Here is a 57,671-nt window from a genome sequence, read left to right on the forward strand (position 1 = left end):
TCCTCATCCCCATCTGGCTCCGGCTGAAGATGGGGGACCGATTCGAGCCGGGCCCGTGGAACCTCGGCCGCTGGTACAAACCCCTCGGCTGGATCGCGGTGATCGAGATCGTCGTGGTCTCGGTCTACTTCGTCATGCCGGTCGTGCCCGCCGCCGTCCCGTTCAGCGACGACTTCACCTGGACCGCCGTCAACTACGCCCCGATCGTCCTCGGCGTCATGGTCGTCTCGGTGGGGCTGTGGTGGGCACTGTCGGCCCGCCGCTGGTTCACCGGCCCCCGCCGCACCGTCGACGACACCCCCGAACCCACCCCCGAAGGCGAGCCGGTCGGCTGACCGTTCACCGTGCCTGACCGGCTGAGACCGGTCTCTTACGGGTCGCGTGCCGTCTGAATGGGCCGTGCGGATCGAATCGGTCCGTACGGACTCTTCGCGATGGGCGCTGTCGTGCCCGCTTGATCATGGACTCCCTCGCCGCACGCTCGGTGCGCCCGGCCTTCCGGCGCGGTTGCCGTCACCGTCGTAGGCGACCGGCCGGTGCACGGCGTTGCTCCGGAGTCCGTTGACGACGGGAAACCAAGTTTCGTCGGTGCTCGTCACGCGCCGCAGGCTACGCGAACGACCGGCGGATTCCGATCGTCGCCACTCATCCGATCGGGTCGCGGACCTGGTCGAGGCGGCGGGCGACCTGAGCCGGATGGGTGAGCTGCGGGTAGTGCCCCGCTCCGGCGATCTCGGTCACCCGGTGGCCGACGACCGGCGGATCGGCCGAGCCCACGAGGATCTCCACCGGGACGCTGACCCGCTCCAGGAGCGACCGTGACGTCTCGCGTTCGGCGAAGGCCGTCCGCATCGCCGCGATCACACGGCGCGCCACCCCCGGACGGCGCAGGTCCGCCGCGGCGCTGGCCACCTCCGGCCCCTCGGGAACGCCGAGCACGGCGGCCAGGCGAGCGGCGGACATGCGGCGCAGTAGGGGTACGGCCAGGGCGGAGCGGGTGAGCCGCGAGCTCGGAGCCTGCAGGAACGCGGGGGCGATGAGAACAAGCGCGCCGAGGCGTCCGGGATGTTCGACCGCGAAGCGGAGCGCCGGCCCGCAGGCCAGCGAGTGCGCGACCAGCGTGGGGCGGGTTCGCACCGGGCGCATCAGGTCCGCCAGCCACGCGTCCGTCGGCTGGGCGGTGGGAGCCGAACGTCCCAGGCCGGGCAGGTCGGGGGCGAGGATCGGGCCGGGCAGGTGCGCGGCGAGGGGCGCCCACAGGTCGGCGTTCATCGGCAGCCCGTGCAGCAGGACGTGGGCGGGCCGGTGCGCGTCTCCCATCGTCCAGGTGCGGCCGCGGAAGCCGTACGGGCTCAGCCACGGCGACGCGGCGCCGAAGCGGGTGGCCACCAGGTCGTCGGCCCACGCGCGCAGGGCGCCGGGGGCCGGGGGCATCTCCAGGCCGGCCGCTTCGGCGAGCGCGCGGGCGGAGGCCGTCGGGTAGCGGTCGCTCGACAGGAACGACAGCGTCTCGGGGTCGGCGCCGGTGATCTTCCGGGGCAGGCGGCGCACGAGGCCGACGGGGATGGTACGGCGCGGCGCCCGAATACCCAGGTGGTCGGCGATCATGCCGACCAGCTCGGGCAGGCGCGGCGTCGTGTCGTCGAGCACCCAGTGGTCCCGTCCCGCAGGCGAGGTGGGGAGCTCCGCCAGGAACCGCGAGAGGTAGTCGATCGTGACGATCGGCAGGAAGACGTCGGGACCACCCGGGAGCGCGGGGAGCCGCCCGTTCCAGAGGTCCTCGACGAGAGAGGCCAGGCCGATGTACTGACCGGGACCGATCACCGTGCTGGGATTGGCGACGGTCAGCGGGACCTCCAGCTCGCGGGCCCTGGCGCGCACCGCGAGATCGGCCTCGGCCTTCGACGCCTCGTACGCGCCCAGCTTGGCGTAGTCCGGGTGAGCGTTACTCACCCGGTACCCGCTGATGTGCACGAGGCATCGCAATCCGGGCAGCGTGGCGGCCCATTCGAGCACGTTGAGCGCCCCGGTCACGTTGGTCGCCCGCGCCTCCTCCACGCCGAGGCCGAACGCGAAGCGGGCCGCGGTGTTGTAGACGTCGCGCACCTGCGGCAGTCCCGTGAGCGGTCGGGTGATGTCGGCGGTGACGACGGTCAGCCGGCCGGCGTCGACGCCCTGTGCGTCCAGCCAGGGGGTGAGGGTGTCGTTCCGTACGGCCGCCGCCACCTGTTGTCCCCTGCCGAGCAGCTCGGCGACGAGGGAGCGGCCGATGAAACCGGTCGCACCGAAGACGATCGCGTCCATGAACACCTTCTTAATAGATCGGTCTACATATTTTTTTGGCATAAAGAGAGCCCGCCTGAGTGCGGCGGGCCCGGGTCAGCGCAGCAGGGTGGCGAGTTGGCGGGTGACGCGATCCAGTGGCTCCCTGCTGCGGTGCGCCTTGGCCAGCAGGAGAGCCCCCTCGATCAAGGCCAAGATCGTGACCGCGAGGTCGTCGGCGTCCCGGCGCCCCTCGAGTTGCGCACGCAGAGCAGTCGTCCACGAGGTGTACACCTCCGAGCAGGCCTGCTGCAGCGTGTCGCTGGAGCCGGCCATCTCGAGCGCCACGGTGGCCACCGGACACCCCTTGTGCCAGCCTGATTCCTCCAGCCGATCGCCCAGGTGCAGCAGCACCCCTTCGGCGAACTCCGCCACGGACGTGCTGGACTCGGCCAGGCCCTCGAAGGCGGCGCCCGTCGCCTGGCCGGCCTGTCGTATCGACTCGGCGACAAGCTGATCCTTGCCATCCGGGAAGTGGAAGTAGAGCGAGCCGCGGGGTGCGCCGCTGACGGCGACCACCCGATTGAGCCCGGCGCCGAAGTATCCCCCGGTCTCGACCAACTCCTGCGTCGCGGTCAGTATCCGGGCCCGCGTCGCCGTTCCCTTCTGTCCCATGGCCACAAAAGTAGACCGTTCTGTATATTTTCTCAACCTGCTCCGCAGAGCGCAGGACTCCGGCCACATCCGCCCCGACGTCGACGGCGACGACGTCTTCACGCTCGTCACCGCGGTCAGCCTGGTCTCCGAACGGATGACCGCCATGGCCGACCGTCACGAGCACCTCCTCTCCGTGGTCCTGGACGGACTCGCCGCCCGCAAGACGGGACCTGATCGGATGGCCTCCTAGCGGTGCGGGGAATCGCAGAAGCACACCTGGTACATCGGCGTCATCTCCTCGAGGCGTTCCGCGTACCCGGGTCGGCCGAGATCCCGGTAGGCCCTGGCCCACAACGGCTTGAGGTCGGCGAAGTAGCAGGACGGGCTGTTCGCGAACGTATCCTTGAGCACCAGCAGCGCGGAGGCCGGGTGTCCGGCGTCGAGGATGCGCGCCGCGGTGGCCAGCACAGGTTCGAGCGGCGTCTCCTCGGTGAACCCCGGCTCCTGATCGGCGTAGGCGCCGGCCGGGGCGAGGACGCCGATGCCGTCTTCGCCGATCTCGTGCCGCCACCCCTCCGGGACGTCGAACTCGATGTCGAATCCGGTGTCCCGGACAACCGTCGTGCCGTTCCACGACGACCCGAGGTAGCGCCGATCGGGGTCCGGATGCACGTCGAGTACGGCGGCCAGCCGGTCGGCAAGCCCCCGGTCCTGGTCGCGCCACGCCGTCTCCGGGGTGTCGCGCCACCGCCGGAGGGCCCACGACAGCATGAACTCCAGGCCGATACGGGTGTCCGCGCCGATCAAGGTGACGCCGCATTCGTCACCGCCAGCCAGGGCGACCGGATGGTCCGGCCGCCCGAGTTCCGGCGCGGGCACCAGCCAACCGGCGTAGCCGCCGTCGCCCAATGAGCCGAAGGGCACGAACTCCGGCACGGCGAACATCGGTATCGCCGGTTCCCGTGCATGTTCGTCGAACTCGGGATACGCGTCGCAGCCGTCGGGCGGGCGGGGAATCGCGGCCAGGTCGAACATGAAGTCGTAGTGGGTTCCCAGCAGCGTGAAATCGTAGCTTTCGTTCTCCTGGTAGAAGGCGTAGGCATGCTGCCAGACGATGTCCACCAGTGTGCGGAGCGCGGGCGGGGTGGGAAACGGGAAGAGGTCGTCAACCCATGGCGGCGGCAGGTCGGTCACGGCACCGGAATGTAGTCTCCACCGCCGACATTTGCCTCGATACCGAAACAAAGGATTCCGTGTCTCCTGGCATTGAGAGCGGTAGGTGGCCTCTGCTCGCGACAATTGGTCTCGGGTCGAGAATCCCCGGTCGCGTGCTTCAGCCGGTCGCATACTGAGGGCGACCGGCCGGCCGGTAGACCTGTAGCGTTGCGCCCTTCGGGAACGCCCGCGATTCGACCAGGTCAAGCGCTATGTCCAGCCCGGTGTCGGGGAACAGCCGGGTGCCTTGGCCGACGACCACCGGGACGATGAGCAGATTCATCTCGTCGACGAGGTCGTTCTCAAGAAGCCATCGGGTCAGGGAGCCGCTGCCGTGCACCTGCAGCTCACCCGCCGGTCTGGTCTTCAATTCGCCGATGGTCGCCGCGAGGTCACCGGAGAAGACGGCCGCGAGGGTACTGGAGAAGACGATCGTGTCCGCCCACTGCGGTTCGGTGAGCGTGTTCGACGCGACGTACTTGGGCCGGGTGTTCAAGGCGGCCGCGATGGGGCTGCTGTCCGGGTCCATCACGCCCCAGTAACCGGCGAAGAGCTCGTAGGTCCGCCGACCGAACAGGAACGCGTCGGCGCGCTGGTAGACCTGTTCCACGAACGCCCTCGACTCGTCGTCGGAGTGTCCCAAGGCCCATCCACCGCGCTCGAATCCGACGTCGAGCGCATTCGGCCCGCTGTTCGCCTGCATCACTCCATCGACGGAGACCTGCGTGTAGGTCGTCAGTTTCATAGTCGAGGTTCCCTTCTCATCGAGGCGCCTGTCGTGGGCTCCCTCACTCTTCTGACAAACATCTCCGCCTCAATGCGGCACCGTCTTCCGGATTTCTTTCGTGAATTTTCCGGCGGGTCGCGACCGGAGATCGTGTACATACCGCCCGGTAAGCCTCGGAGCGGCCGCCGACCATCGCTTGGATCAACGTTGAACTCCAAGGTCGGATGCTTCGCAGTCGCCGGCCAAACTTGGTGGCCACACGCGTGTTGTCGGTGGCCGGTACGGAATGGTCGGACCCACGCGTGACCTCGGCACGGTGGCTACACTCTGGCCATGAGGGCTGCAGTCCGCAGGAGATACGGCGCGCCAGACGTGGTTCGCATCGCAGAGGCACCGAAGCCGTCTATCAAGAAGAACGAATTGCTGGTCAGAGTCCACGCGACCACGGTGAATCGTACGGACTGCGCGGCACGCGCGGCCGACCCCTTCTTCTGGAGATTCCTCACCGGATTTTTCCGGCCGCGGTTGACGATCCTCGGGAATGAGTTCGTGGGAGAGGTCGCGGAGACAGGCGACGACGTCACGTTGTTCCGAGTCGGAGACCGTGTGTTCGGATTGAGTGACGCCGCTTTCGGGGCCCACGCCGAGTACCTGTCGATTCCTCAGGACGGCATGCTCGCCCTCATGCCGGAGGGCCTCGACTACGATCAGGCCGCCCCCAGCACCGAGGGCGCGTACTACGCCCTCACCATGATCAAGGGGGCGGGGATCCGGGAGGGGCAGGACATCCTCGTCTACGGGGCGACCGGGGCCATCGGGTCGGCGGCGGTCCAGTTGGTGAAGAGCCTCGGCGCCGGTGTGACCGCGGTCTGCGCCACCGAGAGCCTGGAGCTGGTGCGGGGCCTGGGGGCCGACCGGGTCGTCGACTACACGACCGAGGACTTCACCGCCGACAAGCAGAGATACGACGTCGTCATGGACGCGGTCGGCAAGAGCACGTTCGGCCGATGCAAGAGGCTGCTGAAACCGAGTGGGATCTACATCGCGTCGGAACTGGGCCCTGGGTGGCAGAACCTGTTCTTGGCGCTTGTCACGCCGCTGCTTGGCGGCAGGAAGGTCAGGTTCCCGATTCCGAGGCCGGATCCGGGGATACCGCAGTACCTCAAGACACTGATTGAATCCGGTGAGTTCACCCCGGTCATCGACCGGCGGTATCCGTTGGACGACATCGTCGAGGCCTATCGATACGTCGAAACGGGCAAGAAGATCGGCAATGTCGTCATTCTCGTCGATCCTGCAGATCGGCCCGCCCAGAGCTAGACGGTCGCCAGACGGTGCCCGGCCTCCAGTAGGATCCCGGGCTTGCCACCAGGGGTTTCACCGCGCTTGCGGGCCCTTGCGGACAACCTGCCCATGATAAGCGCTGCGGAAGAATAGGTTGGATCGGGCGCGTTGTCATCGTTATCTGGCCCATATCATAGACTTCGGCAACCCTGTTCTCGCTGTCCCTATGAAGGATTTCCTGAAAATGGTCCCTCCTTGGCTGGAATCACGTATCGTGACGGGCTTGGCCGTTCTTATCCTCGCAATCGCAGTAACCATAGTCATAGGTCCCTGGGTTTTCTGGTCCGTAACCACGTTCACTCATAACCTTTCAGTCGAGAACCGGGCTGAGGATGAGCTGGGTAGGTACATCTCCAGAGTCGAGGTGCTTTCGCCGAAAGGGCCGGATGACGTTGACAGGATTCGAGATGCTTCCACCGGGCTCAATCTTGAAATCGTGGAAATCTCATGGCGCAGCGATGTTGTTCATATTCTTGTAGACGTCTCGGATAATGGATTTCTGTTCGACACGGGCACCGAACACGTTTGCTTTCAGGCTCGTGCTACTCCGAGGCCACAGCGGCTTATGCTTTTCGAAACTCACAGAGTGGATTGCCGTTGAGCCACCTGGGGCTCGTGGAACTCTGAGAGGCGCGGTGGGCTCGGTGAGCCGCTCGGAGTCACCGCATTCGGCGGCATAGCCGTGGCCTGTACCGCGATCGACATCCGTGACTTCACCCCGGCCTCGCTGACCTGGCTGGGGTTTGACTGTCCCCACGAGGTATCGGTCACGCCTTCCCCGCACTCACCGTAGTTCGGGGAGAGCTAAGTGGTGCCGGGTCGGCGGATGTGTTCTATGTCTGCGGCGGCGCGGAGGACGGCGGAGTGGTAGTGGGCGGCGGCGGACGTACCCAGCCAGGGGAGGTGGCCGAGGATCTCCAGAATGACCAGCCCGTGGATCCGGCCCCATAGTTCGAGGCCCAGTCCGAACGCGGCAGGCGGCAGGCCGGGGGAGACCAGTTCCGCTGCGGTGGCCAGCGCGCGAGTCGCCTGAGCGTCTTCGCGGGGCGTGCGGATCCCGGCGATCTCGGACGCGGTCCAGTCGCTGAATATCACGTCGGTGAATACCGCTCCGAGGCGGCGGGCGGCGCCGGTGGTCGGCCCTCCCTCGGGTGCCTCGTATCCGGGGACGGGTGTCCCGTAGATCAGCAGGAAGCGGGCCCGGTGCTCGACCGCCCACCGGCGGTAGGCCAGGGCGATCCGCACTATCCGTTCCGGTGCCGGCAGGGCCCGGGATTCCTGTCCGGCGGCCTGGATCGTGTCCGCCAGCGCGTTGTGCGCGTCCGCGACCAGAGCGGTGATCAGGTTGTCCCGGCTCGGGAAGTAGTGGTAGAGCGACTGGACGGTCATGCCCACCTCGCGGGCGATCCCGCGCAGTGTCATCTGGCCGGAGTCGGCGGCGAGCTGGCCGAGGGCCACGGACTTGATCTCTTCGATCGTCGCCGCCCGTTTCCTTTCGCGCAGCGAACCTTGCCGGAGCGGGACTTCGTGCACCGCTGGCCACCTTCCGTCCGGGACGTCGTCGACATCGTGAGCGGCCACGGCGGCCGTCCGCGCCGCCGTACAGCATCGAATTCTAACAGCATCTGGATTGACTAACATTGTTAGGGAGGTCTATCTTCGTTCGAGAAGTCGAACCATGTAAGGAGATAGCTTCATGAATGCCTCAGCCGGCACTCCCCACGCTCTCGCCTCCACTGCTGAGGACCCGCCAGGACAACGACAGGACCGCTCCCGGCGCCGGGTTCTCGCGGCCGGCCTGCTCCTGGCGGTGGAGGGCTTACTGATCGGCGTCCCGTTGGTCGTTCTCGGCCAGGCCGTCAACTGGCCGCAAGGACTCGGCGATCCGGCCGGCGTCACCCTGCCGCTGGTGGCCGAGAACGAGGGCGCGGTCCGGGTGGGATACCTGGCCTATCTGGCCTACTCGTTGCTGTTCCTCCCGGTGATCGCCGCGCTGGTGACCGTCTGCACCACCACCGGGGGACGGCTGAGCCCGATCGCCAGGGTCGCTGTGATCCTGGCCGCCGTCTCCGCACTCGCCCGCGCGATCGGGATCCTGCGCTGGCTCACCGCGATGCCGACGCTGGCCGCCGAATGGGCCGAGGCCGACCCCGCGATGCGGCAGATCCTGGCCGTTCAGTTCCAGACGTTGAACGACTACGGGGGCGGGATCGGCGAGCTGCTCGGGGTCGCCGCGTTCGGTGCCGCGGCCGTGGTCTGCACGACGATCGCCATCCGCGAGTTCGCCCCGGTCTGGCTGACGTGGCTCGGCGTGATCGCCGCCGCCGCAACCACACTCCCACTGGCCGAACTTGCCGGGGTGGATGCCGGGGCACTGACCAGCGTCGGGGTCACCGCCGTCCAGCTGTGGTTCCTCGCCGCAGCCGCTTTCCTGATCATGCGCGTCGGAAAGCGCTGATCTTCCCACGCAGCCGCGATGGCGCAAACCGGCTCGCGGACCGGTGGGCGAGTGGCGTGATCGATGAGACGCCATGCGTTTCAAGTGCAAGAATGGGTGGTATAGGTGGTTTCCCGGTGGTGGCCTTAGGATCCGCCACCACCTCCGAACGGTGGCTACACTCTGGTCATGAAGGCCGCTGTGCGCAGAAGATACGGCTCGCCGGACGTGGTCAGCGTCGAAGAGGCGGAGAAACCACCGGTCAAGGAGAACGAATTACTCATCAAGGTCCACGCGACCACGGTGAACCGCACGGACTGCGGCCTGCGCGTAGCCCACCCCTTCTTCTTGAGACTCATCACCGGGCTTTTCCGGCCGAAGGTGACCATTATCGGGACCGAGTTCGCCGGAGAAGTCACGGCGACAGGCGGTGGCGTTACCTCCTTCAAGGTCGGCGACCGGGTGTTCGGCTTCAACGAAGCCACTTTTGGAACCCACGCCCAATACCTATCGGTTCCGCAAGGCGGCATGCTCGCCCTCATTCCGGCGGGCGTGGGCTACGAGCAGGCCGCCCCCAGCACCGAGGGCGCGTACTACGCCCTCACGATGATCAAAACCACCGGTATCCGGAAGGGGCAAAACGTCCTCGTCAACGGCGCGACCGGGGCCATCGGCTCAGCTGCGGTCCAGCTCGTGAAGGCCCTCGGCGCCGGTGTGACCGCGGTCTGCGCCACCGAGAACCTGGAGCTGGTCAGGGGCCTGGGGGCCGACCGGGTCATCGACTACACGGCCGAGGACTTCACCAAGGACAAGCAGGAGTACGACGTCGTCATCGACGCGGTCGGCAAAAGTACGTTCGGCCGGTGCAGGCGGCTGCTGAAACCACACGGAATCTACACCTCGTCGGAGCTGGGCACCTGGGGGCAGAACCTGTTCCTGACCCTTGTCACTCCACTGTTCCGTGGTAGGAAGGTGAGATTTCCCATCTCGGAGCGGGATCCGGGGATTGCCCGACACGTCAAGGAATTGATCGAGTCCGGAGCATTCACCCCCGTCATCGACCGGCGATACCCCCTGGACGATATCGTCGAGGCGTACCGGTACGTCGAAACCGGCCGGAAAATCGGCAACGTCGTCATCGTCGTCGACCACTCAAACGAGGTCGACGAATAGCCGCACCCGACCTGCGACTTCCTCGTCGATGACCAGAAAACCCAATTATGGCCGCCCGTCCGATACCCTCGACCTGATCGGCCTCGGGAGGACGGGCTGATATCAGAATGCGTTCGGATTTAAACTCGTGCTGTGAGTATCAGGGATGCCGACGCAGTCACTTTCTCCGACCTGTCGAGGAATCCCCGAGCCGTCGCCGAGCGTGCGGCCCGGCTCGGGCGAGTCAGGGCGACCCATCGCGATGCCCCGGACTTCTATCTGACCGCCGCCGACCGCGAAGAGGAGCGCGACCGGACGCTGGTCACGGCGTCCAGGCTGTTCCTCGCGTTGATCAAACACGACCCCGCCGCGCATGCCCTGCCCCTGGCCATGCCCGAGGTCTTCCCGTGGGTGCGCCACCTCTCCAGGGCCGAACTGCGTGCCTTCACCGTGGAGCTGGTATAGGCACTCTCCGACGCGGCGGAACTGGACGTCGATCTGACCACCCGGGAGGATATCGCCGGGTGGCGGGCAACCGCCCGGATCAAGGCCGATCCCGCACATTATGCAGAGGCCCGCAAGCCTACGAGCGGTGACTTCGGGTCGGTAGAGGTTTCGCTGTGAGCCCGAAGCGAGGGGACAGGGTCACGGTGCCACCGCACCCGAAGGACACCGAGTAGCCGACCGATCAAACGCCGGACGGGGCTTCCGCGGTATCAACGCCGGATTCGCGGGGGCTATGCGGCGCCGTGTCGGCGGATGCGCTGCCTGTCCGTAGCGGCGGATTACGGCGGAGTGGTGGTGGGCGGCACCACGATCCCCGTCCGCGAGTTCGCTCAGCCCGGGCTGACCTGTTTGGGGGTGATCGTCGCCGCAACCCGTTCCCGCTGGCTGAACTCACCGGGGTGGATGTCGGGCCACTGATCAGCGTCGGGGTCGACGCCGTTCAGCTGTGGCTCCTCACCGCAGCCACTGTCTGCTCACCTGTGCAGGACAGCGCTGATCTTCTCCCCCCCAGCAGTCGGCGGCACCGGTCAGTTCGGCTCGCAGCGCTCCGCACCTCTCACTGTGGAACCTGTCTTCTCACTGTCCGCTGCCTTCGACCGCTTCTCTTTAGAGGCACTGATGTATCGGCGGGGTTCGTTTCCGGCACAGCAGCTACTGGGCATATGGCTCGTCAGCCCAAGCACTGTTTTTGCGATGGGCTATGTCCGCTTTCGGTAATCATCTGGTCGAATGGCCCTCAAACCAACTGTAGAGTCGTTGGGCCCGGTCACGCTGCGGTTAGGTGATGTTCAGGGTCGGCAGTGTCCAGTATCTGATTTGTGGCGGACTCATTGGGTTACATGGGGATTGTCGACCCGAACAGTGAAGCCATGGTTACGGAATGCTCCCGAGGTTGGCGTGGAATACCCCAATCGGCCCCGAGTAGGCTCTAGCAGGCTCGTAGCTCGGCATGGCGACGATTCCACGTATCCAGATCGCTATCGCCAACAAGGCGCTTTCGCCGGGCGGAGCGCTGTATCCAAGGCCCTGCACGTCTCGGCAGAGTTTTCGGTCGGCAATCTATTGGTATGGCCAATTTCCTCATTACCGACATCGAACAAGCGCTACCCCGATGCTTCGTCAGCCAGCTCGTCATGATGAAGCCCCTTGGACACCTTGATCGTTTGCCAAGTAGTCCGCTGAGATCGGGGCAATAGGTGGACAAGGTGCAGCCGATCATGCATCCTGAGCATGGGTGACAAATTGGGGAGTGTTCAGTAAATATCTGTGTCGAACCGCAACCACAGCTTGATCTTAGTTGGATGCAACCCAGATCCCCGATGAGCCACTTTCACGGCTCCCGAGCAGGGTTCGCCGTGGCTAAAAGGCATGAATTAGCTGATCATGCACACCTGCGGTGCGTGATCGGTTTGCAGATTAGTGTGGAAGATGGTTACACGGAAGACGGATATGGCGCACTAGAAAAGTCTTGGTGGAACCGGTTTTCCTAGGAGGACCTGGCGATCGGCGCCATCCTTTCGAGTACACCTCTCGCATAGCCTGGCAGAATGGCTAGTGCTTCCTGTGGTTATGCGTTCTCTTCACCGTAGCCGCCGAACACGGGGTGCCAAGGATCATGAGAAGATCGAGGCTCGTCCTAAGAATATTCTTGATCGGTGTAGTGCTGTTCAGCGGGAATACACTCGTCCCGAATTTTGTGGCGACTGCGGCGTTTGCCGTCGCCGGAGCCGGTGGGTCCGGACCTCTCCCCGCCAAGCCCGGCGACGGTCCGGGCGAGCGGTCCGCCGTGGCTGAGGCGGATAGAGACAAGGTCCTGCCTGCCGGATGGCGTTCCTCCGGTGACCTGGCGCTCACCACGGCCGGCGACGCGACGGGATTCCACGTACTGGTGGCCAGAGCGAGCGTCGGCTACCAGTGGTACACCCTCACCACGCTCTCCGAACCTGGCATGGAAACCGATCAGTGGGTCGGGAACGCATGTATGACCGGATCGGGTGACCATATCGCCGTCGTGTACGCCCCACGGCACTTCACCAATCGCGAGAGGCTTTTCGCCAGGGGAGCGTTCGCGGCGGTAGTGGAGGTCGCAACCGGTAAGGTCACCAAGCTCAAAGACCAGGTGACCCTGGCCTACTTCAACCCGGGATGCGGAGCGGGTTCACGCGTCGCACTCACCCAGGGAGCGGCCGAGGTCCGGCCCAGCAGCCGCCTCCTCATCTATGACACCGCCAAGAACCAGATGTCTCCTGCAGCGGTGGTTCCTGGGCAGGTGACCTCCGCCGTGCCCTATCAGGACGGCCTCGTCGCGGCCAAGGGCACCACACTTGTGGGGATCTCCGGCTCGGGTGCGGTGAGGACACTGGTGAAGACCGGTTCAGTTCCGTTCGACGTGCAGACCGACAATCAGGGCGGGATCTACTTCGCCGAGTATGGCCACGGTGACGTGAGGGTCCGCTATCACGCCGATGGTGAAACCCGGACCATCGCAACAGGTGGCCTTGGGCGCCTCTCCATCCGGGTCGGCACCGAAGGGAAGATCTTCCTGGTAGGGGATGCCGAGGTGCAGGCACCCTTGCCGCAGGCGGTGTCCGTACTGGCGGCTCCATCGCAAGGGCGGGTCTCCTCCCACGGTGAACTGGTTGTGCTAAGCGCGGCTCGCAAAGGGCTACGCCAAGGCGTTCTCGGTGACCCGACGGACACCGGAATCACCGGCGTGAGCCAGGACACTCCAGGAGCCGAGCCGGTCGACGTCGCGACTCTGGTTCCGGGGACAAAGTCACAGGTGAGGTTCGAGATTCTTCCGGATATCCGCATGGCGGCACAGGGTGACACCGGAAGGGTCCTCAATCCGCAGCTGGCAGTCGGGAAGCCTGCTCAGAACAAGAAGCCCCGGGCACCGATACCTTCGATGACCACCGGGGAGAGCACCGTCGATGAGGGCTACACCTGCGCGGTGCCGCGCAACGACCCGAGGATCCAGGTGTACCAGCCCCACTGGCGGCAGGTCGAGTGGGCGGTCAACCAGCTGGTCCTCAAGCGGCTCACTCTCACCCGGCCTGCGAACTGGAAGGGATCAGGGTTGCCGGCCTGGTCGCCTCAGGCCATGTTCACCCCGCAGGATCTACGAGGGGGAGGCAGGGTTCCCTCCGGCATCGTGCTCGGCATCCTGGCCCAGGAGTCGAACCTGTGGCAGGCCCAACGGAACGTTCTCGAAGGCGAGACGGGAAATCCCCTCGTCGGCAACTACTACGGCGTCAATCTCTACGACAGCAACCCCGACAACGACTGGTCGATCAACTTCGCCGATGCCGACTGTGGCTACGGGGTGTCGCAGCAGACCGACGGGATGCGGAAGGCCGGATCCGAGCGGCCCGGTGAGACCGCCCTCCACCCTGACAAGCAGAAGGCGGTGGCGGTCGACTACCTCACCAACATAGCGGCCGGTCTACAGACCCTGACGCAGAAATGGAACCAGATCTGGGACGACACGAACGGCTCGGTTCGAGCTCACGATGGAAATCCCGCAAAGGTCGAGAACTGGTACTTCGCGGTCTGGGCATATAACTCGGGATGGCATCCCCGGGCGAGTGCTCCTGCAAACAACAATGCGTGGGGAGTCGGCTGGGCCAACAACCCGTCAAATCCGATATGGCGGCCGGGGCGTCACCCATTTCTGGATGGAAACGCCTACGTGGATGCTGCAACGCCGCAGTACTGGCCCTATCAGGAGAAAGTTCTGGGGTGGGCTGCGTGGCCAATCACAAAAACCTACTACTCCGGAGGCATTCCTCAAGAGCAAGCAGGCTACAATGCCGCATGGTGGACAACCCCCGTTAGTCGCTCACAGATCGTTCCTGTGGTGAGTATTGCAACATCGTTCGCAGTGGATCCGAACGCATTCTGCATATCGGCGTCACAGAGTATTGAGCACAACTGGTGTGTTCCAGGATCGAGTACGCCTGGAGCTGTGAGTGCCGGTACGTGCGTACGGCTCGACTATCGATGCTGGTGGCGTTTCCCGAAATCATGGAAGGCCGACTGCCCGACAACCTGCGGTAATGAGGGGGCAATCCGATATTCGGAACCGCACTATGCGTACACCGAGAGAGCGGAGCCAGAGGACCACTGGACACCGTGCTTGACTCCAGGGCTTCCGGCCGGCTCCCTGATCGTGGACGACGTCGCAGCTACGGCTCCTGCCATTCGAGGCGGGTGCAACAACCTCGGGTGGACGAACTCGGGTTCGCTGACGTTCACCTTTGGCAGGAACGCCACGGGGCAGGTGCCGTCAAAAGCAGACTTTCAGCAGCTCGGCAATGGTTTTGGCGGTCATGAGTGGTTCGCCTACACGCGCAATTCCGGAAAGAACGGTGGCCAAATGAGAGTGACCGGTACTTGGGAATTGAGCGGAGGTCGTCAGATCAATGGATGGGCCCGTGTATTGGTTCATATCCCAAAGCGCCGTGCGGAGACGCAGCAAGCTCCCTACACGATACACCTCGGAAACGGCCAGGAAAGGAATCGTTACCTTTCGCAAGATAGGGGAGAGAACACCTGGCAAAATTTAGGTGTTTTCCAATTTTCCGGCAGCCCGAAAGTGAGTTTGACGACACTTAATTATGAAGGTGACGGAACTGCCGCTATTTCGTGGGATGCAATCGCATTCCAGCCGTTGACTGCTAAACCAAAGCACTTCGTGGTTGGCATGGGAGATTCCTATGCTTCGGGTGAAGGAGTCGGTAACTATTCCTACGAGTCGAATAAGGACTATAGGAAGCCAACCTGGAACGCCTGTCGGCGAAGCAAAGATGCGTGGATTCGGAAGGCGAAACTCCCGGGTGAGATTAAGACCATAGGTGAGCTGGCGGACACGTTCGATCCAAAACTCGATTTTGCCTTTGTCGCCTGTTCTGGAGCAGAGACTGAGGACATGATCGCAGAATCATGGGAGCACTGGACGAATCCATTTAACTGGGATACTTACAGAGACTACGCAGAGGGCGGATTCAGGGAAGCAACCCAGTTGCAAGCAGGATTCCTCGATGAGAATACGACGCTTGTCGCGCTCTCTATCGGGGGCAACGATGCGAGGTTCTCTGACGTAGTGAGCCGTTGCTACATAATCTCATGTGCAACTCAATCGTACGAGGCCGATATTCGGCGCGATATCAGCAGAACGGTTCATACGGGTGAATACAGTATCCGTCGGGTTTTGGAAGTCGCAAGCATGCGGGTGGGGAACGAGACTCGCCGGCTAAAGGCCAAGCTCATGCTCATGGGCTATCCAAAGCTGGTGGACGATGTCTACTGTATGCCTGGTTATGACGACGACGAGCATCTAATGCTCAATCGTCTCGCAGATCATTTCGCTGCAGAGCAATCTGCTCTGACTGCCTCCCTTAGATCCATGGGCATCGACACGCATTACATGAATCCCATTCCCATCTTCGACGGTCACGGAGCCTGTAATAACCGGCCTCCAACACCGAGTTGGGATCTGTGGATCCACGGGATCGTATTCGATGGTACCGGGGGTGGGGACTTTGTGGGACTGCATCCGGGATGCATCTCGGACGGCAATCGTTGTGCGAGCCGAATCTCGTTCCACCCGAAGTCGCAAGGTGCTGTGGCCTATTCGCAGGTACTTCAAAACTCATTGACTGATCCTGCTGTGGCGTACTCGGGCTGGTAGGACGTTCCGGTTTGTCCCAGTCTCCAATTAAATAGATGCACATTCTCTATGGTGAACTTTCTGGGGGGTAAATGAAATGAGGCCCGGATCGGGATTTCGGAGCGAGTTGGGCTGTATCCTGATTGTGTTGCTGACCATTCTGATCGTGGTACTCGTTCCGGTGGGCCTCGTTGGGGCTTTGTTTTACTCTCAGAATGTTTCCGCTGAGGAGGACGCAAGGCGGCATCTCAATGTGTTCATATCGCGGCTGGAGGTGGTGAAGGTATTTGGGTCGGATGGTGCCTCTCGAGTAAGAGGCTCCATCGAAGGGCTACGAATTTCGATACAGGAGCTGACATGGAGCGGAGGAAACCTTCACCTTCATGTGGAGGTGTCTGCTCCAAGCGGATTTCTATTTGGATTCGGTAGTACAAACTTCTGTCACTATGTTCTGGGTGAACCGGGCTCTGGCCTAAATGCCCGATTCACTGTTGAGCAAGTTGGCTGTGTTGGCTAGCAGATCTGGATCTGGATATAGGGGTGGCTATTTGTTGAGCCTCCGGGTGCTTGGATCTGTCTTCAGCATCTAGAGTCCCGAATATATTCTGGAGGTGCGCCATGAAGTCGAAAGTGGCATGCAAGGTCACGCTGAGTACTATGGTGCTTCTGGCCGTCACGGCCTGTGGGACGACATATGCGCACACTGCGAGGCAGGAGGAGGCGGCTTGGCCGTCGCCGCACCCGACGCCCACTCCTACCTCGGCGGCGGACCTGGTTCTTCCGCTGGACGCCTACGATCTCAGCGCCTCCGAGCGTGCTGAGGTGCAGCGGGCAAAGATGAAGATCATCGACGCGTGTATGCGTGCGTTCAACCTGAGGTTGAAGCTGCCCGATGGCCGGCCCATCGCCTATCCCAAGAACGCGGGCTACCTGGGCTGGCTCGGCGAGGACCAGGTTGCGAAGTACGGCTACGTTGGTCCACCGGGTCAGCGTGAGGAGGCGGTCGCCGCGGTGACCGGTCTCCGGGGTTTCGCGCTGCCTGATTCTCATGCCGGCGTGCTGATGGGAGAGATCTCCTCCTTCAACGGGGAGGCGGTTCCGGCAGGTGGCTGCAACAGCGTGGCGGAGTCGCAGCTGAGCAGGGGGGCATCGGTGACCGGTGCCGTCCGGCAGTATGAGGAGCGGCAGCTCCATATGTTCTCCGACGACGCAGCCCAGACCGCTTTTGAGGACCCCCGGCTTGGGGCCGCAGATCGTGCATGGAGCACATGCATGAAGGGGTCGGAGTACCACTACTCCAACCCTGGGGAGGCTGAGGGTGATCCCCGATGGGCGAGCAACGCGATAGACGAGACCCCCAAGTCTCGCGGGACCGAGGTAGAGATCGCCACCGCGACTGCGGACGAAGCTTGTCGGCGTCAGACCAACTACAACGGTGTGCGCCTCGCGATCTATGCTGATCATCAATTGGCGATTATCAAGAAGAATAAAGCCGTCCTCCTCCGGATCAAGGAAATTCACAGGACTAGGCTGGAAAATTCACGCCGGATCAACTCGGTTATGGCAACGCCTTCATGGTGATCATTGGGAGGTACAAGAAGGCTCCTGCGGAAGTGGGCTCGGAAAACAGATCACCCAAATATATAGTGCGGTCTATTCTGCATCAGAGTGGAAGGGATATGTGGGTTGCTGTCCGATCATCGTTCAGTTAGACGCCTTCTATTCGGGTCCTTCGCAGCCTATCTAGTGCTACCTTCTCACGTCGGTATCGCAATGGAATTGCCTACTCCGCAGGTTGGTTCAGCGGTTCACAGTTCAGCAGCGACGGTGTCGTGTGGAAACTGGCTGGCGGACCCCGGAGCGATCACCAGTTGGCGGAGAGCCCCTGCTGTGGTTGCAGGAACAAGCTTCGCATACCCCGGTAACCCCTACGCCTACACATGGAGGGCAATTGATGCGGTGCATCTAAATGGCATTACCTTCGGCTGGTCGAAGATGTACTTCGGGTACGCGGATACCGACCCCCCGCAGGGCGAGCGGATCAAGACAGGCTGGTGGAACAACGCAGATGGTCAGCACTTCTGCGGCTGGGGGAGTAGAGAGTACCGCTCGATAAACAATGTAAACGCGGCGTATACCGCAGGAATTCGAAAGGCTGAAGCCTCACGCATCAAGACGTTGGGGAGTATCTGCCCGCCAGGGGTCGGCTGCCCAGCCGGAACCGAGGGATGGATGGGCGCGAACAGCGTTCCTTGGTGACTCCCTGGCTCGGGTATCGCGTCGGTGACCCGCATGCAGGCAACGCGACCTTCTCTCCGGGTGTTCCGGCGGGAGCCGCATGCGGCGGGCATCGACGGGGCCGCCGAGCGAGAGCGAGCTCCCGACGATTGACGTGACGCCGACGGTTGAACTACGAGATTCCCACATACCCTTCTCGATCATCGAGAAGGCGTGAGCAGCCGAGTTCATCGCCGATCTTGGGTGAACGGGCCATGGCCCTGAGCGCTGCGGCCGGCCCGGCCTTTCTCGGGGTGTCCTCGGTCTTGCAGGACTTGGCAGACCAACGCTCGACACGTCAGCTTCGGCGAGATAGAGCCGACATGCTGAAGGCCCTCATACGATGATTTTTCCGGTAGACATTGGGGCAGGGCTCCGGGTGGGTCTGGCCGCGATCGGTGAGGCCGCGCCGGTGCCGGGAAATGAAGTCGGGGTGGGTGGGTTCCCGTCCCAGCTGAGGAGGTCTGTTGCCGGAGCTTGTGGTCGGGCCGCTGCTGCGTTACGCCGACGAGACGAGCGCCACGGTCTGGGTGGAGACCAGTGAGCCGGGCACGGTCCGGGTGCTGGACCGTGCGGCGGAGACCTTCAGCGCGCACGGGCACCACTACGCGCTGGTGGAGATCGACGGCCTCGCACCCGGGGCGCGGCTGCCGTACACCGTGTCGCTCAACGGGGAGACCGTCTGGCCGCTTACGGCGGACGGGCCGCCCAGCATGATCAGGACGATCGACCCGGCGAAGCCGTACCGGGTGGTCTTCGGGTCCTGCCGGGCCGCGGAGGCGCCGACGGTCGGCTCGGACGTGCTGCGGATCTACGCCGACCGGCTGGCCGCCAAGCCGGAGGAGGAGTGGCCGGACACCCTGCTCATGCTGGGCGACCAGGTGTACGCCGACGAGGTGGACGACTTCGAGGGGTACGCCGAGCTGTATCGGGCGGCCTGGACCGAGCCGCTGGTACGCTGGCTGCTGTCCACGATCCCCACCGCGATGATTCTGGACGACCACGACCTTTGCGACGATTGGAACACCTCGCAGGCGTGGCGGGACGCGATGCAGAGCCGGCCGGGCTGGCAGGACAAGGTGAAGGCCGGGCTCGGCAGCTACTGGATCTACCAGCATCTCGGCAATCTCGCCAAACCGGACGCGGTACTCACCGGAATCCGGGAGGGCGGCGGCGCGTACCTGGACGAGTTCGCCGTCCGGGCCGATCAGGAGCCGACCTCCTACAGCTGGAGCTACTCCCGCGACATCGGCGGTACCCGGCTGATCGTGCTGGACAGCCGGTGTTCCCGGGCGCTGGAGCCGGGACGCCGGGCGATCCTGGACGAGGTCGAGTGGGCCTGGTTCGAGAGCCAGGCGGTCGGCGGGATGGAGCATCTGCTCATCGCCACCTCATTGCCGGTCTTCCTCCCGTATGGGGTGCATTACGGGGAGGCGTGGAACGAGGCGGTGTGTGCGGGAGTCTGGGGAAAACGCTGGGCGAGATTCGGGGAGCGCATCCGCCAGGCGGTCGACCTGGAGCACTGGGCGGCGTTCCGCAGCTCCTTCGTGGCGATGTCCAGGATCGTCAGGGAGATCGCGCTCGGGCGGCGGGGCACACCCCCGTCCTCGGTGCTCTTCCTCTCCGGGGACGTCCATTTCTCCTATGTCGCCCGGCTCAAGCTGCCCGGCCGGGTCGCGCAGATCGTCTGCTCGCCGATGCGCAACCCGCTGCCCAACGCGCTGAAATGGATCAACCGGGTCGCGGCCGTCATCGGCAGCGGCTGGCTCACCCGCGGCCTGGCCAAGTCGGCCAAGGTCTCCTCGGCGCCGGTCCGCTGGCGGATCGAGGACGACCTGAACTTCACCAACTCCCTCGGCCGGCTGGAGCTGTCCGGCGACTCCGCCACCCTCCGCTGGTTCCCCGACAGACCGGCCAACCCAAACAAATCCCTCAGCCGCTACCGGCGGAAGCCGATCGTCGTCGGCCCCGAGTGACCCGGGCGTCGCCCGTACCCGATCTGCCGAGGTCAAGTGCAATGCCCTCTTTGTCGCTGGTACGGGCTGCGCCGGACGGCCACATGCGGCGTGCAACCGGAGCTCGGTCCGTCCCCGGTTTCGTGTGGCCGTGCGTCGCCCGTACCCGATGGTTGTGAGGCCGGTACGGGTTGCGCCGGGTGGTCGGCCTGTGGTGTGACCACCCGGAGTTCGGTCTGTCCGCGATGCCGCGTGGCCCGGCTCAGCCCGTACCCGATGGTCTGTCGGGTCCATAAGGGCTGCGCGGACGGTTGACCTGCGACAGCGGCACGCATGCGACGGACCGCCCCATCGCGGTGCCGGAGCCGGGGGAAGCCGGTCGCGAGGCGGCCCGGGGCGTTGATACCCGGCGGATACACGGCTGAGCGTCCGGTGATACCCGGCGAATACCTAGCGGACGGAATAGGACTCCAGAGTGGCCACCGCGTCGTGAACGGCGGTGCGCTCCCAACGACAAGGGGTCCCTGATGCGTGTGCTGGTGTGCGGTCTGCTCGGTCTGGCGGTGCTGACCGGCTGCGGAGGAGCGCCGGCCCCTGCGGCCGACGGCGGTGGTGCCACGGTGGACAAACTCCGCGAGCGCGAGACCGTCATCGCCACCTGCATGAAGCAGAAGGGTTTCTCCTACACCCCCTCGGTCAGCCGCCCGAAGAAGGCCGAGGCGAACCCCGCCGACTACGCCGCGATGAAAGCGGACCGCAGTAAGCACGGCTTCGGTGTCTTCTCCGCCTTCGTCTATCCGAGGCCGCCGGAGCCGCAGGCGCCCGACCCGAACCGGGCGACGATCGACGGTCTGTCCGGCGCCAAGCGGGAGGCCTACCTCAAGACCATGAACGAGTGCCGGGTCACCGCCCTCCGGCAGGTGGACGGCCTGAAGGTCACCTCGCTCGCCGACTATCAGGATCAGATGAGCACGGAGATCGAGAACATCGACAAGGTTCTCAACGGCGACCCGGGGCTCCTGGAGCTGGCCGCGCCGTTCGCCGAGTGCCTGAGGTCCAAAGGCGAGCGGGTGACCTCCACGAAGCCGATCGCACTGAGCTTCCGCGGCGTGGAGATATGGGGCGGGCAGGCCGACCGGCTCGGCAAGGCGGGCACCGTCACGGCGGCGGCGGCCAGGCCGTACCTCGCCAAGGAGATCAAGTCGGCGCTGGCCGACCTGGAGTGCGGCAAGGACTTCTACGCGGCCTTCATCCCCCTGCAGACGCGGCTCACCAACGAGGCCAGGGCGAAGTACGGGTTCCAAGAGCGGTGATGCGTACCCCTCGTGGCAAGTTGCTGCTTGTGCTGGCCGTGGTCCTGGTGATCGCGGGGGCCGGCTGGGGGGTGGGCACTCTGCTGCGCTCCCCAGCCGACGAGGCCGCGGCGCGCAAGCCACCCGAGCCGTCGCTGGTCACCGTTGCGGTCGAACGGCGCAAGCTGGTCGCCACCCTCGTGGTCAGCGGCACGCTGGAGTACGGCTCACCGCATCCGGTCTCGCTGGCCGGGGTGGTGGGCGGCGGCGAAACCGCTCAGCGCGTCACCCGCGCTCCCCGGCGGGGCACCCTGAAGGAGGGAACGGTGCTGATGGAGGTGAACGGGCGCCCGGTGTTCGTCTTCGCCGGCAAGGTGCCGATGCACCGCAGCATCGTCCCCGGCGCCAAGGGGGCCGATGTCGAGCAGTTGCAGAAGGCGCTGCGCAGGCTCGGCTACCGCGCGCCCGGAGGAGGTGTGTTCGACCAGGCGACCGTCGCCGCGGTGACGCGCTTCTACGCCAAGCGGGGTTATCAGGCCCAGCAACCCACCTTGGAGCTGCGGCAGCAGCGCGACGGACTGCGCCGGGCGGTACGGACCGCGCAGGAGGTGCTCACCACCGAACGCAAGACCTTGGAACAGGGCGCGGACGTGCTCCCCCTGAAAGTCAAACTGGCCAACGCCCGGCTGGATCTGAAGGAGGCCGAACAGGAACTGGCGAACGCGCGGGCCCAGGACCGCACCCCCGAGGACGAGGCCAAGATCGAGGCTGCCGAGAGCGCCGTACGGGCGGCCGAGGAGAAGCTGCTGGCGGCCCAGCGGGAGCTCGCGCAGGCCACCACGGGTGCCACGCCGTCGCCTGCGGACATCCGCCTGCTCGAACTCCGGGTCGCCAACGCCGAAGCGGAGCTGGCCGCCGCCAGGTCGGCGCTGGACCGCGTGTGGGAGGAGGCCGGGACCGCACGGGCGAAGCGGCTGACCGAGCTGAGCAAGGGCGTCCGCGTGGCGCGCGAGGCCGTCGTCACCGCCGAGCAGGCGCTCAGGCAGGCCAGGCAGCTTTCGCCCGTCAAGCTGAAGGTGGCCAACGCCGAACGCGACCTGGAGGACGCGCGGGCGCTGCTGGCCGAGTTCTCCCGGACCTACGGCACCACGGTCCCGCCCGGAGAGGTCGTCTTCCTGCCCAAACTGCCCGCCCGGCTGCACAAGGCCACCGTCAAGGCGGGCGAGCCGGTGGACGATTCGGTCGCCACCGTGACCGGCTCCGCCTTCGTGGTCTCGGGCTCGGTGGACGTGGCCGAGGCCGAGCGGCTGAAGGCGGGTCTGGACGCGAGCATCGAAACCGAGGCGGGCACGACCGTCCCCGGCACGCTGACCGCCCTCGGCGGACGCGACGCGAAGGGCGCCGTTCCGGTGGCGATCACTCCTGCCTCGATGAAGGGCCTTACGAGGCTCGCCGGCGCGCCCGTCACGGTCCGCGTGACCATCGGCGCCACCGACCGGGAGGTGCTCGTGGTCCCCGCCGCGGCGGTCGTCACCGCCGCGGACGGCAAGGCCCGGGTGCAGGTGGAGATCGCGCCTGACCGGACCAAGGAGGTCGAGGTACGCACCGGCCTTTCCGCCGACGGAGCCGTGGAGGTGACCGGCGATCTCAAGCCGGGCGACCAGGTGGTGATCAACAGTGCCTGAACCGGTCATTCTGCTCCACGATCTGACCAAGGAGTTCCCCGCCGATCCGCCCGTCCGAGCGCTCTCCGCTGTCAACCTAAGAGTTGAAAAATCGGATTACGTGGCCATAATCGGGCCGTCGGGATCGGGAAAGTCCACCCTCCTCAACACACTCGGCCTGCTCGACCGGCCGACCGGCGGCGGCTACCGGCTCGACGGCATCGAGACCACCGCGCTGAAGGACCGTGCGCGGACCGTCATCCGCGGCAGCAGGATCGGTTTCGTCTTCCAGTCCTTCCATCTGCTGCCGCACCGCAGCGTGCTGGAGAACGTCATGCTGGCCGAGGTCTACGGCGCGGTACCGCGCGCCGGGCGGCGGGAGCGCGCGATGCAGGCCCTGGAGCGGGTACGGCTGTCGCACCGGGTGGGCTTCCCGCCCGGCAGGCTGTCCGGCGGTGAGCGGCAGCGCGCCGCCATCGCCCGCGCGCTCCTGGGCGAACCGTCGCTGCTGCTGTGCGACGAACCCACCGGCAACCTCGACAGCAGGAACACCGACGCCGTGCTCGACCTGTTCGACGAGCTGCGCGACCAGGGGATGACCATCGTGGTCATCACCCACGAGACCGAGGTGAGCGACCGGGCCGGGCGCCGGGTGCGTATCACCGACGGCGTTCTCACCGAGGAGTAGACGTGCACCCGCGTGACCTGCTCAACGAGGCCGTGGCGGGCCTGATGGCCCGGCCGGTGCGCTCGGCGCTGACCGTGCTGGGCACCGTGCTGGGCATCACCACACTCGTGATCACTCTGGGCGTCGCCGCGACGGCGGGTAACCAGATCGTCGGCCGCTTCGACGAGCTCACCGCCACCTCCGTGACGGTCGAAGTCCCGGAGAACCCCGTCCCCCTGGTCGATTGGGCCGACGTCGGCCGGGTGACCCGGCTGCGCGGGGTGGTCTCCGCCGCCGCGCTCGCCGAGGCGAAGGAGAGTGCCAACCTCAGCGTTCGCTCCAACGACATCGTGGATCCGACCAGGGTCACCGACCAGACGCTGACCGTGGTCGCCGGCAGCCCCGGCCTGCCCGCGGCGGTCAAAGGCAGGATGGTCGAGGGCCGCTTCTTCGACGCCGGGCACATCGCCCGCGGGGACAAGGTCGTCGTGCTGGGCGAGCACGCGGCCAAGCTGCTGGGCATCACCCGGCTGACCCGGGCCCCGGCCGTCTTCATCGGCACGCAGGCGTACACCGTCATCGGCGTGCTGGGCGACCTGAAGCGGGAGAAGAACCTCACCGGCGCGGTGGTGTTGCCGCCGACCGTCGGCAAGCGCTACGGCCTGAGCACCGTGACCCGGGTCCTGGTCAACACCGGCCTCGGCGCCGTGGAACTGATCGCCAAGCAGGCGCCCGCCGCGCTCAGCCCCGGCAACGAGGCGCTCCTCCAGGTCATCTCGCCGCCCAGCCCCACCCGAGCGCGCGACGCGGTGGAAGGCGACGTCAACGCCCTTTTCCTCATCCTCGGGCTGGTCTCCCTGGTCGTCGGCGCGGTCGGTATCGCCAACGTCACACTGGTGACCGTGATGGAGCGTGTCGCCGAGATCGGCCTGCGCCGTGCCCTCGGCGCCGCCCGCCGGCACATCGCCGCGCAGTTCCTGCTGGAGTCCACCCTCACCGGGCTGACCGGCGGCGTCATCGGCGCCTCCGGAGGGATCGTGGTGATCGTCGCGATCTGCGCCGTCAAGCAGTGGACCCCGGTCTTGGATGTACGGCTGGCCCTCATGGCGCCTGCCGCCGGTGCCGTCGTCGGGCTGCTCGCGGGCCTGTATCCGGCCCTGCGGGCCGCTCGCATGGAACCAGTTACCGCACTTCGGTAGATATGGTGCATTTCATGACATCCCTGCTGCTCGTCGAGGACGACGCGGTGATCCGCACGTCGGTCAGCCTGGCCCTGGAACGCTACGGCTACCACGTGGCCACCGCCGCCGACGGGCTGAGCGGTCTGGAGGCGGCGCAGGCGGGCGGCCACGATCTGCTGCTGCTGGATGTGATGCTCCCCGGCCTGGACGGCATCAGCCTGTGCCGCAGGATCCGGGAGACCAGTCAGGTGCCCATCCTGCTGATGTCGGCCCGCGGTGACGGCCTGGACATCGTCGCCGGGCTGGAGGGCGGCGCCGACGACTACGTGGTCAAACCGGTAGACCTGCCGGTGCTGGTGGCCAGGATCCGCTCGCTCCTGCGCCGGGCCGCCGTCGCCGAACCCCAGCCCGCGTCCGGGCAGGCCGCCACGAGCGCGGTGCTCACCTTCGGCGAACTGAGCATCGACACCGGGGCGCTGGAGGTACGGCGGGCCGGGCAGCGCGTCGAGCTGAGCCCGACCGAGCTGCGGCTGCTGCTGGAGTTCGCCGCCAATCCCGGCATCGTGCTGGAACGGGCGACGCTGCTGCGCACCGTGTGGGACTACGGATGGGACGGTGACAGCCGCGTGGTCGACCTCTGCGTGCAGCGCCTGCGCAAGAAGATCGGCGCCGAGCGCATCGAGACGGTCCGCGGGTTCGGCTACAAGTTGAGCCCCACGTGAATCCGGCCTCGCTGCGCTGGAAGATCGCCGCCCTCGTCACGCTCGCCTGCACCGTCGTCGCCGTCGTGGTCGGAGTCCTGGTGCACCAGGCGACCTGGCAGCGTGCCCTGAACACAGGCGAGAACGAAGCCCGGAAAGCCCTCGACGAGTCACTGGCCTCCGCCAACCGGCCCGGCGGTACACCTGACAACGTGGTGCTCGTCGAAGAACTCCCCGACGCCTTGGCCGCCCGGCTGCAGCCCGGCGGGCAGGCGATCTGGTACGGGGTCGATCATCGGAACGAGCCGTGGATGTGGGCCGCCCAGCCGTACGGAAGCGATGGTCGTGAGGCGGTGAGCGTACAGATATCGATGATCTCGGAGGTGTTCAGCCAGCAGGCATTCGACCGCGACATGGTCAAAGCCGCTCTGCTCGCCCTGGCCGGGGTGGTGCCGCTGTCGGTGCTGGCGGCCGAGCTTGCGAACCGGCGGCTTCGGCGCATGGCCCGCACCGCCCGCCGGATCGCCGACGGCGACCTGGCCGCCCGCACCGACGCGAGCGGCCGGGACGAGATCGCCGAGATCGGCGCCGGGCTCAACTCCATGGCCGCGAGCCTGCAGCGCCGGCTGCTGGCCGAGCAGCGCTTCACGGCCGACGTCGCGCACGATCTGCGTACTCCGCTGATGGGCCTGGTCACCGTGGTCGAGCTGCTGGAGGAGGGCGAGGTGACCGATCTGGTGCGCGACCGGGTGCGGGTGCTGCGCTCGCTGGTGGAGGACCTGCTGGAGGTCTCCAGGCTGGACGCGGGCGCCGAGGTCGCCGAGCGGGTGCGGGTGCCGCTGGCCGAGGTGGCCGCGGAGTCCGCGGCCCGGGTGGGGGTCGAGGCGCGGGTGCTGGCCTCGGGGGATCCGGTGGCCGAGACGGATCCGCGTCGCCTGGACCGGATCCTGGCCAACCTCCTGCTCAACGCCCACCGCCACGGTGCGCCCCCGGTGGAGATCGCGGTCCGGGACCACGTGATCGAGGTACGCGACCGGGGACAGGGCTTCCCGCCGGAGCTGCTGGCCGGCGGCCCGGAACGCTTCCGCACGGGTGCCGCCGAACGCGGCCGCGGCCACGGCCTCGGGCTGACGATCGCGCTGGGGCAGGCCGAGGTCATCGGCGCTGAACTGACCCTGGCCAACGCCGACGGCGGCGCCGTCGCCGTACTCCGCCTTCCCCGTCCGCCGGCAGGCTGATGCACAGGTGATACCGGGCCGAGCGCGGGTGGAGACACGGCCACGGCCGTACGGACACGTGCGTGACCCACCGTGGTCGGTATGCGCCGTTCCTTCATATTTCTGCTGCTGGCGAGCGTCCTGTCGGGCTGCGGAGCCGTGCCGTCCCTCTCCGGGGCCATCGTGCCCCACGCCGTGTCCGGCCTTCCCTTACCCTGGCCGGTCGAGGGCCAGGCGGCGGTCGAGGTGGAGGGCATGGGACGCCTGGGTGTCAGCGGCTCCCCGAACCCGGTGCCCATCGCCAGCGTGACGAAGGTCATGACCGCCTACGTGATCCTGCGCCGGCACCCGCTCCGGCCCGGCGACGAGGGCCCGCTGATCAAGGTTGACCGCACGGCCGCCGACGAGTCCTTCGTGCCGCAGGAGTCCACCGCCCCGGTCCGGGAAGGCCAGGGGGTACGGCTGCGCCGCCTGCTGGAGCTGATGATGGTGCCCTCGGGCAACAACGTGGCCCGTCTCCTGGCCCGCTGGGACTCCGGTACGCAGGAGCGCTTCGTCGTGCGGATGAACGCCACCGCCCACGGCCTGGGTATGGCCGACACCAGGTACACCGGCGCCAGCGGCAACGAGGACAGCACCGTCAGCACCGCGGTCGACCAGCTCAAACTGGCCAAGGCGGCGATGCGCGACCCGGTCTTCCGCGCGGTGGTGCGGCAAGCCGACACAGCCGTCCCGAGCGACGAGAGAAGGCTGCCCAACACCAACACGCTGCTGAACAAGCACGGCGTCATCGGCATCAAGACGGGCTCGGGCACCGCCGCCGGCGGCAACCTGATGTGGGCCTCCCGCGTGCGGGGCCGCCTGGTGCTCGGCGTGATCCTCGGCCAGGCGGCCGACACCAATCCGGTCGCCGCCAAGGCGGCGGCGCTGGAGGCGGGCGGCAGGATGAGCGCGGCGGTCGAACGGTGGCTGCTCACGCGGCCCACGGCTGTCGGTGAAGCGGAGATCTCCGAAAGCGACCCGGGGTGGTCCGCACTCGATCGGTTCGGGCCGGGGACGGTGCCTCTTTTCTTCTTGTACGGGCTGCGCCGGATGGTCGCCCTGCGGCGTGATCGATCCCTGCCCGAGCAGGATTGGCCAGGCTTAGCCCGTACCGGATGGCTTGTACGGGCTAAACCGGATGGTCGCCCTGCGGTGGGCTCGGTCCGTCGCGCCGATTCCGCGTAGCCCGGATTAGCCCGTACCGGGCGGTTTGTCGGTGTGTGTACGGGCTTGGCCTGTCAGCGCGGAGGCCAACGGGTCCGGCCGGCTCCGGGTGCGGGAGGTCAGGCGGCGGCGATGAGGCCGACGGCGCCGAGGGCCAGGGCGACCCCGCCCATCTGCATGAGGCGGAGGCGTTCGCCGAGGATGTATCGGGCGAGCAGGAGGGTGCTCGCCGGGTAGAGGGAGGCGAGGACCGCGATCAGGCTGAGGAGGCCGCCCTGCTGGACCGCGAGCAGGTAGAAGATGTTCGCCCCCATGTCCAGAACACCGGCGGACGCGATGACCCGGAGCGATCCGGCGCCGGGGCGCAGACTGCGGGCGGTGACCAGGGCGATGGTGACGACGAGGGCGATCGAGCTGAATCGGGCGCCGAGCAGGGGCCACAGCCCGGCGTCGGCCGGGGCGACCTTGAGCAGGATGAAGAAGCCGCCGAATCCGGCGCCCGCGGCGAGCGCGGCCAGGACGGGGGCGAGGGTGACGCGGCCTCCGCCGCCGGGCTCCCGGCTGATCAGGGCGACGGCGAGGATCGCCAGCGCGATCCCGAGCAGGGCGAGCGGCTTGGGCCGTTCGCCGGTGATCAGCCCGTACACAACGGGGATCGCGGCCGAGGCGATCGCGGTGGTGGGCGCGACCACGGACATCACCCCGGAGGCGAGGGCCCGGTAGAAGATGACGAGGCCGCCGCCCCCGGCGAGTCCGGCGAGGGCGCCCCAGGCGAGTGCGGCGGGGCTGAAGCTGCCGGGGAGGAACGGGATGAGGGCGACCAGAAGTGCGACCCCGGCGATCTGGGATATCGCGACGACGGCGTAGACGGGGGAGCGTTTGCTGGCGAGTCCGCCGAAGAAGTCGGCCATGCCGTAGACGGCCGCGGAAGCCGTCGCGAGTACCACTGCCGTCACGAGTTATCCCTTACCTTTTCATGCTGTATCTGTAGGATTAACCACGGCAAATCACCTCTAGTGCGACAAACCATTCACAAGGGGTCAATTGCCTATCAAGTCAGTTGGTTATCTCAGGAATGCCGGGAACTCCCCGGCGCTCCGCGTGGACATCGACGCGACCTCCATGCCGGTCAGGCGTGCGGGCGCTCGCACGACACGGCCTGGGTACATCTCTGGAGAGCACCTCTTCATCGACGGGCGGTGACCGGTGACCGATTCGGGTGCGGCGATCGACAAGCTACAAGCCGAACTCGCTGCGCTTGGGGTGGCCGAAGCGTACGCCATAGGGGATAACTTCACGCTTTCCGTATGGATCGGACTTGTTATTTCTTATCAGGATGGATTCTATCGATGGAAAGAAGGGGCGGTGAAATGCCGCCATCTGGGTACTGATCCGGTTGGCTGCGCCACGCGGGTCGCACGCCGCTATCACGAATTAAAAGCGGATGCTCCGCGTTGGTGGAAGAAGCACGTGAAAGGTCTTCCCGGTAGCGACGTCGGGGGTGATCGCTAGCAGTTTAGCCGGGGGGCGAAATGTTGAGGTGCATGGGGTTTCGTTGTGCTGCCATCGGGGTGTTACTCGCGGTACCCGTCGTCAGCACGGTCTGTGCGTGCGGGGCCGCGCCGACGGTCCGGAAGATGAAGTCGATCGCGTCCCCGTTACCGGTCGCCACTCCTCAACCGAGTCCGAGTGACGCCCTGGCGATGCCCGTACCACCTCCCGAGCGGGACATCAACTGCATGAAGAGTAAGTGTATCGCCCTGACATTTGATGACGGACCGGGCAAATACACCAACCTTCTCCTGACGATGCTGGCGAAGCACCAGGCCCGGGCGACGTTCTTCGTGGTCGGCGCGAACGTGGTCGAATCACCTCGGGGGCTGTTGCTCCGGATGGTCCGCGAGGGCCATGAACTGGCCAATCACACCTGGGACCACCCCTCGCTCCCGTCGCTGCCCCCGCTCGCCCTGCGAAGTCAGCTGCGCCGTACCCAGGAGGTCGTGATGTCGCTCTCCGGGGTGCGGATGACCCTCATGCGCCCGCCGTACGGCGCCACCGACGCCAGGGTCGCCGCCGAGGCCCGCCGCCAGGGCCTGGCCGAGGTGATGTGGAGCATCGACACCATGGATTGGCGCGACCGGGACTCCTCGTTGGTGGCGCGGCGGACACTCCGCAATCCCAAGCCCGGTGCAATCGTGCTTTATCACGATATTCACCCGACGACGATCTACGCCATTCCGCGAATACTCCAAGGACTGGAGCGACAAGGTTTCACCTTCGTCACGGTTTCCGAACTCTACGGGGAGCGTAAGCCGCAGCCCGGCGCACGCTACTTCAAACGGTGAACGCGCCCGCGGACATCGTCGGCGAGGTGATCCGGGGATACACCTTCGACGGTCCCACACTCGACCTCGGCGCGCTCGTCGTCGACGGGGCGGCCGACCCCCGGGCCCGGATCCGGATCCCGCTCGGCATGCTCAACCGGCACGGCCTGGTCGCCGGGGCGACCGGGACCGGGAAGACCAAAACCCTGCAGGTCATGGCCGAGCAGATCGCCGCCGCCGGAGTCCCGGTCTTCCTCGCCGACATCAAGGGCGATCTCTCCGGTATGGCGGAACCCGCCGAGCCCGGTTCGGCCGCGAGCGCGCGGGCCGCCGAGGTCGGCCAAACCTGGACACCCACCGGTTTTCCCGTCGAGTTCTACGCGCTCGGCGGGACCGGGACCGGGGTTCCGCTCCGTGCCACGATGTCGTCGTTCGGCCCGACGCTGCTCGCCAAGGTCCTCGGGCTCAACGAGACCCAGGAGTCCTCCCTCGGGCTGATCTTCCACTTCGCGGACCGGAACGGCCTGGCCCTGCTCGACCTGAAGGACCTGCGCGCGGTCATCCAGTACCTCGTCGGCGACGAGGGGAGTGAGGCGCTCAAGAACATCGGCGGACTCTCCCGCCAGACGGCCGGGGTGATTCTTCGCGCCCTGGTCAACTTCGAGGACCAGGGGGCGGACGCCTTCTTCGGCGAACCGGAGTTCGACACCAGGGACCTGCTCCGGGTCACCCCGGACGGACGCGGAGTGGTCTCCGTGGTCGAACTCGCCGCGCTGCAGACCCAGCCGGCGCTCTTCTCCACATTCCTGATGTGGCTGCTCGCCGACCTTTTCCAGGAGTTGCCGGAGGTCGGCGATCTGGACCGGCCCAAGCTGGTGTTCTTCTTCGACGAGGCGCACCTGCTCTTCGCCGGCGCCTCCAAGGCGTTCCTGCAGGCGATCACCCAGACGGTCCGGTTGATCCGCTCCAAGGGGGTCGGCGTCTTCTTCGTCACGCAGACCCCCAAGGACGTGCCGCCGGACGTGCTCGCGCAGCTGGGCTCCCGGGTCCAGCACGCCGTCCGGGCGTTCACCCCGCAGGACGCCAAATCGCTGAAGGCGACGGTGTCGACCTTCCCGAACTCCGCGTACGACCTGGAGGAGGTCCTCACCCGGCTGGGCATCGGCGAGGCGGTCGTCACCGTGCTCTCCGAACGGGGCGTGCCGACCCCGGTCGCCTGGACCCGGCTGCGTGCTCCGGAGTCGCGGATGGGGCCCGCCGACCCCCAGAAGATCGCGGAGATGGTACGGGCCTCGCCGCTGGAGGCCAAGTACGGCGAGGCGGTCGACCGTGACTCGGCCTACGAGCGGCTCACGGCCAAGCTCGCCCCGCCGCCGGAGCAGGCACCCGAGGCGCCCGCGCCCGCCGCGCCCGAGCGGGGCGGGTTCGACGAACGCGCGGAGCCGTCGATGCTGGAGAACGTCCTGGAATCGAAGCTGCTCCGGTCTTTCGCCAGGTCGGCGGCGTCCTCACTGGGCCGCGAGATCTCCAGGTCCATCTTCGGCACCGGCAAACGCCGCCGGTGACCGCGGAGCCGCGGCTCCGGTACGGCCGGGGTCAGCGGCGGGGGATGACGCCGCAGACGATGCGGTCGCCCGCGTCGCCGGTCTTGTTGGTGGCCTCGTCGGGCCCGGCTTTGCCGCCGGGTCCGGTGTACCGCGGGGGGATGTGGGCGTAGTTGTCCCGGGCCACGTGCACGATCACGGCGCTGCCGTCCGCGTCCCTGAGATCCTCGGGGTGGAATCGATCGGTGAACGAGGCCGCCTCGGCCGACCCGTCCTCGCCGGCGAGCAGCGTGGGCAGGTCGCCGGTGTGCTCACCGTGGAGGTGTCCGCCGACGTCGGCGTGCGGACCGGCGGAGAAGAAGGGGGTGACCTTTCCGGTCGCCGGGTCGACGGATTTGGGGTCGCAGATCCCGACGGAGTGGATGTGAAATCCGTGGTAGCCGGGAGACAGTTTCCAAACCCGCCCGGTTATCCGTGTTTTTCCATTCTTGGCCAGATTTATGGACACCCAGCCCGCGGAATTCCCGTTCACATCCTTGAGCTGGACCTGGAGGGGCTCCTTGTCGGTGTCCGTCGCCTGCATCGCCATCGTGGAGGCCGCGATTCCGCCGATCACCGCCACCGAGACCGCCGCGATCACCAAGCGCTTGATATTACGTGCCACGGGATTCTCCTTCAACCAGACGGCCCGCTGAAGAACGAGCATGCCGCATTGCGGAGGGAAATCCGCAGATGCCCGTGGCGTGGCGCCGCGCAAGCCGTACATTCCCGTGGACGTTTATTCATAAGAGCCGATTTTTCGGCAACCAATAAATTGGCGGGCTATTCGGGGTGGACAGACGCGCCGGAAACGGGTGACGGCCCGCCGGTGGGGTGCACCGGGCGGGCCGTCGGGACAGCGGTGAAGCGGGGCGTCAGACGCTGGCCCGCTTGGCTCGGGCGGCGGCGCGGCCGCGGATGGCGGCGTCCAGCACGACCTTGCGGATGCGGACCGCGGTGGGGGTGACCTCCACGCACTCGTCCTCACGGATGAACTCCAGCGCCTGCTCCAGGGTGAGCTGGCGGGGCGGGGTCAGCTTCTCGGTCTCGTCGGCGGAGGAGGAGCGCATGTTGGTGAGCTTCTTCTCCTTGGTGATGTTCACATCCATGTCGTCGGAGCGGGAGTTCTCCCCGACGATCATGCCCTCGTAGACCTCGGTGGTCGGCGAGACGAACATCGTGCCCCGCTCCTGGAGGTTGAGCATCGCGTACGCGGTGGCCGGGCCGGTCCGGTCGGCGACGAGCGAACCGGTGTTCCGGGTGCGCAGCTCGCCGAACCACGGCTCGTACGCCTCGAAGACGTGGTGGATGAGGCCGGTGCCCCGGGTCTCGGTGAGGAACTCGGTCCGGAAACCGATCAGGCCGCGCGCCGGGACCACGAACTCCATGCGGATCCAGCCGGTCCCGTGGTTGGTCATGTTCTCCATCCGGCCCTTGCGGACCGCCAGGAGCTGGGTGATCGTGCCGAGGAACTCCTCGGGGGCGTCCACGGTCAGCCGTTCGACCGGTTCGTGCACCTTCCCGTCCACGAGCCGTGTGACGACCTGCGGCTTGCCCACGGTGAGCTCGTAGCCTTCCCGGCGCATCTGCTCGACCAGGATGGCCAGGGCCAGCTCGCCCCGGCCCTGCACCTCCCAGGTGTCGGGGCGCTCGGTCGGCAGGACCCGCAGGGACACGTTGCCGATGAGCTCCCGGTCCAGCCGGTCCTGCACCATCCTGGCGGTGACCTTGGCGCCCTTGACCTTGCCGACCATGGGCGAGGTGTTGGTGCCGACGGTCATCGAGATGGCGGGCTCGTCCACGGTGATCAGCGGCAGGGGACGCGGGTCCTCGGGGTCGGCGAGCGTCTCACCGATCATGATGTCCGGGATGCCGGCGATCGCGATGATGTCGCCGGGGCCGGCCTGCTCGGCGGGTTTGCGCTCCAGGGCTTCGGTCATGAGCAGCTCGGAGATCCGGACCTTCTCGATCGAGCCGTCGGTACGGCACCAGGCGACCTGCTGCCCCTTCTTGATCGTGCCCTGGTGGACGCGGCAGAGCGCGATCCGGCCGAGGTAGGAGGAGGCGTCGAGGTTGGTGACGTGCGCCTGCAGGGGCGCGCCCTCCAGGTAGACGGGGGCGGGGATCGTCTTCATGATCGTCTCGAAGAGGACCTCCAGGTCCTTCTCCTCCGGCATGCTCCCGTCCGCGGGACGGGTGAGCGAGGCCCGGCCGGCCTTGGCCGAGGCGTAGACGATGGGGAAGTCGATCTGGTCCTCGGTGGCGTCCAGGTCGAGGAAGAGCTCGTAGGTCTCGTCCACGACCTCGCCGATCCGCGCGTCCGGGCGGTCGACCTTGTTGATGCACAGGATCACCGGGAGCTTGGCGGCGAGCGCCTTGCGCAGCACGAAGCGGGTCTGCGGCAGCGGGCCCTCGGAGGCGTCCACCAGCAGCACCACCCCGTCGACCATGGACAGGCCGCGCTCCACCTCGCCGCCGAAGTCGGCGTGGCCGGGGGTGTCGATGATGTTGATGGTCAGCCCGCCGTGGCGGACGGCGGTGTTCTTCGCGAGAATGGTGATGCCCTTCTCGCGTTCGAGGTCATTGGAGTCCATGACCCGCTCGTCCACATCCTGGTTGGCGCGGAACGCCCCGGACTGCCACAGCATGGCGTCCACGAGCGTGGTCTTGCCGTGGTCGACGTGCGCGATGATCGCGATGTTCCGCAGGTCTTCGCGGCTGTTCATGGGCATGTAAGGCTGTGCTCCTGTCGAGGGGCGCTCTGATTCGCCGGGGACGACCGCCAGACTTGTGCGGCTTAACCAGTCTAGTTGACGCGTTCACACCGAAGACCCGGCCGTCAAGGTCTGTCGCGCACCGGACTTCGCATCAGCCAGAACAGCAAAAAGTGATCCGAAATTTCCGAGCAGATCATGTTTTTTCGCTCGCATTGGGTATGCGGGGGGTCGCGCAGCGGATTTAGCCTTGAGTCCATGCGACTGATCACCATGGAGGACGTCCGGACGGCGTCCGAGGCCATCAGAGGGACGGCCGTCCGGACCCCGCTGCTCCCCGTCCCCACACTGAGCGGAGCGAGCGGCGGGTTCTGGGTCAAACCGGAGAACCTCCAGCCGATCGGCGCCTTCAAGATCCGCGGTGCGCACAACGCGCTCGTCGCTCTCGGGCCGTCCCGGGCCGCCCGCGGCGTGGTGACCCACTCCTCCGGCAACCACGGCCAGGCCCTGGCCTACGCGGCCCGTGTCCTCGGCGTCCCGTGCGTGGTCGTCTCCCCGGAGAACGCGGCGCCGGTGAAGGTCGCGGCGATGCGTGACCTCGGCGCCGAGGTCGTCCTGGTCGGGTTGGACGAGCGCCTGGACACCGCCGAGGAGATCGCCGCCGATCGCGGCATGGCGTTGATCCCGCCCTTCGACCACCCCGACGTCATCGCCGGTCAGGGCACGGTCGGCCTGGAGATCCTCGAAGACCTCCCCGACGTCGACGTGGTGCTGGTCCCGGTCGGCGGCGGTGGACTCGCCGCGGGCGTGAGCACGGCCGTCAAGGCGCTGCGCCCCCGCACCGTGGTGCTCGGCGTGGAGCCCGGGCTCGCCGCGGACGCGCAGGAGAGCCTGGTGGCGGGCGAGCTGATGGCCTGGCCGGCCGCGCGCACCTCACGCACCGTCGCCGACGGGCTGCGGTCGACCTCGCTGTCGGAGCTGACCTTCGCCCACCTCAAGGAGCACCTCGACGGGATCGTCACCGTCTCCGAGGAGGAGATCAAATCGGCGATGCGGGAGCTGGTCAGGGCGGCGAGGCTCGTCGCGGAACCCAGCGGCGCGGTGACCACGGCCGCCTACCTGGCCGGGCGGACGCCCCCCGGCCGTACCGTCGCGGTGGTCTCCGGCGGGAACACCGATCCGGCTTTCCTGGCCACACTGCTGTAGAGAGGCCACGCTCCGCAGGGCCGCACTCCGGTGGCCGGGCTCCTGTAAAAAGCTCGTGGCCGCCCCGAGGGGTTGGCCGGGCGCCGATCGGCGCAGGGGAGGATAAGGGGGTTTCCCGGCGGGCGGTGGAGCCCGGCGGACGACGAGCGGGATCGCTTCAGATCGGAGGGACGCAGGTGGCGCCGTACTTCTCGGTGATTCTCCGTACGCGGGACGGGGTGCACATCGACGCCGCGCATACGCCGTACCGGTCGGCCCTGCACGCCGGTGAGCCTCCGGTGGCGTCCCTCAGACACACCGGGGTGGTCTCCCACGGGGCGCCGGCCGGTCGCGAGCGCGTGGGCGGCGAGCAGCCCAGGCTGGGGATCGTGCTCGCCCACGGCTTCACCGGGTCGTGGCGGGAGCAGACCACGCGGCGGATCACCCATGCGCTGAGCGCGTTCGGCGGCGTGCTCTCCTTCGACTTCCGCGGACACGGCCGGTCCGCGGGCGAGTCGACGGTGGGGGACTCGGAGGTCTTCGACGTCGAGGCGGCGGTCCGCCACGTCCGGGGGCTGGACTACGACCGGGTGGCCGTGGTCGGCTTCTCGATGGGCGCCGCGACCGCCGTACGCCATGCCGCCCTGCACGGCGGTGTCGACGCGGTCGTCGCGGTCAGCGGGCCGAGCCGCTGGTACTACCGGGGGACCCGGTCCATGCGCCGGGTGCACTGGGCGATCGAGCAGCCGCTCGGCCGGGCGGTGGCGCGCCTGGTCAAGGGGACGCGGGTCCGGTCGGCGAGCTGGGATCCGGTGCCCGCCGCCCCGCACGAGGTGGCCGGGCTGATCGCGCCGACCCCGCTGCTGGTGGTGCACGGGGACGCCGACGCGTTCTTCCCCGTCGAGCACGCCTATCAGCTGTACGGCGCGGCGCGCGAGCCGAAGGAGCTGTGGATCGAGCAGGGGTACGGGCACGCCGAGTCCGCGGCCACCCCCGCTTTGATCAACAAGATCGGGCGGTGGATTCACCACCGGATACCGTGAAGATCCCCAGCTCAGGACAGAGAAGCATAAACAAAGACATGGAGAAGTAATAGGCGAAAACTCGACGTTTATCGGGTAGATGTGGGGCACCGGCGCGATCGGTACAGCTATCGGCGCAGTGAGGAGCTCCAGGTGACGAAGAGCATCTACGTAGCGGGGATCGGACGCCGCGACGGCCGCCAGATCGTGGAACTCGGCCTCGCGGAGCTCCTGTCCACCCGGGTCGACCGGGTCGGCGTCTTCCGCCCCATCACCCACGACGGCGAGGACGTCCCCTGGGGTGACCGCACCCTGGAACTCCTGCACGAGCGCTACCGGCTCGTCACGCCCGCCCCGGACGCGCGGGGGATCTCCAGCGCCGAGGCCGCCGAGCTCTACACCGCACAGGGCACCGAAGCGCTCATCAGCCGGATCGTCACCCGCTTCCACACCCTGGAGCAGGAGTGCGACGGGGTCCTCATCCTCGGCAGCCACTTCGAATCCGACGACCTGCCGCGGGAGCTCGGCTTCAACGCCCGGCTCGCGGCCGAGTGCGGGGCCCCGGTGATCGCCGTCGTCGGCGGGCTGAACCGCGACGCCGACGAGATCAACATGCAGCTGCGCAGCGCGTACCAGACCTTCACCGACCTGCGGTGCGAGGTGCTCGCCGTGATCGCCAACCGGATCGGGGACGGACTGGACATCGATCCCGGCCTTCCCGTGCCCTGCTACGTCATCCCGGAGAACCCCGTGCTCTCCGCGCCCACGATCGCCCAGGTCGTGGCGGCCGTACGCGGCACACTGCTGCTCGGGGACGACGAGTCGCTCCTGCGGGACGTCCGGGGGTACGTCTTCGGGGGCGCCACCATCCCCGTCTTCCTCGACCACCTCACCGAGGGGTCGCTGGTCATCGCGCCCGGCGACCGATCCGACATCCTGATCGCCGCGATGTCCGCGCACGCCGCCTCGTCCCCACCGCTGGCCGGGGTCGTGCTCACCCTGGGGGAGAAGCCGAACGCCCTCGTCACCAAACTCGCCAAACGCCTGGCCCCGGGTGTCCCGGTACTGTCCAGCGCGAAGAACAGCTTCACGGTCGCCAATACGCTCGGCGGGCTCGAAGGGCGGCTCGACCCCGAGAACCCCCGCAAGGTCGAGATCGCGCTCGGCCACTTCGACCGGCACGTCGACACCGCGGACCTGTCCGGCCGCATCGAGCTCGCGACCTCCGACCACGTCACCCCGATGATGTTCGAGTACGCGCTGCTGGAGCGGGCCAGGGCCGTCCGCCGCCACATCGTGCTGCCGGAGGGGACCGAGGAGCGGATCCTGCGCGCCGCGGAGATCCTGCTCCGGCGCGGGGTGTGCGAGCTGACCCTGCTCGGCGCGGAACCGGACGTCCGGCGGCGGATCGCCGACCTCGGTCTGGACCTGCCCGGGGTCAGGTTCACCGATCCGGCGGACTCGCTCCTGCGCGACCAGTTCGCCGAGCGGTACGCCAAACTCCGCGCGCACCGCGGGGTGACCCTGGAGCTCGCCAGGGACGTGATGAGCGATCCCAACTACTTCGGGACGATGATGGTCGAGGTCGGCATGGCCGACGGCATGGTCTCCGGCTCGGTCCACACCACCGCGGCGACGATCCGGCCCGCCTTCGAGATCATCAAGACCTCGGAGGGCACGTCGACCGTCTCCAGCGTCTTCTTCATGCTGCTGCCCAAGCAGGTGCTGGTGTACGGCGACTGCGCGGTCAACCCCGATCCCACGGCCGACCAGCTCGCCGACATCGCGATCTCGTCGGCGGCCACGGCGGCGCTGTTCGGCGTGGAGCCCCGGGTCGCGATGCTCTCCTACTCCACCGGTGCCTCCGGGACCGGCGCCGACGTGGAGAAGGTACGGGACGCCACCCAGATCATCCGGGAGCGGGCACCGGAGCTGCTCGTGGAGGGGCCGCTTCAGTACGACGCCGCGGTCGACCCCACGGTCGCGGCGACCAAAGTGGCCGACTCCGCGGTGGCCGGCCACGCAACGGTCCTGATATTTCCGGATTTGAACAGGGGGAACAACACGTACAAGGCGGTTCAGCGTTCCGCCGGGGCGATCGCCGTCGGGCCCGTCCTGCAGGGGCTGCGCAAACCCGTCAACGACCTCTCCCGGGGCGCGCTCGTCTCCGACATCGTCAACACGATCGCCATCACCGCCATCCAGGCCCAGCGCCCCGGCTTCTGACCTGGGCTTACGGCTCACATCCTGATCGGGTACGGGTGCAGCCGGGCCGGTCCGCGCTTCGCACCCGAGCAGGCGCCGCCTGAGGCTGTACGGCTGTCGCGGCGTTCGCCGTACGACGGCATGGCCCGGCGGCTGCGCCGCGACCTCCGGCCCCGTCCGATCCGGTACGGCTGCCGCGAGGGCGGGCCGGTGGCTCGCCTGGAGGTGTGGCCGCCCTGTGGCGGTACCGGCCGCTTCGATCCCCTATCGGGGTGAGCACACCTCGGGTCTCAGCGGGACTCCATGAGTTTCCGCAGGCCGTCGAGGATCGTGGTCAGGCCGAAGGTGAAGTCGGTGTCGGGGACCTCGTCGGGCATGGAGAGCACCCCGGAGGCGACCACGTCGGCCAGCGCGGGAAAGCGCTCCGGATCGGTGAGCTTCTCGTAGAGCCGCTGGCTGGCGAGCATCATCTCATCGGTCAGCTGCCCGGTCTCCTGCTCGGCCCTGGAGAGATCACGGCTGAGCCGTACCTCGCTCCAGACGTGGCCGGTGACGAGCAGGAGAACCGAGAGCTTCTCCTCGGGGCGCAGCGGTGTGCCGACGAGGGTGCGTAGCCCGGCGTCCATCCACATCATGTGGTTCGGCCCGACCGGCGGGCCGCTGATCGGGATCTGGATGAGCCACGGGTGGCGGCGGTAGACGGCGAGATGCCCCCAGGCCCAGCTTTCCATCGCGGTTCGCCAGCTTTCCCCGGGTTCCGGGAGGGGTGGTTTGTCGCCGAGGGCCGTGTCCACCATGAGCAGGAGGAGTTCCTCCTTGTTCGCCACGTGCCGGTAGAGGGACATGGTGGTGAAGCCGAGCCGTTCGGCGACCCGGGCCATGGAGAGTGCCCCCAGGCCGTCGGCGTCGACCAGCTCGATGGCCGCCGCGACGATGCCGCCCAGGCTGAGGCCGGGCTTGGGTCCGCGCCGAGGCCGCTCCCGCAGGCCCCAGAGGAGCTCGATGCTCGCGGGCAGCCCGTCGTCGCTCTGGTCGTCTTTCGTCACCCGGTGCTCCTCGTCGTTCGTTGACAGCCATCCTAAAGCTGTGTATATGATAAACATATTGGTATGCGAGATACACAGTTTGCTGGATACGCAGTGAGCTGGTGTGTCGCGTCCACTGATCGATGCCCCGGCGGCGGGGCGTCATGTGCGCCGGCGGATACGCGGTCCGCCGGGCATCCGGCTCGACCGCGCGAGGGAGACGTCCCGATGCCACGGCCGGGCACCGGAGGAAGGTTCACCGTGGAAGGGCGGAAGGTGTGAACGACGACGTCGTCATCGAGGCGACCGGGGTCGAGAAATCGTACGGTCGCGTGAGAGTGCTCACCGGCGTGGATCTCCGCGTGGAGAAGGGGACGATCTTCTCGCTCCTCGGCCCGAACGGCGCGGGAAAGACCACGATGGTGCGGATCCTGGCCACCCTTATCAAGGCCGACGCCGGTTCGGTCCTGGTCGCGGGGCACGACGTGGCGCGCAACCCTGTGCGGGTCCGCCGGTCGATCAGCCTGACCGGGCAGTACGCCGCCGTCGACGAACTGCTCACCGGCGAGGAGAACCTGCGCATGATGGGCCGCCTCTACCACCTGGGCCGGAAGGCCGCCTGGAGGCGGACCGACGAATTGCTGGAGGCGTTCGACCTCGTCAAGGCGAGCCGGCGGCCGGTCAAGACCTACTCGGGGGGCATGCGGCGCCGACTGGACCTGGCGGTGAGTCTGATGACCAGACCACCGGTCCTCTTCCTCGACGAGCCGACCACCGGACTCGATCCGCGGAGCCGCCAGGCCATGTGGGACGTGGTACGGGACCTCACCGTCACCGGCACCACGATTCTGCTGACCACCCAGTACCTGGAGGAGGCCGATCGGCTGGCCGACCGGATCGCGGTGATCGACCACGGGAAGGTGGTGGCCCAGGGCACGCCCGACGAGCTGAAACGGCAGGTCGCGAGCGAGTACGTGGAGCTGGTTCTCGACGACGGGGAGAACTACGACCGGGCGTTGCGTGGCCTGGGCGCCGCCGCCGTACACACCGATCCGCAGCTGAGAAGTGTGAGCGTGGCCTCGGACGGGAGCCCCGGGGGGTTCCGGCGGATCCTCGAATGGGTGGAAGGTCAGGGGCTGGCCGTCACCCGGGTCCGGGTCAAGAGCCCCTCCATGGACGACGTCTTCCTGGCGCTCACCGACAACCCCGACAAGTCCACACGGTCCGACAGCGTTTCCCGGAAGGTGGGAATCTGATGGCCACCCATTCCCGGCTCTACTGGGCGTTCAGCGATTCCCTTACCATGATCGCCCGGAGTCTCCGGCACATCACCCGGAACTTCGAACTGCTCTTCCTCACGGTCGTGCTGCCGGTGTTTCTGCTCCTGCTGTTCGTCTACGTGTTCGGCGGGGTCATCGACGTCGGGAGCGCCTACGTCGACTACGTCGTACCCGGGCTCATCCTGATGTGCGCCGGATACGGGGCATCCATGACGACGGTCACCGTCGCCCACGACATGGTCAACGGCATCGTCGAGCGGTTCCGCTCGCTGCCCATCGTCAGCTCGGCGATGCTCACCGGGCACGTGGTCGCCAGCCTCGTCCGCAACATGATCTCGGTGACCCTCGTGGTCGCGGTGGCGCTGCTGATCGGTTTCGGCCCGACCGCCGGACCGCTCGGCTGGCTGGCGGCGCTCGGCATGATCGCCCTGTACATCCTGGCGATCTCCTGGGCCGCGGTCGCGCTCGGGCTGATCGCCAAGACCGTGGAAGGCGCGAACGGATTCAGCTTCTTCATCCTGTTCATCCCTTATCTGAGCAGCGCGTTCGTGCCCGCTGAGTCCCTTCCGTCCTGGCTCCGGCCGATCGCCGAGAACCAGCCGATCACCCCCACGGTGGAGGCCGTCCGCGGATTCCTGATGGGGACCCCCCTCGGGAACAGCGTCTGGCTCTCCTTCGCCTGGTGCGGCGGGATCCTCCTGATCTCCGTGATCGGCGGCACCTACCTCTTCAAGCGCCGCACCTCCCGCTGACCCGCGTGTACGGCGGGCGTGAGGCGCGGCAGCCGTACCGGATCACCGGGGGCCGTCCCGATTCGAATCCCACAGGGGCGATTCGAATCGGGACGGCCTTCGCCGTGGCGACGGCGTCGCCTTCGGTACGGCGTGCGCGGGCCGGCGCCGCGGTGGCCGTACCCCTTCACCGCCGGTACGGGACACGGCGCCGCCCCGGTCCGATACCCGTGGGGGTGGTATCGGACCGGGGCGGTCGTCTGGGTGCGGGGCGTGCCCGCGGGTCAGCCCAGGAGGTGCTTGAGCGCACGCTTCATGAAGTCGGTGCGCATCGCCTGGGTGGTCAGGCCTTCGACCCCGAATCCGGCGAAGACGGTGTCCTTGGTGGTGAGGACGCTGCCTTCCTGGAACGGCTGGTCGCTCCTGGCCCAGTCGCCGACCGAGGAGGCGGAGCCGGGCGGCGGGCCGCTCACGGTCCAGCCGCCGAGGTCGGTCTCGAACGAGGTTTCCGCGGCCGTCGCGCCGTCCGCGGTGACCTTGAAGTCGTCGAGGAAGACGCCGAGGCCCTGGGTGCTCCAGTCGCTGATGTAGGCGATCGAGATCTCCACCTGCTTGCCCGCGTAGGCGGTCAGGTCGATCGACCACTGCTGCCAGCCGCCGGAGGCGCCGGAGGCGGCGTGCCAGGCACCGCTGGTCCCGGTCGGCTCACAGTTGACGCCCTGGTAGCGCTGGGTGAACGGGTGGATCTCCCGCCAGCCGCCGCTGTTCGCGGTCAGGCAGCTCTCCCCGGTGTTCTGGGTGGTGTGCCCGTTCTGGTCGGGGAGGGTGGTCCAGTCGTCCTGTCCGGCGGTGCGCGCCTCGACGGTGAGGAAGTCCCAGTTGGCCTCGGTGTCGTAGGAGGTCCAGAAGGAGAGGTTTCCGCTGGACTTCCCGGTCAGGTCGATGCTCCGGCTGAGCCGCTTGTAGGAGATGTCGGCGAGGCCGCTCGGGACGAACCAGCTCCCGGTGTGCGGGGAGAACGGCGCCCCAGGGCGGTCCCACTGTACGGCCGCGCCCGTCGCGAACTGCGGGAACCGGTCCGGCGGCAGGATCGCCGAGGTGGAGACGAGGGAGGCGGTGTGGTCCTGGTTGTTCGCCGAGTCGCCGCCGTTGAGAGATCCGTTGAACCCGGCGAACCCGTTCGCCGCGCCCTTGAGCGGGAACGGCGTGCCGGTGTTGCCGTCGGTGCCGCCGTCGCTCACGTTGACGTAGGCGCCCAGGTAGTACTGCTGGAAGTCGTTGAGCACCGGAAGGCAGGGCGGATCGGAGGGGACGGCGCACTCGGGCTGGGCGGTGTCGGGCTGGAAGTAGTAGCCGCCGTCGGCCGCCTGGGCGAACGAGGCGTACTTCCCGGAGTGGACGAGTTTGCCGCCTTCGTTGAGGTAGTCGCGTACGGCCAGTTCGATGTCGATGCCGAGCCTGGCCACGGTCCCGCCGACCTGGGTGGTCTCCCGCGGGATGATGTCGTCGCCGGTCTCCCAGACCACCGCCTTGTAGTGGCTCAGCACACCGAGCGGGTGGGGGGCCTTGCGGCCTGCGGCGTCCACGTCGTAGACGTCCGAGGTGTATCCGGCGGCGGTGAGCGCGGTGGCGTGGTCGTCGGCGTACTTGGCGGTCGTCACGCCCTGTACGGGGCTGAGCCCGGTCACGTCCTCGGCGGCGAGGATGAGCACCTTGCCCCCGATGTCGGCGGCGACCCGGTAGGTGAAGTTCGCACTGGTCTTCCGTTTCACCGGGGCGGTGAACCAGACCTTGACGCTGTCACCCGGTTTGGCGTTCTGCACCGTGCCGCGGCGGTAGTGGTAATAGGTGTCGTAGTCCTTGCCGTACCGTTCCCCGCCCTGCCAGGCACGGGTGGTCGTGGTCTTCGTCCTGCCGCCGTTGATCTGGTAGTGCATGAGGACCGGGCCGAGCGACCGCTTCACGTTGACCTGGACGGGCTGGTCGCGGCCGTGGCTGACCTCGAAGGCGTCGACGACGAAGTCGGGCGTGGTGTTGCCGAGGTGGCTGACCGGTTCGGTGGGGTTCGGCGCGGACTTCGCGACGTCCAGGGCGAAGGGGAGGTTCTTCACGAACTGCTCCTGGACCAGGTTCTCGTCGTCGGGGAAGACGAAGCCGCAGCCGTCGCACCCTTCCTCAAGCTCGGGGGTCCACGCCAGGGTGCCGTAGGCGGCGTGCGCGTGGTCGGTCGTCTCCCCGTTCGTGGTGTAGAGCTCGGCCCCGAGGTCGGGGTCGAAGCCCGGCACCGCGGGGTTGGCGTCGGAGCCGGTCAGCGCCTGGTAGATCGGGTCGTCCGCGGTGGCGGTGTTGACCTGCCAGCCCATCGGGTAGAGCAGGAGCGCCCCGTAGGAGTGGTAGTTGACCTGCGCGCGGAACTTGATCCGCCGCAGCAGCCCGTCCATCGCCTTGGTCTCGGGTTCGGAGGCCGGCCCGGGGCCGCGGTAGGTCTCGCTGCTCGGGATCGCGCTCGACCCCTCCTCGTCGTACCCGAAGTTGGTGGGGAAGTTGCGGTTCGGGTCGACGCCGTCGACGCTGGTGATCTGCCCGTCGTTGTTGTTGTCCCGCAGGGTCTTGCGCCAGAGCCGGTTGTCCGGGGAGGCGAAGGTGTAGTCGTACCCGTCGGGGTTGGCCACCGGGACGAACCAGAGCTCGGTCCGGTTGAGCAGGCTCTTGATCTCGCCGGTGTTCTTGTTGGCGATCAGGTACTTCAGCAGCCGCATGTCCACCTCGGTGGAGATCCATTCGCGGGCGTGCTGGGTCGCCGAGTAGAGCACGGCGGGCCGGATTCCGTCGGGGAGGTGCCGCGCGCCCCTGGTCACCTTGACCGCGAGGATGTCCTTGCCCTGTGTCGTCTTACCGATCCGCCGCAGCTCGGTGACGTCCGGATTGGCCCGGGTGATGCCACGGAGCTGGTCGGCGATGCCGCCCGGCTCGGAGTAGGACCGCCACACGTTGAACCCGGAGGCCGCCATGGTCCGCGCGGCCTCAAGCTGGGTCTGACCCGCCTCGTTCCGTACGGGCGACGGCCGCAGACCCCGGCGCTCGAGCTTTTTGACGTCGGCGGGACGCAGGGTGAGCTCCAGGTGCTCCCGGTTGTTCGCGACCCGCTTCTGAATGATCTCCAACCCGGTGAGCTCCAGCTCCTCCGCGGTACCGGGCGCGGCGTCCAGCTGGTACAGCTCGATCCGCTCGTCCTGCGGGAGCGGGTTCACCGGCGCCGCCTGGGGTTGGTTCTGTTTGGCGTCCGCTCCGGTGGCGAAGATCATACTGAGACAGAGCGACACGGCTGCGGCGGCGGACAGGGCCGTTCTTCGGGGGGTTTGGAACACAGGGGTCCTCTCCGTTGTACTCCGGCCTCGTCGCCGGAGTCACGGCTGGCACGATCATCCGAAATATCCGCCTAACTTGCTGTTTGGGCAAGGTCCACGGGATGGCCGGATGCGGACAGCCCGTCCGCCGATTGCGGGCCGGTCGGATTCGTGGCGTAGGAAACCCGCTGGTGCTGTTGATTTTTAAGTGGTATCGGTGGCAGCACCTCATGATCACCTTCTATAGTTCGCTCTGTTCTGTCGGTGCACCGCCCCTGATCGGGGCAGCCGGCAGCCGCCGAATCCCGTACGCGGGAACCGGGGACCCAAGGCGTCATGTGCCGGTGCTAGGGACTTCCCCAGACCAGCACGGTGGGGTGAGTCGGTGCGCTTGCGTGCCGTAGGGCGACTCCTGGCCCGAACCCGTCAGCTAACCCGGTAGGCGTACGAGGAGAGGAGAGCGAGTGAAGCTGGGCCGGGCATGCGCCTTGGCGGTGTCGGTGCTGACGGTGCTCCTGGTGGCGGTCGGACCCGGGGCGGCCGAGCGGCTGGCACCACCGAGCAGGCAGGATCAACTGCGCCAACTCACCAAGGAAGCCGCGGCCCTCTCCAAGGCGTACCGCGGCGAGATCCAAGCCCTCGAAGAGGCCAAGCTGGCCGCGAAGAGGGCCGACGCCCGGGCCGAGAAGGTCGCCAAGGACCTCAAGTCCGCCCGTGTTCAGGTCGCCCAGATCGCCCAGACCACCTACATGGGGGCGAAGGTCGACACCACCATGCTCCTCGCCTTCAACGGCGACGTGCAGGAGGTCCTCGGCCAGGTCGCCACCCTGGAACACCTGGCCCGCAACAAACGCGAACAGATCTCCAGGATGCACAGCCTCTCCCAGCAGGCGATCCAGGCCCAGGAGGCCGCCGACGAGCGGGTCGTCCAGCTCAAGAAGGACATCGCCGAACTCCGCGCCAAGAAGAACGAGGTCGAACGGTATCTCGCCAAGCACGGATACCAGTCCCCGTCCGGCGCGAACGGCCTCACCGCCCGGATGCAGCTCGTCCGCGACCTCACCCTCCAGCAGTTCCCGATGCCCTACGGGTACGGCTGCCTGCGGCCCGGCGACAGCGGCGAACACGGGGTCGGCCGGGCGTGCGACTTCATGCTGAGCTCCGGCGGGCGCGTGCCGAACGCCGCCGACAACGCCCGCGGCGACGCGATCGCCCAGTACTACATCGAGAACGGGCAGCGGCTCGGCATCATGTACATCATCTGGCGGCAGCGCTACTACGACATCCGCACCGGCACCGGCTGGAAAATGATGAGCAACCGCGGCGGCAACACCGCCAACCACATCGACCACGTCCACGTCTCGGTGCTCTAGCCGACCTTCGTCCCGGTACGGCCGGCACGGCGCGAGCCGTACCGGCTTAGGCGCCGCACGGTCTTAGGTGCGGGCCCGATCGTCCCGGAGCTCGGGTCGCTCCGGGAAACACCGGGGTGGACACGGACCCTCGCAAAGGATGCGACATCCGGCCCAGCCGCATTGCCGGGCTCCGGCGGGCTCCCGGGGAGATCGGGTGCCCGCCGATTCACGACTGCTTCGGAAACAGGCGGCGGGGCCGGAACCCCCGTCGAGGATCCGTGTCCAGGCTTCATACAGCTCAGAGGCTGAGGGCGGATGCAGAGACTGGGGGCGGATTCGTCCGCATCTGCTGTGATACGGCGGGTACGGCCCGCGGGCGCACCGGTTGCGGTGGGACACCCCCCGGTCTCAGCCGGGTGGCTCCCCACCGTCGACGTTGATGGGGAGGACGACGCCGGGCCCGTAGACGTACCGCGTCGATCCCGGGACCCGCCGGGCCTCGCGGCGCCGGAGCCGGGCGGAACGCTCCTCCTGCTTGATCCCTTCGGCGTCCGCCCGTACCGCTGCGTCCGCCCGTACCGGCGAAGGACGCCGTTCGAAACCTATCCAGATCAGGAGCCGCCGGGTTAGCGTGCTCACGCCGGGGTGTCCATGCGCCGCCGGACCTCCTCGTCGAGCGTGAGGTCGAAGGCCCCCAAAACCTCCTCCAGCTGCTCCACCCCGCTCACCCCCACGATCGGGATGATCGGCGGGTCGCCTCCGGCGAGCCAGGCCAGCACGAGCTGGTTCGGGGTCACCCCGAGCTCGGCGGAGAGATCGCGCAGTAAGGCGAGACGCCGCGTGGTCCCCGGATGGTCGTACGCCTCAGGCAGGGGCCGGTCCCGCCTGGTGTAGGCGCCGCTGATCAGCGATGTGTAGACCCAGAGGACCAGGTCGGGCTCGTGGCGTACGTAGTCGAGCGTCTCCTCGCCGACCTGTCCCACCGCGCCCTCCGGCAGCGCGGCCCCGGGGCGGGGGCGGATGTAGGAGTGGCGGAGCTGGAGGTTGGTGTAGCCGGTCCGGCCCTGTGCCGCCGAGTAGGCCCGTGCCCGTTCGACCAGCCACGTCCGGTGGTTGCTCGCGCCGAGCAGCCGTACCCTTCCCAGCTTGGTCAGCGAGTCGAACGCGTCCAGCGTCTCATCCAGCGGGACGCGACGATCTTCGATGTGGGCCCAGTAGACGTCGACGTGGTCGGTGCCCAGGCGGCGCAGGCTCCCCTCTATCCCCTGCTTGATCGCGGTGGCCGAGAGTCCCTCCGCGAAGTCCATGGTGCGGTCGCCCGGGACGGTGGGGCGGGCACCCACCTTGGTGCTCAGCACGACCCGGTCCCGGGCTCCCCGGCTCGCCAGCCACTTGCCGATCACGGTCTCGCTTTCGTCCCCGGTCGCGCCCTCATGCCAGAACGCGTAGCTGTTGGCGGTGTCGACAAGCGTGCCCCCGGCGTCGGCGAACCGGTCGAGGATCGCGAACGCGGTCTTCTCCTCGATCAACGTCCCGAACGACATCGCCCCCAGCGCGAGCCTGCTCGCCGGGAAGGACGTCCGGCTGTTTCCCAACGTGATCTGCTGCATGGCCGCAGTCAACAATCTGGAGTGCACTCCAGGTCAAGCCGCGACCGCCGACCCTTCTCCGGTACGGCGCCGACGCGCGTCGCCTGTGTGGCAGGGAACCTGGTGATCGTTGTGCTGTGCGTACCCGTTGTGGGTCGCAGAGCGCAACGATCACGCTGGAGTGGGTGTCGGTGGTTGTTCCGGGTTGAGTCGTGGTTGAGGGTCCGGTACGGCGTCGGCGCGCGTCGCCCGTGTGGCAGGGAACCTGGTGATCGTTGCGGTGTGTGCGCCACCGGGGGGTCACACATCGCAGCGATCATGCTTGGGAGGGCGTCGGAGCGTTGACCTGGAGTGCACTCCAGGTGCCAAGATGAGGGTCTATGAGCCTCTATTCGCCGGGGGAGACTGCGGAAGAGACCGGGTTCAGTCTCGACACGCTGCGCTATTACGAGAAGATCGGCCTGCTGCCGCGGGTGCACCGGAACGCCTCCGGCCAGCGCCGGTTCAGCGATTCCGACCTGTACTGGCTGGCCCTGCTCCGGTGTCTTCGGGTCACCGGTATGCCGATCGCGGAGATGCTCACCTTCGCCGAGCTCACCCGCGACGGCGGCGACGACACCTTCGTCGAGCGCATGGCCCTGCTGAAAGCCCATGACCGCCGCATCGAATCCCAGATCGCCGAGATGCGGGAGAAGCAGCGCGCCATCCGCGAAAAGATCGCCTGGTACGAGGACAACATCCCGTAAGCCCAGGTGAAGGCCACTCAGGCCCGATGGCGCCCCCGCGGACATCGGCCTGAGCGCCTTTCCGCGATGGCCCGCTGCCATCCGGTCACCGGGCTGGCGTGCTCACGCCGGGGTGTCCATGCGCCGCCGCACCTCCTCGTCGAGCGTGAGGTCGAAGGCCTCCAGGGTCTGCTCCAGTTGCTCCACCCCGCTCACCCCCACGATCGGGATGATCGGCGGGTCGCCCCCGGCGAGCCAGGCCAGCACGAGCTGGTTCGGGGTCACCCCGAGCTCGGCGGACAGGTCGCGCAGTACGGCGAGACGCCGCGTGGTCCCCGGATGGTCGTACACCTCGGCCAAGGGGCGGTCCGGACGGGTGTAGGAGCCGCTGATCAGCGATGTGTAGACCCAGAGGACCAGGTCGGGCTCGTGGCGTACGTAGTCGAGCGTCTCCTCGCCGACCTGCACATGCGCACTCTCCGGCAGCGTGGCCCCGGGGCGTGGGCGGATGTAGGAGTGCCGGAGCTGGAGGTTGGTGTAGCCGACCCGGCCCTGCGCCGCCGAGTAGGCCCGCGCCCGCTCGACCAGCCACGTCCGGTGGTTGCTCGCACCGAGCAGCTGTACCTTCCCTTCGTCGGTCAGCGCGTGGAAGGCGTCCAGCGTTTCGTGGAAGGGCACCCCGCGGTCCTCGATGTGCGCCCAGTAGACGTCGACGTGGTCGGTGCCCAGGCGGCGCAGGCTCCCTTCGATGCCCTGCTTGATCGCGGTGGCCGAGAGCCCTTCCGCGGAGTCCAGCGTGCGGTCACCGGGGACGGTGGGGCGGGCGCCCACCTTGGTGCTCAAGACCACCCGGTCCCGGGCTCCCCGGCTCGCCAGCCACTTCCCGACGACCGTCTCGCTCTCGTCCCCGGTCGCGCCCTCATGCCAGAACGCGTAGTTGTTCGAGGTGTCGATGAGCATCCCCCCGGCGTCGGCGAACCGGTCGAGGATCGCGAACGCGATCTTCTCCTCGATCAACGTCCCGAACGACATCGCCCCCAGCGCGAACCTGCTCGCCGGGGAGGACGTCCGGCTGTTTCCCAATGTGATCTGCTGCATGGGCCCAGCCAACAATCTGGAGTGCACTCCAGGTCAAGCCCTTGCCGGACCCCGTCCGGTACGCCGGTCGGCTTGGCCGGGCCGCGATCCCGCAGCCCTCAGAGCCGTACGGCGGGGGCGGGGTTGAGGGGGGACAACGCGGCGGAGAGGTCCGGGTGGGCGGTGAGGAAGTCGCGGGCGACGGGGTCGGTTTCGGCGAGCCAGGCCAGGTGCCGTACGGCGTGCGCGGCGACGTCGTCGAGGTGGATGCGGGCCGGGGAGGGGGACGTGGGGGTCTCGGCGTGCGCGGTGGACGTGTGGGGGACGGGGCGGCCGGGGAGGTCGGGCCGGGGGTCGGGGCACATCGCGTAGGTGAGGACGATGTGGCCGGCCGGGTCGTACCGCCAGCTGGTGGAGTGCAGAAGCGGGTCGCCCGACGGGCCGAGGCCGAGGGCCGCCTGGTCGGGGTGGGTGCCGGGGCGGAGCTCGGTCTGCTGCTGCCGGTAGGTGAGGGCTCCCGCGTCTACCCGGATGAACAGCACTTCCACCACTGGATGCGAACTCATTGCAGCAGCATTCTAGAGGCAGGAGTGATTTCCCTTCGGAACCTCCGCACAAAGTCGTCGACTTAACGACACAATCTGTCGACTGATGTCACACTTTCCGTGACGATCGGACGAGGTACCCCCTAAGAGGCCATGGCAGCCAACAACCTCCCGCTTGAGCCCAACGCCTTCGTCGGCCGTGGGCCTGATGTGGACGAACTCCTGCAGCTGGTGACGGTGTCCAGGATGGTGACGCTCTGCGGGACCGGAGGCATCGGGAAGAGCCGGCTCGCGCTCCGCGTCGCCACCCGGCTGACCGAGGGGTTCCCCGACGGCGTCTGGCTGGTCGAACTCGCCGGGCTCACCGGCACGGATTCGGTGACCGCGCAGCTCGCGGCCGTGCTGCACATCCGGGAGGAGGGCACCCGGCCCCTGGTGGAGACCGTCGTCGACGCGCTGGACGACCGGCACCTGCTGATCGTGCTGGACAACTGCGAATCCATGATCGACGAGTCCGCGCGGCTGGGGATCACGCTGCTCACCCGCTGCCCGCGGGTGTGGATCCTCACCACCAGCCGGGAGCCGCTCCGGGTACCGGGGGAGACGGTGTGGCGGGTGCCGCCCCTGGAGACGTCGGAGGACCTCACCCCGTCGCGGCTCCTCCGATCCGAGGCGGTACGGCTCTTCGCCGCCCGGGCCGCCGCGGCTCGCCCGGACTTCGAGGTGACCGCGGAGAACGTGGTGGAGGTGGCCGGCCTCTGCCGGGCCCTCGACGGGATGCCGCTCGCGATCGAGCTCGCCGCGCCCATGATCCGGTTCCTGTCGGTGGATCAGATCGCCGCGCGGCTCCGCGACCGGTTTCAGCTGCTCGCCGGAGGCGACCGCGGTGCGCCCGAGCGGCAGCGGACGCTGCGGGCCACCGTCGACTGGAGCCACGAGCTGCTCACCGAGGCGGAACGGGTGCTGCTCCGCCGCCTCACCGTGTTCACCGGCGGCTGGACGCTCACCCTGGCCGAGGGGGTGTGCTCCGGCGCGGGGGTCTGGCCGCAGGACGTACTCCGCCTCATGTCCGCGCTGGTCGACAAGTCGCTCGTGGTGGTGGACGGCGAGGCGGGGGGCGAGGCCCGCTACCGGATGCTGAACACCGTCCGGGAGTACGCGGCCGAGCGGCTCGCCGCCTCCGGCGAGGAGGACGGTCTGCGCAGGCGGCACCACGCCAGGCTCGCCGAGCTGGCGGAGCGGGTCAGCTGGGCGATCAGCCCGCGGGCCAAGCAGCCGTGGCCGGTCGTCCGCCGGCTCATCGAGGGGCTGGACGCGATGCGGACCAACGGGAACACGGTGCTCCGCCTGGCGCTCGCGGCCGGAGACCACGAGGCGGCGCTCCGGATCATCCTCGCCCTCCGCCTGCTCTACCTGGGCAGCGGCCGGTACACCGACATCGTCGACTGGCTCGACCGAGTGCTCGCCGACGCCGCGGCCGAGCTCCCGCCGGGGCTCCGCGCCCAGGCCGTGGTGTTCCGCGCCGAACTCGCCCTCGCCCAGGGTGACACCGCGACGGCGCTGGCGTACGGCGAGACGGGCCTCGCCCTGTGCCGCGCGGCGGGGGAGCGGCTGGGGGTCGCCTCGGCCCTCATCCTCCTCGCGACGGTCGCTCCCCGAATGCGGGGCCCGGCGACGGGGGAGGTCCGCAGCGGTACGGACATCGAGTCGCGATCGGCGCCTCGGCGCGAGGTCGTCGAAGACCGGGATGGCTCCGGCGTCTCAGCCGAGAGCGGTGTGCGGACCTCGGTCGGGGGACGCGGCGGGGTCAGGCGCGATCCGCCGGTGGCCGGATCATCGGCCGGTACGGACGACGGGTCCGACCGCCGACCTCGGCACGAGGCCGCCTGCCGCGAATCGGGGACGGGTGCCGGGGTATCCGCGTCCGCCGAGGCGGGGCCCGATCCGCTGGCGGAGGCGATCGAGATCGCCCGTGAGCTGGACGACCCGCGGATCGAGGCGTTCGCGTACGAGGCGCGGGCCAGGCTCGCCTTGGCGGCGGGGCGGCTGCGGGAGGCGCGGGACGCGTACCGGACGGTTCTGGGGATCTCCGACCGGCTGGACAACCGGTGGGGGACGAGCCGCGGGCTGCTCGGGCTGGCCCGGGTGGCGGAGCGGCGGGGGGACTCAGGCGGTGCCCGGGCGCGCTACGAGCAGGCGCTGACCATGATCGACGGGCTGGATGCCCGCGCCGAGATCGTCAACTGTGTGGCGGGCCTGGGGCGGATCGACCTCGCCGAGGGGGCCTGCGACGCGGCGCGGCGCCGGTTCGCCGAGGCGCTCCGGCTGAGCCTCAACACCGGGCAGCGGACGGGCGTCGCCCGGCGGCTGGGGGAGTTCGCCCGGCTCGCCTCCCGGGAGGGGGACCATCGGCGGGCGGTACGGCTCGCCGCCGCCGCCGAGGCGCTCCGCGAGGCGGCGGGGGCCGGACGGGGCCTGAGGGCGGGGGCCGATCTCGATCTGCTGCTCGAACCGGCGCGGAAGGCGCTCGGGGGGCCGCTGGTCACGGTCCTCTGGGACTCCGGGAGTGGGATGACGTTGCGGGAGGCGGTCACCTTCGCACTGGACCCGTCGGCCGGGGACCATGCTGTGGCGGGGCCGGAGTACGGAGCACGCGGATCGGCGTCGCTTGAGCCGGCCCCGGTGGAGGCGGCCTCCGCGGACCGTCCGGCCGATCGGCGGCTGAAGCCCGACAGGTCCGGAAACATCCTGACGAGAAGGGAGCGAGAGGTCGTCGCCTTGATCGCCCGTGGGTTGAGCAACCGCGGCATCGCCGCCGAGCTCGTCATCAGCCCCGCGACCGCCGCCCGGCACGTCGCCAACATCCTCGGCAAACTGGGGTTCGCCTCGCGGACCCAGGCCGCCGCCTGGGCGATCGAACGCGGGATCTCCGATCGCGGTTGATCGGCGATCTACACATGTGCAGGGTGGCGGAATGCACCGGTGAATGGGTGATTCAGGGCATGTGCCCGGGTGGTCCCGGGCCTAGTTTGGAGCGTGTGCTCAGCCGTCCACCCCCTGGGCCGCCAGGGGTGGTTGCCGCGTACAACGGCTGATCATGCACGTTGCGTGCCCCGCGGGAAAGCCGGACGTCACCTCGGAGGGGGGGTGGCCGAAGGCGCGGGGTACGCGGCGGCGGGTCCGGGTCGCGCAGGACCCGGGCCCGCACCCACGGGCCCGGACGGTGTTTCAGCGAGGCCACCGGGCCGGTCCGGGAGACGACGCGCCGGCGCGCTCCGCGGACCGGAAGGACACCGGCCCAGGCATGACACGACGACCCGGCCGATGCCCTGATTCCTCATGGACACGACCCTCGCCCGGATACATCGGTACCTACATGGTTCTGCGCATGCGCCGCCCCCGCGGCGCCCGTACAGTCCGGGCATGACATCCGGGGCGCGGGGCTGTCCGGCGAGTGGCGCGGTGCTCGGCCGGGCGTACGAGCTGGGCGATCGGCCCGCTCTCATCGAGATCGGCGGCGGTGGCGTCCTCGGCGGCCGGACGCTCGCCACGACCGTCGTCCGCGCGGCCTCCGGGCTCCTGCGGTGCGGTGTCTTCCCCGGCTACACCGCGGGTGTGTACGTCGACACGGTGACCGCGCACCTCCTCGCGACCTGGCCGGTCCTGGCGGCCGGAGGCACCGCCGCGACGCTTCCCGCCGCGGCCCCCGCCGAGTGGCTCACCCGGCGGCTGACCCGGTGCGACGCCCGAATGCTGATCACGACCCCGCGGCTCGCCGCCACGGCGCTCCGGCTGGCCGACCGTTCCCGGGTCCGCCGGGTGGTCGTGATCGGCTCGGACCCGGTCCCCGAGACCTGCGCCTACGCCGAACTGCTCACCGGGCCCGGCGAACCGGCCGTCCCCGGCCCCGGGTCCGTACCGCTCCGCGATCCGGCGGCGCACCCGGCCCTGCTCACCGTGGAGGGCCCGCTCAGCCGTGCGGAGCTGGTCGCCGGCGGCCCGGCATCCGGGTTCGCGCTCGGGGAGCTCGGGGAGAAGGACGTGCTCCTGGCGACGTGGCCGCTGGACGGCGGCGCCGCCGTCACCGCGCTGCTGACCGCGGCGCTGACCCGTGGCACCCTGATCGTCGCCGCTCCGGGCCTGCCCGCCGCGAAGCTCCCCGGCGCGCTCCACGACCACGGCGTGACCGTTGCCGCGCTCACCGAACCGATCCCCGCCGAGCACTCCCGCCCCGGCCTTCGGACCCTGCTCCGACCTCGGTGATCCGGTACGGCCTACGGCCGCGAAGGCCCGTACCGGACGGGTCAGGCCAGGGCCTGCGCGGCGAGGGGGCGCAGTTCGTCGGCGTAGCTGACCGAGACGCGGCGCATCACCCCGTCGTCGCCGATGGAGTACTGGCCGAGCCGCCAGAGCGGGGGCGAGTACGCGTGGATGGAGACGGTGCCGTCGACGCGTCCGCTGAGCCGGTGGATGTGGTCCGGGCCGAACGAGAAGGACTCCCCGGCGGGCACCACGGTCTCCACGTGATCGCCGCCGATCCTGGGGTTGCACTCGGTGAGCGACCCCGAGACGACCTTCACCGCGCCGGAGGAGGTGTCGTGGTCGTGCCAGCCGGTGTCGTCCTCGGGGCGCCAGCAGAGCAGCCAGACGTCCACGTGGGCGTCCCGGTAGAGCGAGGCGTAGTGGCGGCCGTCGCCGTCGGCGTTGAACGCGACGTGGTGCGCCCAGAGGTCGGGCTGCGCCGCCAGGTCTTCGACGAGCGTGCGTAACTCGCGTCGGTGCAGTTCCCTGGCGGGAAGCGTGTCCCAGCTCATGATGGTGTTCCTCTCCGCGTGAGCAGCCGGGCCGGATTGTTCACTCGCAGGGCGTGCCCGGCGGCTTCGCCGAGACCGTGCCCGTGGCCGAGTTCGAGCGGGGAGGCGTAGGGGCGGTCGGAGCCGTTGACGATCACGTCGATGCCGAGGACCCGGATCGCCGCGTCGACCGCGCGGGGCCCGTACGAGGAGGTTTCGAGGTAGACGCCGCCGTCCACGACGCCGCGCGGATCGCCGCCGCGGGCGCCGAGCCGTTCCTCGTGCAGGGGCGCGAGCCCGGCGAGCAGGGCGAAGCACACCCGGAGCCGGGGGTGGCGGGGCCGGCCGTAGGCGTGGAAGGCGAACCAGGCCGCGTGCATCTGCTGGACGTACGGCACCATCGCGGCCCACCACACCGGTGTGCCGGTCTGGGGGGAGTCGTCCGGCTTGCCGCCGGTTTCGACGGCGCGGTACGGCGCGCGGCCCCGGCGGGGATCGGGAACCGGCGTGCCGCCCGTACCCGCGTCCGCGTAGTGGAGGCCGTAGAGGCTGGGTGACTGCCTGTGTTCCGGGCTTTCGCGGTTGGCCACGCCGTCGGGGCTCAGGCCGGTGTTTGGCAATGCCACCCCGCCTTCTCCCGATAAATCGGGATTCTTCGGCAGGCGCGGCGCACGAACCGGTCCGGGGTGCACGAAAAGCGGCAGGTCGCGGGCTTCCAGGAGGCCGAGGAGGGGGGCGCAGTGGGCGTACCCGGCGTCGTCGGCGAGCGCGGTGGCCGGGAGCTGGAGCCCGGCGAAGCCCTGGTCGAGCCGGTCGGCGAGCCCGGGTGCGTCGATCTCGCGGAGCCCGGCGGCGGCCCAGGCGCCGAACGGGGCGCCGAGTCCGGCGGCGTCGTCGTGGTAGGCGGCAAGGAGCGGCGCCGCCTCCTCGGGCGGGAGGTACTCGATCCCGAGCGGGCTGGAGAGGGAGATCAGCGCGCGGTCGACCCCGTCGGCCCGGACCAGGGCGGCCCGCCGGTCCGGGTCGTGGGCGACGGGGTCGAGGTCGCTCGGGGGTTCGCCGTCGAGGTGGAGGGTCCAGCCGTCGAGCCTGGGGGGCCTCCTGCGGCGGCGCAGCGCGGCGACGAAGGACTCCGTCCACAGATGCTGATGGACGTCGACCCCACCCCCGCTCACCACGTCATCTCCCTGTTCCTAAGCTTGTTTTGGCTGGTCAAGTTAGGTGAATCGGTTCACTGAACCGATTCAGTAACCAATCTTAGTGAACCGGTTCACCCCGCGCGCTGTCAAGGCGACGACATCCGCGACGTCCGCCCCCGGACCGCGGGTGGCGACGACTAGGCTGTTCGCGTGCCCCAGCCGAGGAAGCGCGCGACGATACGCGAGGTGGCCAAGGCGACCGGCCTGTCCCCCGCCGCGGTCTCCTACGCCCTCCGCGGGATGCAGGTCTCCGAGGAGACGATGGAGCGGGTCCGCCAGGCCGCCGCCGAGCTGGGCTACGAGGCCGACCCGATCGCCCGCGCGCTCGCCAGCGGGCGGACCGGGATGATCGGCCTGCTCTGCGGCTCACTGGAGGACCTCTGGCAGCAGTCGCTCGCCGTGGGCATCGGCCGGGAGCTGCTGGACCGCGATCGGTACGCCCTCATCCTGGACGCCGGAGGCGACCCCGCGCGGGAGATCCTCCTCGCCCAGCGCCTGCGCGACCAGCGGGTGGACGGGCTGATCGTGCAGCCGCTGGACCCCTCCGCCGCCCTCTGGCGCGACCTCGCCCAGGCGCTCCCCGTCGTCTCCGTCGGCGACTCGCTCGACGCCGGGGCCACCGTGGGCGAGGTGGTGTTCGACAACCAGCTGGGCGTCGCGCTCTCCCTTGACCATCTGCACGAGCTCGGCCACCGCCGGCTGGCCGTGCTCACCCCCACCCGCCCCGGCACCCCTGATCGGCCCGCCGACCGATACGTGCTCGCGGCGGCGGAGCGGCTCGGGCTCGACGTCGCCCTGTGCACCTCGCCGCAGGCGCTGGGGGAGGCCACCTCGGTGGCC

47 protein-coding genes and 1 riboswitch (2 of these 48 only partly in view) are annotated in these 57,671 nt (G+C 68.1%); of the genes, 31 read left to right on the top strand and 16 right to left on the bottom strand.

The window, feature by feature from the left end; all coding sequences use genetic code 11:
- Window positions 1-335, top strand: the 3' end of a protein-coding gene (locus RUR_RS23720) for an amino acid permease (protein WP_283137370.1). It extends 1,222 nt beyond the left edge of the window; 335 of the gene's 1,557 nt are visible here — the last part of the coding sequence; its start codon lies off the left edge, out of view; it ends in the stop codon at window positions 333-335.
- A gap of 310 nt (window positions 336-645) precedes the next feature.
- On the opposite strand, the gene RUR_RS23725 is transcribed toward RUR_RS23720, so the two are convergent.
- Together RUR_RS23725 and RUR_RS23730 are read right to left on the bottom strand one after the other, a co-directional pair.
- Window positions 646-2,304: an alpha/beta fold hydrolase gene (locus RUR_RS23725; RefSeq protein WP_283137371.1), complete on the bottom strand. Its 1,659-nt coding sequence runs from the start codon at window positions 2,302-2,304 to the stop codon at window positions 646-648.
- Between the two features lie 75 nt (window positions 2,305-2,379).
- A complete protein-coding gene (locus tag RUR_RS23730) occupies window positions 2,380-2,937 on the bottom strand; it encodes a TetR/AcrR family transcriptional regulator (RefSeq protein WP_283137372.1) in 558 nt (185 codons plus the stop codon).
- On the opposite strand from RUR_RS23730, the gene RUR_RS23735 reads away from it, so the two are divergent.
- Window positions 2,936-3,169, top strand: a complete 234-nt coding sequence (locus RUR_RS23735; RefSeq protein ID WP_283137373.1) for an SbtR family transcriptional regulator — start codon at window positions 2,936-2,938, stop codon at window positions 3,167-3,169. The genes RUR_RS23730 and RUR_RS23735 overlap by 2 nt on opposite strands.
- On the opposite strand, the gene RUR_RS23740 is transcribed toward RUR_RS23735, so the two are convergent.
- Both RUR_RS23740 and RUR_RS23745 read right to left on the bottom strand, forming a co-directional pair.
- The gene (locus tag RUR_RS23740; RefSeq protein WP_283137374.1) at window positions 3,166-4,113 is read right to left on the bottom strand and encodes a hypothetical protein; all 948 of its coding nucleotides are present in this window, start codon (window positions 4,111-4,113) and stop codon (window positions 3,166-3,168) included. The two genes, RUR_RS23735 and RUR_RS23740, sit on opposite strands and share 4 nt — an antisense overlap.
- Window positions 4,114-4,252: 139 nt before the next feature.
- Entirely contained in the window at window positions 4,253-4,879 is a 627-nt protein-coding gene (locus RUR_RS23745) for a dihydrofolate reductase family protein (RefSeq protein WP_283137375.1), read from the bottom strand.
- 315 nt (window positions 4,880-5,194) lie between these two features.
- On the opposite strand from RUR_RS23745, the gene RUR_RS23750 reads away from it, so the two are divergent.
- Together RUR_RS23750 and RUR_RS23755 are read left to right on the top strand one after the other, a co-directional pair.
- Window positions 5,195-6,181, top strand: coding sequence for an NAD(P)-dependent alcohol dehydrogenase (locus tag RUR_RS23750; protein WP_283137376.1), 987 nt, complete (start codon window positions 5,195-5,197; stop codon window positions 6,179-6,181).
- A 190-nt stretch (window positions 6,182-6,371) separates the two neighbouring features.
- Window positions 6,372-6,806: a hypothetical protein gene (locus RUR_RS23755; RefSeq protein WP_283137377.1), complete on the top strand. Its 435-nt coding sequence runs from the start codon at window positions 6,372-6,374 to the stop codon at window positions 6,804-6,806.
- A 203-nt stretch (window positions 6,807-7,009) separates the two neighbouring features.
- Here the strand turns inward: RUR_RS23755 and RUR_RS23760 are convergent, their stop codons facing one another.
- A complete protein-coding gene (locus RUR_RS23760; RefSeq protein ID WP_283137378.1) occupies window positions 7,010-7,738 on the bottom strand; it encodes a TetR/AcrR family transcriptional regulator in 729 nt (242 codons plus the stop codon).
- 163 nt (window positions 7,739-7,901) lie between these two features.
- On the opposite strand from RUR_RS23760, the gene RUR_RS23765 reads away from it, so the two are divergent.
- The 14 genes from RUR_RS23765 (at window position 7,902) to RUR_RS23830 (ending at window position 28,153) form a co-directional block, all read left to right on the top strand.
- Window positions 7,902-8,663, top strand: coding sequence for a DUF4386 domain-containing protein (locus RUR_RS23765; RefSeq protein ID WP_283137379.1), 762 nt, complete (start codon window positions 7,902-7,904; stop codon window positions 8,661-8,663).
- Window positions 8,664-8,831: 168 nt separating this feature from the next.
- Window positions 8,832-9,815, top strand: a complete 984-nt coding sequence (locus RUR_RS23770; protein WP_283137380.1) for an NAD(P)-dependent alcohol dehydrogenase — start codon at window positions 8,832-8,834, stop codon at window positions 9,813-9,815.
- Window positions 9,816-9,947: 132 nt separating this feature from the next.
- Complete coding sequence (locus RUR_RS23775; RefSeq protein WP_283137381.1) at window positions 9,948-10,259, top strand: hypothetical protein; 312 nt, start codon at window positions 9,948-9,950, stop codon at window positions 10,257-10,259.
- A 336-nt stretch (window positions 10,260-10,595) separates the two neighbouring features.
- Window positions 10,596-10,718 (top strand): hypothetical protein, encoded by a 123-nt coding sequence (locus RUR_RS23780; RefSeq protein ID WP_283137382.1) that lies wholly within the window; start codon window positions 10,596-10,598, stop codon window positions 10,716-10,718.
- A 1,369-nt stretch (window positions 10,719-12,087) separates the two neighbouring features.
- Window positions 12,088-15,993, top strand: a complete 3,906-nt coding sequence (locus RUR_RS23785; RefSeq protein ID WP_283137383.1) for an SGNH/GDSL hydrolase family protein — start codon at window positions 12,088-12,090, stop codon at window positions 15,991-15,993.
- Window positions 15,994-16,590: 597 nt separating this feature from the next.
- Window positions 16,591-17,553 (top strand): hypothetical protein, encoded by a 963-nt coding sequence (locus RUR_RS23790; RefSeq protein ID WP_283137384.1) that lies wholly within the window; start codon window positions 16,591-16,593, stop codon window positions 17,551-17,553.
- 1,163 nt (window positions 17,554-18,716) lie between these two features.
- Complete coding sequence (locus RUR_RS23795) at window positions 18,717-20,225, top strand: alkaline phosphatase D family protein (RefSeq protein ID WP_283137385.1); 1,509 nt, start codon at window positions 18,717-18,719, stop codon at window positions 20,223-20,225.
- Window positions 20,226-20,731: 506 nt separating this feature from the next.
- The gene (locus RUR_RS23800; protein WP_283137386.1) at window positions 20,732-21,517 is read left to right on the top strand and encodes a hypothetical protein; all 786 of its coding nucleotides are present in this window, start codon (window positions 20,732-20,734) and stop codon (window positions 21,515-21,517) included.
- Window positions 21,517-23,181 carry a peptidoglycan-binding protein gene (locus tag RUR_RS23805; protein WP_283137387.1) on the top strand — a complete coding sequence of 555 codons (1,665 nt, stop codon included), beginning with the start codon at window positions 21,517-21,519 and terminating at the stop codon, window positions 23,179-23,181. Before RUR_RS23800 ends, RUR_RS23805 begins: the two co-directional genes overlap by 1 nt.
- Window positions 23,174-23,848 (top strand): ABC transporter ATP-binding protein, encoded by a 675-nt coding sequence (locus RUR_RS23810; protein ID WP_283137388.1) that lies wholly within the window; start codon window positions 23,174-23,176, stop codon window positions 23,846-23,848. Before RUR_RS23805 ends, RUR_RS23810 begins: the two co-directional genes overlap by 8 nt.
- A 2-nt stretch (window positions 23,849-23,850) precedes the next feature.
- Window positions 23,851-25,026, top strand: a complete 1,176-nt coding sequence (locus RUR_RS23815) for an ABC transporter permease (RefSeq protein WP_283137389.1) — start codon at window positions 23,851-23,853, stop codon at window positions 25,024-25,026.
- Between the two features lie 14 nt (window positions 25,027-25,040).
- On the top strand, window positions 25,041-25,730 hold the full coding sequence (cseB, locus tag RUR_RS23820; protein WP_283137390.1) for a two-component system response regulator CseB: 690 nt from the start codon (window positions 25,041-25,043) through the stop codon (window positions 25,728-25,730).
- Window positions 25,727-26,947, top strand: coding sequence for a sensor histidine kinase (locus tag RUR_RS23825; RefSeq protein ID WP_283137391.1), 1,221 nt, complete (start codon window positions 25,727-25,729; stop codon window positions 26,945-26,947). Before cseB ends, RUR_RS23825 begins: the two co-directional genes overlap by 4 nt.
- Before the next feature lie 81 nt (window positions 26,948-27,028).
- Window positions 27,029-28,153, top strand: a complete 1,125-nt coding sequence (locus tag RUR_RS23830; protein WP_283137392.1) for a D-alanyl-D-alanine carboxypeptidase family protein — start codon at window positions 27,029-27,031, stop codon at window positions 28,151-28,153.
- A 98-nt stretch (window positions 28,154-28,251) separates the two neighbouring features.
- On the opposite strand, the gene RUR_RS23835 is transcribed toward RUR_RS23830, so the two are convergent.
- Window positions 28,252-29,088: a DMT family transporter gene (locus RUR_RS23835; RefSeq protein ID WP_283137393.1), complete on the bottom strand. Its 837-nt coding sequence runs from the start codon at window positions 29,086-29,088 to the stop codon at window positions 28,252-28,254.
- Between the two features lie 250 nt (window positions 29,089-29,338).
- Here RUR_RS23835 and RUR_RS23840 point away from each other — a divergent pair, with 250 nt between their 5' ends.
- The 3 genes from RUR_RS23840 to RUR_RS23850 all read left to right on the top strand — a co-directional run bounded on the left by RUR_RS23840 (window position 29,339) and on the right by RUR_RS23850 (window position 32,021).
- A complete protein-coding gene (locus RUR_RS23840) occupies window positions 29,339-29,644 on the top strand; it encodes a hypothetical protein (protein ID WP_283137394.1) in 306 nt (101 codons plus the stop codon).
- 227 nt (window positions 29,645-29,871) lie between these two features.
- Window positions 29,872-30,477 carry a polysaccharide deacetylase family protein gene (locus RUR_RS23845; protein WP_283137395.1) on the top strand — a complete coding sequence of 202 codons (606 nt, stop codon included), beginning with the start codon at window positions 29,872-29,874 and terminating at the stop codon, window positions 30,475-30,477.
- Entirely contained in the window at window positions 30,474-32,021 is a 1,548-nt protein-coding gene (locus RUR_RS23850) for a helicase HerA-like domain-containing protein (protein WP_283137396.1), read from the top strand. The genes RUR_RS23845 and RUR_RS23850 overlap by 4 nt, the downstream gene beginning before the upstream one ends.
- Before the next feature lie 31 nt (window positions 32,022-32,052).
- Here the strand turns inward: RUR_RS23850 and RUR_RS23855 are convergent, their stop codons facing one another.
- Complete coding sequence (locus RUR_RS23855; RefSeq protein WP_283137397.1) at window positions 32,053-32,664, bottom strand: superoxide dismutase family protein; 612 nt, start codon at window positions 32,662-32,664, stop codon at window positions 32,053-32,055.
- Window positions 32,665-32,914: 250 nt separating this feature from the next.
- Window positions 32,915-34,771 (bottom strand): translational GTPase TypA, encoded by a 1,857-nt coding sequence (gene typA, locus RUR_RS23860; RefSeq protein WP_283137398.1) that lies wholly within the window; start codon window positions 34,769-34,771, stop codon window positions 32,915-32,917.
- A 240-nt stretch (window positions 34,772-35,011) separates the two neighbouring features.
- On the opposite strand from typA, the gene RUR_RS23865 reads away from it, so the two are divergent.
- The 3 genes from RUR_RS23865 (at window position 35,012) to pta (ending at window position 39,186) form a co-directional block, all read left to right on the top strand.
- Entirely contained in the window at window positions 35,012-35,959 is a 948-nt protein-coding gene (locus RUR_RS23865; protein ID WP_283137399.1) for a threonine ammonia-lyase, read from the top strand.
- Window positions 35,960-36,135: 176 nt separating this feature from the next.
- The gene (locus RUR_RS23870) at window positions 36,136-36,981 is read left to right on the top strand and encodes an alpha/beta hydrolase (protein WP_283137400.1); all 846 of its coding nucleotides are present in this window, start codon (window positions 36,136-36,138) and stop codon (window positions 36,979-36,981) included.
- Between the two features lie 132 nt (window positions 36,982-37,113).
- Window positions 37,114-39,186, top strand: a complete 2,073-nt coding sequence (gene pta / locus RUR_RS23875; protein WP_283137401.1) for a phosphate acetyltransferase — start codon at window positions 37,114-37,116, stop codon at window positions 39,184-39,186.
- A 269-nt stretch (window positions 39,187-39,455) separates the two neighbouring features.
- Here the strand turns inward: pta and RUR_RS23880 are convergent, their stop codons facing one another.
- Complete coding sequence (locus RUR_RS23880) at window positions 39,456-40,211, bottom strand: TetR/AcrR family transcriptional regulator (RefSeq protein ID WP_283137402.1); 756 nt, start codon at window positions 40,209-40,211, stop codon at window positions 39,456-39,458.
- A 257-nt stretch (window positions 40,212-40,468) separates the two neighbouring features.
- Between RUR_RS23880 and RUR_RS23885 the strand changes: the two genes are divergently transcribed.
- Window positions 40,469-41,446: an ATP-binding cassette domain-containing protein gene (locus RUR_RS23885; RefSeq protein ID WP_283137403.1), complete on the top strand. Its 978-nt coding sequence runs from the start codon at window positions 40,469-40,471 to the stop codon at window positions 41,444-41,446.
- The gene (locus RUR_RS23890; protein ID WP_283137404.1) at window positions 41,446-42,222 is read left to right on the top strand and encodes an ABC transporter permease; all 777 of its coding nucleotides are present in this window, start codon (window positions 41,446-41,448) and stop codon (window positions 42,220-42,222) included. The genes RUR_RS23885 and RUR_RS23890 overlap by 1 nt, the downstream gene beginning before the upstream one ends.
- A gap of 263 nt (window positions 42,223-42,485) precedes the next feature.
- Here the strand turns inward: RUR_RS23890 and RUR_RS23895 are convergent, their stop codons facing one another.
- Window positions 42,486-45,506, bottom strand: coding sequence for a M14 family metallopeptidase (locus RUR_RS23895; protein WP_283137405.1), 3,021 nt, complete (start codon window positions 45,504-45,506; stop codon window positions 42,486-42,488).
- A gap of 328 nt (window positions 45,507-45,834) precedes the next feature.
- Window positions 45,835-46,009: riboswitch (cyclic di-AMP (ydaO/yuaA leader) on the top strand.
- 3 nt (window positions 46,010-46,012) lie between these two features.
- On the opposite strand from RUR_RS23895, the gene RUR_RS23900 reads away from it, so the two are divergent.
- On the top strand, window positions 46,013-46,921 hold the full coding sequence (locus tag RUR_RS23900; protein WP_283137406.1) for a coiled-coil domain-containing protein: 909 nt from the start codon (window positions 46,013-46,015) through the stop codon (window positions 46,919-46,921).
- Window positions 46,922-47,311: 390 nt separating this feature from the next.
- Here RUR_RS23900 and RUR_RS23905 read toward each other — a convergent pair whose 3' ends face one another.
- On the bottom strand, window positions 47,312-47,542 hold the full coding sequence (locus RUR_RS23905) for a hypothetical protein (protein ID WP_283137407.1): 231 nt from the start codon (window positions 47,540-47,542) through the stop codon (window positions 47,312-47,314).
- A complete protein-coding gene (locus RUR_RS23910) occupies window positions 47,539-48,513 on the bottom strand; it encodes an aldo/keto reductase (RefSeq protein WP_283137408.1) in 975 nt (324 codons plus the stop codon). The genes RUR_RS23905 and RUR_RS23910 overlap by 4 nt, the downstream gene beginning before the upstream one ends.
- A 359-nt stretch (window positions 48,514-48,872) precedes the next feature.
- Here RUR_RS23910 and RUR_RS23915 point away from each other — a divergent pair, with 359 nt between their 5' ends.
- Complete coding sequence (locus RUR_RS23915) at window positions 48,873-49,238, top strand: MerR family transcriptional regulator (protein ID WP_283137409.1); 366 nt, start codon at window positions 48,873-48,875, stop codon at window positions 49,236-49,238.
- A 102-nt stretch (window positions 49,239-49,340) separates the two neighbouring features.
- Here RUR_RS23915 and RUR_RS23920 read toward each other — a convergent pair whose 3' ends face one another.
- Both RUR_RS23920 and RUR_RS23925 read right to left on the bottom strand, forming a co-directional pair.
- Entirely contained in the window at window positions 49,341-50,315 is a 975-nt protein-coding gene (locus tag RUR_RS23920; protein WP_283137410.1) for an aldo/keto reductase, read from the bottom strand.
- Between the two features lie 98 nt (window positions 50,316-50,413).
- Window positions 50,414-50,860: a hypothetical protein gene (locus RUR_RS23925; protein ID WP_283137411.1), complete on the bottom strand. Its 447-nt coding sequence runs from the start codon at window positions 50,858-50,860 to the stop codon at window positions 50,414-50,416.
- Window positions 50,861-50,992: 132 nt separating this feature from the next.
- Here RUR_RS23925 and RUR_RS23930 point away from each other — a divergent pair, with 132 nt between their 5' ends.
- Both RUR_RS23930 and RUR_RS23935 read left to right on the top strand, forming a co-directional pair.
- Entirely contained in the window at window positions 50,993-53,782 is a 2,790-nt protein-coding gene (locus RUR_RS23930; protein ID WP_283137412.1) for a LuxR C-terminal-related transcriptional regulator, read from the top strand.
- Window positions 53,783-54,262: 480 nt separating this feature from the next.
- On the top strand, window positions 54,263-55,102 hold the full coding sequence (locus RUR_RS23935) for an AMP-binding protein (protein ID WP_283137413.1): 840 nt from the start codon (window positions 54,263-54,265) through the stop codon (window positions 55,100-55,102).
- Between the two features lie 41 nt (window positions 55,103-55,143).
- Here RUR_RS23935 and RUR_RS23940 read toward each other — a convergent pair whose 3' ends face one another.
- Window positions 55,144-55,653: a cysteine dioxygenase gene (locus RUR_RS23940; RefSeq protein WP_283137414.1), complete on the bottom strand. Its 510-nt coding sequence runs from the start codon at window positions 55,651-55,653 to the stop codon at window positions 55,144-55,146.
- Window positions 55,650-56,810, bottom strand: coding sequence for an amidohydrolase family protein (locus tag RUR_RS23945; protein WP_283137415.1), 1,161 nt, complete (start codon window positions 56,808-56,810; stop codon window positions 55,650-55,652). Before RUR_RS23945 ends, RUR_RS23940 begins: the two co-directional genes overlap by 4 nt.
- 171 nt (window positions 56,811-56,981) lie before the next feature.
- Here RUR_RS23945 and RUR_RS23950 point away from each other — a divergent pair, with 171 nt between their 5' ends.
- Window positions 56,982-57,671 carry the 5' portion of a LacI family DNA-binding transcriptional regulator gene (locus tag RUR_RS23950; RefSeq protein WP_283137416.1) on the top strand. 318 nt of this gene lie beyond the right edge of the window, so the window shows 690 of its 1,008 coding nt (coding positions 1-690); it begins with the start codon at window positions 56,982-56,984; the stop codon falls past the right edge of the window.

It is taken from the genome of Rhizohabitans arisaemae (assembly GCF_025996515.1).
Taxonomy (GTDB): domain Bacteria; phylum Actinomycetota; class Actinomycetes; order Streptosporangiales; family Streptosporangiaceae; genus Rhizohabitans; species Rhizohabitans arisaemae.

What these genes read in the sequence shown, in the direction of transcription:
- RUR_RS23790 (WP_283137384.1), top strand. Translation starts at nt 16,591, where the DNA reads ATGAAGTCGAAAGTGGCATGCAAGGTCACGCTGAGTACTATGGTGCTT.
- RUR_RS23930 (WP_283137412.1), top strand. Translation starts at nt 50,993, where the DNA reads ATGGCAGCCAACAACCTCCCGCTTGAGCCCAACGCCTTCGTCGGCCGT.
- RUR_RS23925 (WP_283137411.1), bottom strand. Translation starts at nt 50,860, where the DNA reads ATGAGTTCGCATCCAGTGGTGGAAGTGCTGTTCATCCGGGTAGACGCG.
- RUR_RS23750 (WP_283137376.1), top strand. Translation starts at nt 5,195, where the DNA reads ATGAGGGCTGCAGTCCGCAGGAGATACGGCGCGCCAGACGTGGTTCGC.
- typA (WP_283137398.1), bottom strand. Translation starts at nt 34,771, where the DNA reads ATGCCCATGAACAGCCGCGAAGACCTGCGGAACATCGCGATCATCGCG.
- RUR_RS23890 (WP_283137404.1), top strand. Translation starts at nt 41,446, where the DNA reads ATGGCCACCCATTCCCGGCTCTACTGGGCGTTCAGCGATTCCCTTACC.
- RUR_RS23895 (WP_283137405.1), bottom strand. Translation starts at nt 45,506, where the DNA reads ATGATCTTCGCCACCGGAGCGGACGCCAAACAGAACCAACCCCAGGCG.
- RUR_RS23725 (WP_283137371.1), bottom strand. Translation starts at nt 2,304, where the DNA reads ATGGACGCGATCGTCTTCGGTGCGACCGGTTTCATCGGCCGCTCCCTC.
- RUR_RS23830 (WP_283137392.1), top strand. Translation starts at nt 27,029, where the DNA reads ATGCGCCGTTCCTTCATATTTCTGCTGCTGGCGAGCGTCCTGTCGGGC.
- RUR_RS23845 (WP_283137395.1), top strand. Translation starts at nt 29,872, where the DNA reads ATGAAGAGTAAGTGTATCGCCCTGACATTTGATGACGGACCGGGCAAA.
- RUR_RS23770 (WP_283137380.1), top strand. Translation starts at nt 8,832, where the DNA reads ATGAAGGCCGCTGTGCGCAGAAGATACGGCTCGCCGGACGTGGTCAGC.
- RUR_RS23800 (WP_283137386.1), top strand. Translation starts at nt 20,732, where the DNA reads ATGCGTGTGCTGGTGTGCGGTCTGCTCGGTCTGGCGGTGCTGACCGGC.
- RUR_RS23865 (WP_283137399.1), top strand. Translation starts at nt 35,012, where the DNA reads ATGCGACTGATCACCATGGAGGACGTCCGGACGGCGTCCGAGGCCATC.
- RUR_RS23730 (WP_283137372.1), bottom strand. Translation starts at nt 2,937, where the DNA reads ATGGGACAGAAGGGAACGGCGACGCGGGCCCGGATACTGACCGCGACG.
- RUR_RS23920 (WP_283137410.1), bottom strand. Translation starts at nt 50,315, where the DNA reads ATGCAGCAGATCACATTGGGAAACAGCCGGACGTCCTCCCCGGCGAGC.
- RUR_RS23910 (WP_283137408.1), bottom strand. Translation starts at nt 48,513, where the DNA reads ATGCAGCAGATCACGTTGGGAAACAGCCGGACGTCCTTCCCGGCGAGC.
- RUR_RS23940 (WP_283137414.1), bottom strand. Translation starts at nt 55,653, where the DNA reads ATGAGCTGGGACACGCTTCCCGCCAGGGAACTGCACCGACGCGAGTTA.
- RUR_RS23765 (WP_283137379.1), top strand. Translation starts at nt 7,902, where the DNA reads ATGAATGCCTCAGCCGGCACTCCCCACGCTCTCGCCTCCACTGCTGAG.
- RUR_RS23915 (WP_283137409.1), top strand. Translation starts at nt 48,873, where the DNA reads ATGAGCCTCTATTCGCCGGGGGAGACTGCGGAAGAGACCGGGTTCAGT.
- RUR_RS23755 (WP_283137377.1), top strand. Translation starts at nt 6,372, where the DNA reads ATGAAGGATTTCCTGAAAATGGTCCCTCCTTGGCTGGAATCACGTATC.
- RUR_RS23745 (WP_283137375.1), bottom strand. Translation starts at nt 4,879, where the DNA reads ATGAAACTGACGACCTACACGCAGGTCTCCGTCGATGGAGTGATGCAG.
- RUR_RS23935 (WP_283137413.1), top strand. Translation starts at nt 54,263, where the DNA reads ATGACATCCGGGGCGCGGGGCTGTCCGGCGAGTGGCGCGGTGCTCGGC.
- RUR_RS23805 (WP_283137387.1), top strand. Translation starts at nt 21,517, where the DNA reads ATGCGTACCCCTCGTGGCAAGTTGCTGCTTGTGCTGGCCGTGGTCCTG.
- cseB (WP_283137390.1), top strand. Translation starts at nt 25,041, where the DNA reads ATGACATCCCTGCTGCTCGTCGAGGACGACGCGGTGATCCGCACGTCG.
- RUR_RS23735 (WP_283137373.1), top strand. Translation starts at nt 2,936, where the DNA reads ATGGCCACAAAAGTAGACCGTTCTGTATATTTTCTCAACCTGCTCCGC.